This is a genomic window from Kitasatospora phosalacinea (genome assembly GCF_000716545.1).
Taxonomy (GTDB): Bacteria; Actinomycetota; Actinomycetes; order Streptomycetales; family Streptomycetaceae; genus Kitasatospora; species Kitasatospora phosalacinea.
The window spans coordinates 1-56,796 of sequence record NZ_JNWZ01000020.1 but is presented as its reverse complement, the minus strand read 5'-3'; the positions used below and the strand labels follow the sequence as shown (position 1 = coordinate 56,796).

The window sequence follows — 56,796 nt, the reverse complement described above, 5'->3', positions numbered from 1 at the left end:
TTCGGCCACGCCCTATATCAATTCTGCGGCGGCCAGGGCAAATTTCGGAGTGATCCGGTTCGCGTGATAGTAGATCTCACCCTGCCGGTGGACCCGGCGGAACGACCGCTTGACCCTTCGTTCACAAGCGCTCAAGGAACCCCCGCCACCCACCGCCGCACCCGCCCGGTGAGCACGGCACCGGGCGGGTGGGAATCGTCTCCTCCCGCCCGCCGCCCGGAGATCAGGCCAGGTTGCCCGCCTCGTGGTAGCCGTCCCCCTCGGGCCAGATGACCTCCACGTCCACGAAATCGCAGAGCGCGATCAGATCCGGCCGCGGCTTCGACGGCACGAGGAGCGCCCGGCTCGGGGACGGGTCGAAGTGCCGCCCGTAGTCGAAGAGCTGGCCGATGGCCATCCGGATCGCTTCGCGGGTGACGGTGCCCTTGGCCTCGACAAGGCGGTTGACCGTCTTGTCGTACAGGTCCGTGATGATCGGCTTCAGTTCACCCGCAGGTGCGATCCGCTGCCTGACGACGTCATGGCCGGCGGCGCGGAGGTAGTCCGCATACTCACGCACGAGCTTGCTCTCCCGGCGCTCGGCCTCATAGGGCTCGCGGTGGGGTTCGACATAGGTGCGTTCGGTGTACTGCTGCTCGATCTCCACCTCCTGCACGAAAAGCTCGGGCTCAGGGGTGTGCGGGAGGCTCACGCCTGCCGGCTGCTCCGCCTTCATCGGCTGCAACCGGAACATGATCACGCTACGGACGGGGCCGTCGTTGGTCTCGGGCGCGTCCGTCAAGTAGTACGGGTCATTCTCGGCAAGCTCGAACTGTCCGACGTACTTGGTCACGCCGGAAGACACCCCCTGGAAGAGGTGCAGGTCCCGCCCGTCCTGCCGGTGCTTCAAGATCGCGAGGTTGCCCTGCGTCAACTTCTGGTCCCCCACCTGCCCCTCGCCGGCGTAGTGGTAGCAGCCGTCCTTCCCCCAGCCGTCGAAGTAACCGTGCCGGTGCCCCTTGGCCGGGTCGGTGAAGAGGAGAACGACCGGCTCGACCCGCGAGGGCCCGATGCCGCCCTGCCGGCGACCGCCGTACCTGGCGTGGACGTCCACCCGCTTGAGCACGTCCCCGACCTCGATGTCCCAGGCAACCACGCTCATCCCCCAATGTTTAGGTGATATTACTTACCTAAAAATTTAGTCCATGGCCTTGCGGCTGCCAACCCCTTTTCGCCCCTGCCTCGAAGCGACGACTCCTGGAGTCGCGTTGGCTGCACCGGGCCGCGCCGCACCGCCCCTGGGGCTCCAAAGCGAAGGACGCCCACCGCGCCAAGCGCGGTGGGCGTCCTTCCAGTGCCTCGTGGTTCCAGCAGTCCTACTGGAGCCGCTGCGTCTCAGGCGCGCGGCGCCACCTTGGTCAGGCCGTTGATGATCCGGTCCGCGACGTCGCCGCCGGTGGGGTCGGTCAGGTTGGCGAGGAGCTTGAGGACGAACTTCATCAGCACCGGGTGGGTCAGGCCGCGTTCGGCGGCGATGCGCATGACCTTGTCGTTGCCGATCAGCTTCACGAAGGCCCGGCCGAGCGTGTAGTAGCCGCCGTAGGTGTCCTTGAGGACCTGGGGGTAACGGGCCAGGGCGCGTTCGCGGCCCTCGGGGGTGATCCGGGCCATCGCCTGGACGATGACGCCGGCCGCGAGTTGGCCGGATTCCATCGCATAGGCGATGCCCTCGCCGTTGAAGGGGTTGACCAGGCCGCCCGCGTCGCCGACCAGGAGCAGGCCGCGGGTGTAGTGCGGCTGCCGGTTGAAGGCCATCGGGAGGGCGGCGCCGCGGATCGGCTCGGTCATGTTGTCCGGCGTGTAGCCCCACTCCTCGGGCATGCCGGCGCACCAGCTCTTGAGCACCTCGCGCCAGTTCAGGTCGCCGAAGGCGGGCGAGGAGTTGAGGATGCCCAGGCCGACGTTGGAGGTGCCGTCTCCCATGCCGAAGATCCAGCCGTAGCCGGGCAGCAGCTTCTTCTGGCCGCCCCGGGTGTCCCACAGCTCCAGCCAGGACTCCAGGTAGTCGTCGTCGTGCCGCGGCGAGGTGAAGTACGTCCGGTAGGCGACGCCCATCGGCCGGGACTCGATCCGGTGCAGGCCCATGGCCAGCGACAACCGGGTCGAGTTGCCGTCCGCGGCGACCACCAGCGGCGCGTGGAACTCCACCTCGCGCTTGTCCGGCCCGATCTTCGCGGTGACGCCGGTGATCCGCCCGGTGCGGTCCTGGACGGGCCCGCTGACGTTGCAGTTCTCGTACAGCCGGGCGCCGGCCTTCTGCGCCTGCCGGGCCAGCAGTTCGTCGAAGTCGGCGCGCTTGCGCACCAGCCCGTAGTCGGGGAACGCGGCCAGGTCCGGCCAGTCCAGTTCCAGCCGGACGCCGCCGCCGATGATCCGCAGGCCCTTGTTCTGCAGCCAGCCGTTCTCGGTGGACACGTCGATGCCCATGTCGACCAGCTGCTTGACGGCGCGCGGGGTCAGGCCGTCCCCGCACACCTTCTCGCGCGGGAACTCGGTCTTCTCCAGCAGCAGCACGTCCAGGCCCGCCTGGGCCAGCCAGTAGGCGGTGCTGGAGCCGGCCGGACCGGCGCCGACCACGATGACGTCGGCGGTGGACTCGACGGCGGTCTCGGTCATACGGGGCTCTCTCCTGAGCGCGTCGGGGTCACGGAGTCTGGGGCCGACGCCCCGTCAGCGCCTTCCCGGCGGACGGGGTGCCGAACCACCGCAGTCTACGGGGCCTTGAAGCCCCGGTGGAGGGCGACGATGCCGCCGGTCAGGTTGCGCCACGCCACCTTCGTCCAGCCCGCCCGCTGCAACTCGGCGGCCAGCGCGGGCTGGTCCGGCCAGGTCCGGATCGACTCGGCGAGGTACACGTACGCCTCCGGGTTGGAGGACACCCTGGTCGCCACCGGCGGCAGCGCCCGCATCAGGTACTCGGTGTACACCGTCCGGAACGGCGTCCAGGTCGGCGTGGAGAACTCGCAGATCACCAGCTTGCCGCCGGGCTTGGTCACCCGCAGCATCTCCCGCATCGCCACCTCGTGCTCCTGCACGTTGCGCAGCGCGAACGAGATCGTCACGGCGTCGAACGACTCGTCCGCGAACGGCAGCCGGGTCGCGTCGCCCGCGGTCAGCGCGAGTTCGGGGTTGCGGTTCTTGCCCTCGGTCAGCATCCCGATCGAGAAGTCGCACGGCACCACGTCGGCGCCCGCCTCCAGGAACGGCAGCGAGGACGTCCCGGTGCCGGCACCGAGGTCCAGGATCCGCTGGCCCGCGACGGCACCCACCGCGTCGGCCACCGCCCGGCGCCACAGCCGGGCCTGGCCCAGCGAGAGCACGTCGTTGGTGCGGTCGTACTTGGCCGCGACGTCGTCGAACATGGCGGCGACGTCCTGCGGCTGCTTGTCCAGATGGGCTCGGGTCACGTCCCCATTGTTCACCTTGCGGTGCCGCGGACCTCCACCAGGGCTCACCGCAGGGCGCGGCGTCCCCCCTTGCGGCGGCGCCGGGAGCGCTTCCCCTGGGTCAGCGCGGGCATCCCCTCGGCCGCGAACGCCAGCGTGAGACCGGCCTCCGCCCGCTGCGCGCCCGCCCGGCCCCGCCGGATCCGCCACAGGCACAGCGCGCACGTCAGCACCGCCGCCGGCACGCTCGTCTGCGCCAACCCCACGCCCACCGGCTGCGGGTACGTCTTCCCGCACACCCGCACCGCGGCGGGGTCGTCCGCCGCGCGCTCCAGGCAGATCGGGTCCCCCACCCGGGCGTCCGCCGGCAGCCACAGGTCCGCGGCCGTCAGCCGCCGCCCGTCCACCGGGTACGCCACCTGGCTGTACGTCCCGGTGCCGCCCGGCAGTTGGGTGACCGTCCCCTCGACCCGCACCGGGTGCGCGTCGATCCGGTCCGCCTGGTCCGCCTGCCGCCACCCCAGCAGGCACATCGCCACCGCCACCACGGCGCTCAGCACGGCCCCGACGTACCACCCCCGAGCCGGTCGGGTCCGGAGGCGTTCGGGGGTCGCGGCTCGCATGCGTCCTGTTCCTGGGCTCGGGCGGAGGTCTGAACCGGGATGTTAGCCGCAAAGGGCTTCCCGGGTCACGGGGAGTCAGAAAGCAGGAGGCGCGCCGGAGGCCCGCCCGGGCCGCCGGTCTCACCGTCGCCGGTGCAGCAGCCTTCCGTCCAGCACCGTCGCCAGGCAGGCCGCCCCGCCGCCGTCCAGTTCCTCCACCGCGCCGGCCGCGAACACGACGAAGTCCGCCGCCCCGCCGACCGCCAGCGGCCGGTGCAGGGCGGCCGCCAACTCGCGTCCCTCCAGCGGGTCGAGGGGGCCCGGCCCGGTGTCCCCGCCGGCGAGCGGGCGCAGGCCGGAGCGGGCGACCGCCGTCCGCACCGAGGCGCGGGCGAACGGGCCCGCCAGGGCCGTCGCGCCGTGGCCGAGGAGCCGTTGCAGCCCGCGCCGGGCGCTGCCGCCCCACTGTTCGTCCGTCAGCCCGTCGGCGGGCGGCAGCGGCCGGTCGCCCGCCCCCTCGCGCGGGTCCGGGTGGTAGGCGCCCTCCAGCAGCCACGCCCCGTGCCGGTTGAGCAGCCCGGGCACCAGCACCCCGGGCCACTCCCTGACCCGGGCCGGGCCGCCCGCCAGTTCCGCGAACGGTCCGATCGCGGCGACGCGGGCCCCGTCGACCAGCACCGCCCCGTCCTCGATCGCGGTCCCGCCGGTGTGCAGCAGCCGGGCCCGGTGCAGTGTCAGCACGCCGGGGCGGTCAGTTCGTCGCCAGGATGGTCAACTCGGGGTGCGCGGTGCCGCCTTCGATCGCGGTGGAGGCGATGTGCGAGGCGACCCGCGGGTCGACCGGGTCGTTGGCCGGGTCGTCCAGGACGCGCAGGTGCTGGTAGGTGGTGGAGCGCTGGGCGGGCACCCGGCCGGCGGTGCGGATCAGGTGGATCAGCTCGTGCAGGTTGGAGCGGTGCCTGGCGCCGGCCGCCGAGACCACGTTCTCCTCCAGCATGACCGAGCCGAGGTCGTCCGCGCCGTAGTGCAGCGACAGCTGGCCGGCCTCCTTGCCGGTGGTGAGCCAGGAGCCCTGGATGTGGGCGACGTTGTCGAGGAAGAGCCGCGCGATGGAGATCATCCGCAGGTACTCGAAGACCGTGGCCTGGGTCGAGCCCTTCAGGTGGTTGTTCTGCGGCTGGTAGGTGTAGGGGATGAACGCCCGGAAGCCGCCGGTGCGGTCCTGCACGTCGCGGATCATCCGCAGGTGCTCGATCCGCTCGGCGTTGGTCTCGCCGGTGCCCATCAGCATGGTGGAGGTCGACTCGACGCCGAGGCGGTGCGCGGTCTCCATGATCTCCAGCCAGCGCTCGCCGGACTCCTTCAGCGGCGCGATCGCCTTGCGCGGCCGCTCCGGCAGCAGTTCGGCGCCGGCGCCCGCGAACGAGTCGAGCCCGGCCGCGTGGATCCGGGTGATCGCCTCCTCGACGGAGACTCCGGAGATCTTCGCCATGTGCTCGACCTCGGAGGCGCCCAGCGAGTGGATCACCAGCTGCGGGAACTCGGCCTTGATCGCGGCGAAGTTCCGCTCGTAGTACTCGACGCCGTAGTCGGGGTGGTGCCCGCCCTGGAACATGATCTGGGTGCCGCCGAGCTCGACCGTCTCCGCGCAGCGGCGCAGGATCTCGTCCAGGTCCCGCGACCAGCCCTTGTCGCTCTTCGGCGGCACGTAGAACGCGCAGAACTTGCAGGCCGTCACGCAGACGTTGGTGTAGTTGATGTTCCGCTCGATGATGTACGTGGCGATGTGCTCGACGCCCGCGTACCGCCGCCGGCGCACCGCGTCCGCCGCCGCGCCGAGCGCGTGCAGCGGAGCCGAGCGGTACAGCTCCAGGGCCTCCTCGGCGGTGATCCGGCCGCCCTCGGCCGCGCGGTCCAGCACGGCCTGCAACTGGGCGGCGGAAAGGTTCTGCTCGGACACCTGGCGGGCCTGCTTTCTTCATCGGAGGGGCGACCGGTTCAGCCTACGCCAGCACATTTCCGGCCCACCGCAGGCCCGTTCCGCGCCGCTCACTGCCTGGCCAGGTCCCCCGACGGATCGGTGCCGAGCGGGGCCCCACTGACCGCCAGGTGCAGGCCGCCGCCGCCCAGCAGGGTGTACGTCTGCTTCTCGGGGGCGCCGGTGCAGCCGCTGTCGCCGCCCTCCGGACGCTCCTGGAGCAGCGCCTTGCCGCCCTCGACCGAGAGCAGGGTGAGCACGCCCCGGCAGACGGTGCTGTCGAACGCCGAGGCGTTGCTGGTGTGCCCGACCTCCTCACCGACCTTCCCGGCGGTGAAGGTCACGGTGAAGGTGGACGGCAGCGGGAGGACGCTGGTGGTGATGGTGCCCTTGAAGGTGCCCACGAACGCGTCGGGCAGCGCCTTGCCGTCCCCCTTCACCGGTGTCGCCGCACTGCTCGAACTCGAACTCGGGCTCGGGCTCGGGCTCGAACTCGGGCCCGGCCCCGGACTCGCGCTCCGGCCCCGGCTCGCACCCGCGCTCGGGCTCCCGCCCGGCGTCCCGGTGGCCGCGTCGTGCCCGGGCGAGGCGCTCGGCCCGGGGCCCGCCTTCGCCCAGGGCAGGTTGCCGCTCGCCGCCAACCCGCCGTACAGCGCGCCCGCCAGCACCACCGCGGCGGCGGCCACCGCCGTCCGGGGCTTCCGGCCGCGCCGCTCCCGCCGCCGTCCGCCGTCCAGCACGGTCGGCGCCCGGTCCGTCGGCGCCCGGTCCGGGCCGGGGGCGCCGCCCGGCCCGCGGTCGTCCTCCAGGTCGAGGAGCCCGACGGCGGCGCGGCCGACCGCGGCGGCCAGCGGGCCGGGCAGCCAGCCCTCGGGGCCGTCCGCGGCGGCGGGGGCGAGCCGGGCGCGCAGCTCGGCGGGGGTGGGGCGACGGGCCGGGTCCTTGGCCAGGCAGGCGGTGACCACCGCGCGCAGTTCGCCGTCGAGGCCGTCGAGCACGGGCTCCTCGTGGAGCACCCGGTAGAGCAGGACGGGGGCGCTGACGCCCTCGCCGAACGGGGCCGCGCCGGTCGCGGCGAAGGCCAGCAGCGCGCCGAGCGAGAAGACGTCGCCGGCCGGTCCGGTGGGTGAGCCGGCGGCCTGTTCGGGCGACATGAAGCCGGGCGAGCCGACCACGTAGCCGCTGTGGGTGAGGGTGGCGGCGTCCAGCGCGCGGGTCACGCCGAAGTCGATCAGCCGGGGGCCGTCCAGGGTGAGCAGCACGTTGGACGGCTTGACGTCCCGGTGCACCAGGCCGAGGGCGTGCACCTGCTCCAGGGCTTCGGCGAGCCGGGCGCCGAGGGCGTGCACGGAGGGGACGGGGAGCGGCCCGGCGGTGCGGACGGCCTCGCCGAGCGAGGGGCCGGCCACGTAGCCGGTGGCGACCCAGGGGCGGGGGCCCTCGGTGTCGGCGTCCAGCACGGGGGCGGTCCAGCGGCCGCCGACCCGCCGGGCGGCGGACACCTCCTGGCGGAACCTGGCCCGGAACTCGGGGTCGTCGGCGAGTTCCGGGCGCACCACCTTGACCGCGACGGTCCGCCCGCCCGCGGTCCGGCCCAGGTAGACCCGGCCCATGCCGCCCGCGCCGAGCCGGCGCAGCAGCCGGTAGTCGCCGATCGCCGCCGGATCGTCGGCCGTCAGCGGTTCCATGCCCGCCTCCCCTCGTGCCGCCGGGCACCGCACCTCGGCCGGTCCGATCATTCCAGGGCGGCGGCCGGCCGGGAGCGCGAATTCCTCAGACCACCGCGGGCGCGCTCTCCAGCAGCCGGATCGGCACGTCCGGGGCGAAGCCGCTGTCGTGCGCGACCCGGCGGGCGAACTCCGCGATCCCGGCCAACTGGCGCTCGCCGAGCGAGAAGTCGAGCGCCCGGGAGAAGTACGTCTCCAGCAGCGGGGCGTCGAACTCCTCCCAGCGGGCGGCCTGCTCGGCGACCTTGGCGGCCTCGGCCAGCGAGAGGTCGCGGGACTCCAGGAAGGCCCGGTGGACGGCGGCGGTCAGTTCGGGGTGCCGCTCGGCGTACTCGCGGCGGACGGCCCAGACCGCGAAGACGAACGGCAGCCCGGTCCACTCCTTCCACATGGCGCCGAGGTCGTGCACGGCCAGCCCCTGCCGGGGGGCCTGCTCCAGCGAGGCGCGCAGCGCGGGGTCGCCGATCAGGACGGCGGCGTCGGCGTCGGCGAGCATCGCGTCCAGGTCGGGCGGGCAGGAGAAGTACTCGGGGCGCACCCCCTCGCGCTCCTCCAGCAGCAGCCGGGCCAGCCGCACCGAGGTGCGGCTGGTCGAGCCGAGGGCGACCCTGCGGCCGTCCAGTTCGGCCAGCGGGACCTTGCTGACGATCACGCAGGACATCACCGGCCCGTCGCTGCCGACCGCGATGTCGGGGAGGACCACCAGCTCGTCGGCGTTGCGCAGGTACTCCACGCAGGTGATCGGCCCGAGGTCGAGCCCGCCCGCCACCAGCCGGTCGCTGAGCTTCTCCGGGGTGTCCTTGCTGAGGTCGAGGTCGAGCAGGTTCCCGGTGCGCGCGAGGCCCCAGTAGAGGGGAAGACAGTTGAGGAACTGAATATGGCCGACCCTCGGCCTGACCGCGCTCTCCGGCCGTCCGGCATCCCTACCGCTCACCGTGTGCTCCCTTGCCGTTGGTGCTCTCCCGGCAGGGTATGCCCGCTGATTGGGGCGGTCCGCATCCGGTCTCCGACACACCGTCCGACACCGCCGTTCACCCCTGGTCGGGGCAGCCACCGCGTGCTACCGTTCCACTCAGTTGCAGTTTGATTCCCCTTGCAGTACTTGGAGCCTGCGGAGCATGTAACCGCAGGCTTTTTGTAATTTTTCAGCAGTATCAGGCGTCAATTGAACTTCGATTGAAGCACTGTGCGAAAAACTCCGGACTCGTCCGGAGGCGGGGCGATCAGCGCAGCGGACCCGGGCGCCACAAGGTGTGGCGTCCACTACGTCCCTCGCAAGGAGAACGGTATGGCGACCGGAACCGTCAAGTGGTTCAACGCCGAAAAGGGCTTCGGCTTCATCGCCCAGGAGGGCGGCGGCCCCGACGTCTTCGTCCACTACTCCGCCATCAACGCGAGCGGCTTCCGCTCGCTGGAGGAGAACCAGGCGGTCAGCTTCGACGTCACTCAGGGCCCGAAGGGCCCGCAGGCGGAGAACGTCACCCCCGTCTGAGCGGCGATCTCCATTTGATCGCTCACGGCCCCTCGGGTCCGTACGAGTAGCAGTTCCCAAGGAGGCCCGCCCCGGCGGGCCTCCTGCCTTTTCCCGCATTCCCGATTACCGCCGCATTCCCCCGGTTGCACCCGCATTTCCCCGCCCTGCCCGATGACGCCCGTTGCCACCCGATGCCACCCGTTTCGGGGCCCCTCCCCGGGCACCCCGCCCCGGGCGCCCGCGCACCGCCGGGAGAGGATCGGGGCATGCACCGCCTCCGATCCGCCCGCCGCGCCCTGGACCGCTCGCTCGGCCGGATCGGCATCGACGCCTACCTGCTCCTCCTGCTCGGCACCGTCCTGCTGGCCACCCTGCTGCCCGCCCGGGGCGCCGCCGCCACCGCCGTCACCGACGCGGTCTCGTTCGCCGTCGCCCTGCTGTTCTTCCTGTACGGCGCCCGGCTCTCCCCGCAGGAGGCGCTGGCCGGCGCCCGGCACTGGCGGCTGCACCTGCTGATCCTCTGCTGCACCTTCGTGCTGTTCCCGCTGCTCGGCGAGGCGACCCGGCTGCTGCCGGACTCGGTGCTGCCGCCGCGGCTGTTCACCGGCGTGCTGTTCCTCACCCTGCTGCCGTCCACCGTGCAGTCCTCGATCGCCTTCACCTCGGTGGCGGGCGGCAACGTCGCGGCGGCGATCTGCGCGGCGACCTTCTCCAGCCTGCTGGGCATCGTGCTCACCCCGCTGCTGGCCGCCTGGCTGCTGTCCGGCACCGCCGGCGTCGGGGTGGACGGCGGCCAGGTGTTCGACATCGTGCTGCAGCTGCTCGTCCCGTTCGCCCTCGGGCAACTGCTGCGCCGCCGGGTCGGCCCGTGGATCGCCCGGCACCGGCTGGTCACCACGCTGGTCGACCGCGGCTCGATCCTGCTGATCGTCTACAGCGCGTTCGGCGAGGGCGTCCGCGAGGGCATCTGGAGCCGGGTCACCGCCGGCCAGCTGCTCTGGCTGGCCGCGATCTCGCTGGCCCTGCTCTCCGTCGTCCTCGGTTTCACCCGCCTCGCCTCCCGCCGGCTCGGCTTCTCCCGCGCGGACGGGATCACCATCCGGTTCTGCGGCTCGAAGAAGTCGCTGGCCAACGGCCTCCCGCTGGCCGCCATCCTGTTCCCGGCCCCCGCGGTCGGGCTGGCGGTGCTCCCGCTGATGCTGTTCCACCAGCTCCAACTGATGGTCTGCACCGTCCTCGCCCAGCGCTGGTCCCGTACTACGCTGCCCGGGTGACCTCCCCGACCCCGAATCCGCCGCAGCTCCGGATCGGCTCCGCCGACCGCGACGCCGCCGTCGAACGCCTCCAGCTCGCCTACGCGGAGGAACGGATCACCCAGGACGAACTGGACCAGCGCGTCCACGCGGCGCTCACCGCGACCGTCCGCGCCGAGCTCGACGCCGTCCTGCACGACCTGCCCGCCGGGGCCCCGGACGCCGCCGTCACCCTGACCGCCGTGAACGGCCGCCTCGTCCGCCGCGGCCCCTGGCGCGTCCCCCGCGTCCTGAAGGTGGCCTCCGCCTTCGGCAAGGTCCACCTCGACCTCGGCGACGCGGTCATCGACCACCCCGTCGTGGACATCGAACTGGGCCTCGGCTTCGGCCGCGCCACCATCACCGTCCCGCACGGCGCCACCGTCGACCTCGACGGCCTCCGGAACGCCTGGAAGACCGTCCGCTACCGCCCTCCGCGCACCCCCGCCGCCACCCCCGGCCCCACCATCCGCATCACCGGCACCCCGGGCTTCGGCCGCCTCAAGGTCCGCCACGCCCGCCGCTGACGCTCAGAGCCCGGCCGTGTCCACCCGCAGCCCGAACGGCAGCGGCCCGACCGGCCCGGCCCGGCCCGCCCCGGTTCGGGGAGCGTCACTCCAACGTGCGAAGGCCCGCACCCCCGGGAGGGGGTGCGGGCCTTCGGCGGAGTGCGGGCGTCAGGCGGCGACGGGCTCGTTCGCGGTCTGGGCCGGGACGGTGGCCGGGCGGTCCTCGGCGAGGAGGTCACCGGTGGGGGTGTTGTAGGCGGTGAGGTCGAGGGTCTTCTCGCGGGCGGAGACCAGGACCGGGACGACGACCTGGCCGGCCACGTTGGTGGCGGTGCGCATCATGTCGAGGATCGGGTCGATCGCCAGCAGCAGGCCGACGCCCTCCAGCGGGAGGCCCAGGGTGGAGAGGGTCAGGGTGAGCATCACGATCGCGCCGGTGAGGCCGGCGGTGGCCGCGGAGCCGATCACCGAGACGAAGGCGATCAGCAGGTAGTCCTTGATGCCGAGGTCGATGCCGTACACCTGGGCGACGAAGATCGCGGCGAGCGACGGGTAGATCGCGGCGCAGCCGTCCATCTTGGTGGTCGCGCCGAACGGGACGGCGAAGCTCGCGTACTCGGACGGAACGCCCAGCCGCTCGGTGACGCGGCGGGTGACCGGGAGGGTGCCGACCGAGGAGCGGGAGACGAAGGCCAGCTGGATCGCGGGCCAGGCGCCCTTGAAGAAGTTCAGCGGGTTGAGGCCGCCGACGAAGCGCAGCAGCAGCGAGTAGACGCCGAACAGGACGATCGCGCAGCCGACGTAGACGTCGATGGTGAGGGTGGAGAAGGGCTTGAGCAGGTCCCAGCCGTAGACGGCGACGGACTTGCCGATCAGGCCGAGGGTGCCGAGCGGGGCGAGCCGGATGACCCACCACAGGGCGGTCTGGACGAGTTCGAGGACGGCCTCGGAGAGCTTGCGGACCGGCTCGGCCTTCTCGCCGAGCTTCAGGATCGCCGCGCCGACGACCACGCCGAGGAAGACGATCTGGAGGACGTTCACCTTCAGGAAGGCGTCGGCGATGTTGGTCGGGATGATGCCGGTCAGGAAGTCGACCCAGCTGCCGCCCTTCTCCACGCCCTTGAGGCCCTGGGTGGAGAGGTTCGCGCCCTTGCCGGGGTCGGTGAGCAGGCCGAGGCCGAGGCCGACGGCGACCGCGATCAGCGAGGTGGCGAGGAACCAGAACAGGGTGCGGGCGGCCAGGCGGGCGGCGTTGGTGACGTTCCGCAGGTTGGCGACCGAGACGATGATCGCGGTGAAGACCAGCGGCGGCACGGCCAGCTTGAGCAGCTGGACGAAGGTCTTGCCGATGGTGTCCAGGGTGGTCTTCAGCCAGGACACGTCGCCGGACCGGGCGATCCAGCCGAGCAGCAGGCCGAGGACGAGGCCGCCGACGATCTGGACCCAGAAGGGGGTGCGGCGGAGGCGTCCCAGCAGGGTGGGCGCGGGCGCGGTGGACATGGGTGTGCGTCTCCGGGGGGGGTGGTGGAGCAGGCGGGGGGGAGGAGGGGGCGGGGGCGGCGGCACGACGGACGCGGTGGCCGGGCGGGGAGACCCGGGGGGCCGACAGGCGTGGTGTCGGTGCGTCAGGAGTGGCGTGCCGCCCGCATACAGCCGCCGGAGCGACAGCGGCGCGGGCCGTCCACGGCACCGGGCAGACGCGGGCAGCGCGGCACGAGCGGGGTGCTCGTCCCGGCCTGGCGCGCGGCGTCTGCGGTGGTCATGGCCAGCACACTAGCAACAAACCTTTGAGATGTTCAAAGTACTTGTTTGAGATCGTTACCGAACCACCCTTTCCTGACGGGGCATCAGCCCGACCCGGCGGCTTTGACGTCCATCCGGTTATACGTATAACTTGAAGTGACATCCCGCCCGCCGGAAGGACGCCCATGGGCTACGCCGCACTGCTCCGCGCCCCGCACGTCACCCGGCTGCTGCTCGGCACCCTGCTCGGCCGGCTCCCCGCCGGCATGACCGCCCTGGTCATCGCGCTCGCCCTGCGCGAGGCCGGCACCCCGTACAGCCGGATCGGCCTGGCCACCGCCGCGTACGCGATCGCCGCCGCCGTCGGCGGGCCCGTCCTCGGCCGGATCGTCGACCTCACCGGGCAGCCCCGCGTCCTGCTCGCCTCCGCCGTGCTGGCCGGCACCGGCTACGCGCTGCTCGCGCTCGCCCCCGGCTCCGCCCTCGCCGCCCCGCTCGGCGCCGCGATCGCCGGGCTCTGCATGCCCCCGCTGGAACCCTGCCTGCGCTCGCTCTGGCCCGACGTGGTGGCCGAGGAGCAGCTCGACACCGCGTACGCCTTCGACTCCGCCTCCCAGCAGGTGCTGTACGTCGCCGGGCCGCTCGCCGTCGCCGGGATCGCCGGCGTGCTCTCCCCCACCGCCGCGCTGTGGACCGCCGCCGTGCTCGGCCTGCTCGGCGCCCTGGTGGTGGCCGGCTCCGCGCCCGCCCGGGCCTGGCAGGCCCCGCCGCGCGAAGCCTCCGCCGGGCCGCTCGGGCCGCTGCGCTCCCCCGGACTGGTCCTGCTGCTGCTCGGCCTGGCCGGCGCCGGCTGGGCGGTCGGCGCGCAGAACGTGCTGTTCATCGCGTACGCCGAGCAGCACCCCGGCGGCCTGCCCGGCGGCGCCGGGACGCTGCTCGCGGTGGCCGCGCTGGCCGGGCTGCTCGGCGCGCTGGCCTACGGCGCGGCCCGCTGGCGGGCCGGCACCGCGACCCGCACCTGGGTGCTCGCCCTCGGCATGGCCGCCTGCTACCTGCCGCTGCTGCTCCTGCCCGGCCCGTGGCCGATGGCCGCGCTGGCGTTCGTCTCCGGCCTGGGGCTGGCCCCGCTGCTGGCCGCCGCGTTCGTGCTGGTCGCCGAACTCGCCCCGACCGGCACCGTCACCGAGGCGTTCGCCTGGCTGGTCACCCTGTTCGCCACCGGCAACGCGGCCGGCTACGCGGTCTCCGGCGCCCTGGTCGACACCTCCCTGCACGGCGTCGCCCTGTGCTCCGTCGGCGGCGTCACGCTCGGCGGCCTGCTGCTGCTCGCCACCCGCACCCGGCTGCGCCCGGCGGCGCCCGTACTGGTCTCCGCCTGATCCGCCCCCCCCCGCCCGTCCGGCGGGGGCGCCCGCCCGAAAACCGCTCGTCCGCGCCGGTCCCGGGCTGTTTGAATGCGCCGCATGACGAGCTTCGCCCTCCCCGCCGGCCACAGCGTCTCCACCGACCCCGCCCGCCTGGACCGGGAGGCCGTGCACCGCTGGCTCTCCGAGGGCGCCTACTGGGCGCTCGGCCGGCCCCGCGAGAAGCAGGACCTGGCCATCGACCACTCGCTCAACTTCGGCCTGTACGAGGACGCTTCGGGCGCCCAGGTGGGCTACGCCCGGGTGGTCACCGACCGCGCCACCTTCGCCTGGCTGTGCGACGTGTTCATCGCCCCCGGGGCCCGCGGCAAGGGCCTGGGCACCGCGCTGACCGCCGCCGTCCGGGACGAGCTCGCCGCGCTCGGCCTGCGCCGCCTGCTGCTCGCCACCAGGGACGCGCACGAGGTGTACGCCAGGGTCGGGTTCGCGCCGCTGGCGGTGCCGGACAAGTGGATGGTCCTCGGCGAGCAGTAGCCCCCGCCGCCCGGCCCGCCCGGCCCGTCACGCGGCCCGCCGCCCGGCTCGCCGCTCAGGCCGCCTCGGTGGACCCGCGCACCACCAGCTCGGTCGCCAACGGGTCGACCGGGGAGGGGAGTTCGCCGTCCAGCAGGGCGGCCAGGGTGGCCAGCCCGGCCCGGCCCAGCCGCTCGCCCGGCAGGTTCACCGTGGTCAGCGGCGGGCTGAGCAGCTCCGCCACCGGGATGTCGTCCATGCCGACCACCGACAGGTCCCGCGGGATCCGCAGCCCCAGCTCCCCCGCCGCCCGGTACAGTCCGGACGCCACCACGTCGTCGTCGCACACCACCGCGCCCGGCCGTCCGGGCCCGGCCAGCAGCTCCCGGGCCGCCCGCGCCGCCTCCCGGCTGCCCTCATTCAGGCTCACCGCCAGCTCCCGCACCTCCAGGCCCGCCGCGGCCGCCGCGAACGCCGCCTGCCGCACCCGGAAGGTGTGCGCCGAGTGCACCGAGCGCAGGTAGCCGATCCGCCGGTGGCCCAGCCCCACCAGGTGGTCGACCGCCGCCCGCATGCCCGCCGCCAGGTCCAGCTCCACCGTCGGACGGCCCGGGTGGGCCGCCGGGTCCGCGTCCAGGAACACCGTCGGGGCGTCCGCCGGCAGCCCGCCCAGCTGCTTGTCGTCCGGCGAGCAGACCAGCAGCCCGTCGAACCGGCCGGCCGCCGCCACCTCGGCCAGCGCCGCCGCGTCCCAGCCGCTGGAGACCACCACCGCCAGGCCGTGCCGGGCCGCCTCCTCGTGCACGCCGGTCAGCACCCGGCCGAAGAACGGGCTCAGCAGGTTCGGCACCGTCAGCAGCACCATGCCGCTGCGGCCCAGCCGCAGCTGCCGGCCGGCGGCCTGCGGCCGGTAGCCCAGCTCCCGGGCCGCGGCGTGGATCCGCTCCCTGGTCGGCTCCGAGACCCGGTGCCCGGCGCTCCCGGAGAACACCAGCGAGACCGTCGCCTGCGAGACGCCCGCCAGCCGGGCCACGTCACGGCCGGTCGGGCGCCGCCGCGAGCCCTCGCCGGTCGGGCTGTCCGCCAACGCCGGTCAGCCGGCCTGCGCCTGCCGGGCCGCGGCCGCCCGGGCCGCGTCGTCCGCCGCGTCCTCGGCCGAGTCCCGCGCCACCGCGCGGGACTTGCGGGTCTCGATCCGCTCGGCGATCTGCGCCGACATCTCGTCGCGCTGCTTGCTCAGCACCACGTAGCTGATCGCCGAGGACGCCACCGCCGCCAGCGCGAACAGGATCAGCACGCCCAGCGAACCCACCACCGGGATCACCTCGAAGTGCCCCAGCAGCAGCGCGACCAGCAGGCAGGCCAGGAAGATGCTCGCCCGCAGCGAGGTGTAGCGGAGCGTGGCGTGGTTCTTGCTGCTCACCGGGATCGTCCTTCGCTTGCCGGGTCGCGCCGGCGGGCGCGCGGGGGTACTAGGCCCTCCCAGTGAAGCACGACCTCACACCGCTCAGGCGCGCAGGTCGAGCCACATCGTCACGTCGTCCCGCTCGTCGCCCGGCGCGACCCGGATCGCCCCCGGCACCCGGCCCACCTCCACGTACCCGCCGCGCCGGTAGAACTCCTCCAACCCGTGCCCGCCGCGCAGGGTCAGCTTCAGCCCGGCCAGGCCCCACTCCCGGGCCACCCGCTCCGCCTCCGCCAGCAGTTGCGCGCCGTACCCGCGACCCTGGAACCCCGGGTGCACCATCACCCGCTTCAGCATCCGCCAGTGGTCCATCAGGTCGAACCGCATGTCCTCGAAGAACACCACCGCCGCGACCCGCCCGCCCGGCTCGTACCCCACCAGCAGCCGGTCCGGCCCCAGCGCCCCGAACTGCCGCTCCGCGACCGGCCGCACCTGCGCCACCTCCACCGGCGGCACGAACCCCACCGCGCCCCCGGCGTTGGACACCTCCGTCCACAGCACCGTGATCTCCTCCCGCAGCTCGGGGGTCGGCTCCGGGTCCAGCACGAATCGAAGTGTCATGGTCAATAACCCTACCTGACCATTACATTCGCCCTCCGGGAGGGCCCCTGGACGCGCAGCGCGACGCAGCAGCCCACCGCGACCGCGCACAGCGCCCCCGCCGCGTACCAGGTGGCGTCGTAGTCGCCGAAGGCGTCCCGGGCCAGCCCGGCCAGTCCGGCCACGGCCGCCGCGCCGACCTGGTGGGCGGCCAGCACCCAGCCGAAGACGATCGGGGCGTCCTGGCCGAAGTGGCGGCGGCAGAGGGCGACGGTGGGCGGGACGGTGGCGACCCAGTCCAGGCCGTAGAAGACCACGAAGGCCAGGATCGGCGGCCGCAGGCTCCCCCCGAGGAGGGCCGGCAGGAAGGCCAGCGACAGTCCGCGCAGCGCGTAGTAGGTGACCAGCAGCCGGACGGGGTCGAAGCGGTCGGTGAACCAGCCGCTGGCGATCGTCCCGGCGACGTCGAACAGGCCGATCAGGGCGAGCAGCGAGGCGCCGGTGGTGACGGGCATGCCGTGGTCGTGGGCGGCGGGGATGAAGTGGGTGCCGACCAGGCCGACGGTGGTGGCGCCGCAGATCGCGAAGGACGCGGCGAGCAGCCAGAACGCCCGCCGCCCCGCCACCCCGCGCAGCACCCGCAGCGAGCGGGCGACCGCCGACCCGTCGACGGCCGGCGGCGCCGGGGCGCTGGTCGCGCCGTACGGCAACTGCCCGACGTCGGCGGGCCGTTCGCGCATCAGCAGCAGGACCGGGACGGCCACCGCGGTGGCGCAGAGCGAGACCACCACGACCGCCGTCCGCCAGCCGTGCCGTTCGACGAGCGCGGCCAGCAGCGGCATGAAGACCAGGTTCCCGGCCGCGCCGGCCGCGGTGAGCAGGCCGGTGACCAGGCCCTGCCTGGCTTCGAACCAGCGCCCGGAGACGGTGGTGGCGAAGGCCCCGGCCATCGAGCCGCTGCCGAGGCCGACCAGGACGCCCCAGCACAGGACCAGTTGCCAGGGGCTGGTCATCAGGACGGTGAGTCCGGCCCCGGTGGAGATGGTGAGCAGCGCGCAGACCACCACCGGGCGGACGCCGAAGCGGTCCATCAGGGCGGCGGCGAACGGCGCGGTGAGGCCGTAGAGGGCGAGGTTGACGGAGACCGCGCTGGAGACGGTGGCCCGCGACCAGCCGAACTCGTCGTGCAGGGCGCCCATCATCAGGCTGGGCGTGGAGCGGAACCCGGCCGAGCCGAGCAGCACGAGCAGCGAGACGGCGACCACGACCCAGCCGTAGTGGACGCGGGGGGCGCGGCGGGGGCGGGACGGCGCCGCGACGGGGTCGAGTTCCAGTTCCTTCACCCGTCCGAGTCTCCCGGCCCGGCCGCCCCGCCACGACGGCCCCGACTGCCACGAATGCCCGAATTCCGGTCAGCGGCCCGCCCGGTGGCCCGGCTCAGTGCCCGGAGGCGACCACCCCGGTGTCGGAGACCCGGCGCAGGTCGCGGATCGGCGGGCTGAGCAGCAGCGCGGTGGCGGTGCCCAGGGTGACGACGCCGCCGACCAGGTAGACCTGGGTGGTGCCGAGGAGGTCGACGGCGGGGCCGGCCAGCGCCGAGCCGAGCGGGAACATGCAGACGGAGCCCGCCACTTCGTACGCGTGGATCCGGTTGAGCACCTCGCCGGGCACCTGGGTCTGCACGCTGGTGGCCCACATGACGCCCCAGAAGCTGATGCCGATGCCGGAGACCAGCTGGGCGGCGCCGAGCAGCGGCCAGGGCAGGCCGGCCGCGAAGGCGAACTGCTGGACGGCGAAGAGGAACAGGGCGGTGGCGCCGGCGGCCAGCGGGCGGACCGGCTTGACCCGGATGGCGAGGACGCCGCCGATGATGGTGCCCGCGCCGAGCATGCTGTTGATGACGCCGTAGGCGACGACGCCGTCGCGCTTGCCGATGTCGCCGACCACCACGGGGGCGAGCGGGCCCCAGGAGAGCACGGTGAAGACCATCCAGATCAGGATGACGCCCCACATCCAGCTGCGGGACCAGAACTCGTGCCAGCCGGCCACCAGGTTGCGCCACAGGCTGTCGCCGGGCGGCGGGGCGGGGACGGGGCCGAGCCGCAGGGTGAGCAGGCAGTAGGCGCTGACCGCGTACATCACGCCGGCGATCACCATCACCCAGCCGGTGGAGACGGTGATCAGCGCGGCGGCCAGCGCGGGCCCGATCAGGCCGGTCAGCGCCTCGGCGATCCGCAGCACGCCGTTGGCGCCCTGCACGTCGGTGGCGACCAGCGGGACGGTCGAGGCGGCGCCGGGCTGGAACATCGCCGCGGCGGTGCCGGCCAGCGCGAGCAGCAGGTAGAGCTGCCAGAGCTGGTCGAAGCCCCGGAAGAACAGCACCGCGAGCAGCACCCGGGTGGTGAGGTTCAGCAGGTCGGCGAAGATCATCAGCCGCCGGGCGGTGAACCGGTCGGCGAGCACGCCGCCGAACAGCACCAGGCCGGCGAACGGGCCGAGCAGGAAGGCCATCGCGAAGCCGACCTCGGAGGTCTCGTAGCCGGCGGCCACCAGGCCGGCCGAGACGGCGACCGGGAGCATCGCGTCGCTGAGCAGCCCGGCCGAGCGGGCGGTGAAGTAGAGCCGGAAGCTGCCCGACCAGATGGCGGGCGGTTTCGCCGTGCTGACCTGCGGGGTGGGAGCGGATTGCAGTTCGGGTGCGGTCACGTACCTCAGTTTTGGTGTAGACCACTGCCGGTTTCCAGTGATTTTGGGTCACGATGCGGCCTCCGCGCCCCCGGTGGCGGAGCGGCGGCCCGCCGTGCGCACCCCGAGCACGGCACGGCGGCCCGCCGTCCGGTCGGCGTCCGGGCCCTGAAAGCCGTGACGCCCGGGCGGCCCGATTTCGCCGAGGTTCCGGACGGGACGGCCAACGACCCCCTATGTGTCGGCACCGCCCGGTCTCCCTCGGCGTCCCCTCGCAACGGGCGCCGCACCCAAGAGTGATCAGTCGGATACGTCACGTCAATGGGTTGTCCGAAATTCAGACGGACCATCCGGAGCGCGCACAGCGCGCGCCCGGCGCACGCTCCCGCCCCGGCCGGGCGCCCGGCGCGCCGCTCAGCGGGCCGAGGCCACCGGGGCGGACGGCTGCGCCGCCAGCGCGCAGGGCGTCCCGTCCGGGTCGCCGATCTCGCACCACACCCGCTTGCCGGAGCCGTCCGGGTACCAGCCCCAGCGCTCGCAGAGCAGCTCGACCAGCTCCAGGCCGCGCCCGTTGGTGGCGTCCTCGTCGGCCCCGGCGTGCCGGGGCGCGGGGGCCGCGCAGCTGGCGTCGGCGACCTCCACCCGGACGGCGGGCGGCGCGGCGGCCGGGTCGACCGGCAGCAGCAGTCTGAGCACCGCCGGGTGTCCGGTGTGCACCACCGCGTTGGTGACCAGTTCGGAGACCACCAGCACCAGGGTCTCCGCCACCGGCGAGTCCGGGTCGATCCCGCCCGCCCGCAGCCGGTCCCGGACCCACCGCCGCGCCCGTGACACCTCCGCCGGGTCCGCCTGGACCGCCAGCTGTACCTGGAGTACCTGCACCGCTCCACCACCCGCACTAGGTATTCGGCCCGTTTGATCCCGCCGGTCCGGTCGGCCGCTCGAAGCGGGGGTCACCGACCAGGACTGCCCATGGCATCGACACGAATACGCCCCAGAATGATTCCGCGACCGGGTCGCAGCAAGAGCTTCGGGCATATTCCAGCGTTCGGGGGACGGCTCGGTGCATACTGTCCCGCTCACCCTGCCGGGGTTCGCACGACAGGTCGGCGGCACCGCCCTCCCGGGTATCCCCGACCGTACCGCCGACGGTCTCCGGGCACGGGGCCGCCACGAGCGAACCACCCTTCCTACAAATGTCCACCGGCGGTCGAACACCGGGCGCCCCAAGGGAACTGAGGCCGCCCCGGCCGAGCGCGCGCCGGGCGGGGCGTCAGGCGAACACCACGGTGCGCGAGCCGTTCAGCAGCACCCGGTGCTCGCTGTGCCACTTCACGGCGCGGGCCAGCGCCTGGCACTCGACGTCCCGGCCGAGCGCCACCAGCTGCTCGGGGGTGACGTCGTGGGTGACCCGGGCGACCTCCTGCTCGATGATCGGGCCCTCGTCCAGGTCGGCGGTGACGTAGTGGGCGGTGGCGCCGATCAGCTTCACGCCCCGGGCGTGCGCCTGGTGGTACGGCTTGGCGCCCTTGAAGCTCGGCAGGAAGGAGTGGTGGATGTTGATGACCCGCCCGGACAGCGCCTTGCACAGGTCGTCCGAGAGCACCTGCATGTAGCGGGCCAGCACCACCAGGTCGATCCGCTCCTCGGCGACCAGGTCGAGCAGCCGCTGCTCGGCGTCCGCCTTGGTGTCCCGGGTCACCGGGACGTGGTGGAAGGGGATGCTGTACGACTCGGTCAGCTCGCGGAAGTCGGTGTGGTTGGAGACCACGCCGGCGATCTCCACCGGCAGCGCCCCGATCCGGGTGCGGAACAGCAGGTCGTTCAGGCAGTGCCCGAACTTGGAGACCATCAGCAGCACCCGCATCCGCTCCGCGGAGGCGTTGATCCGCCACTCCATCCGGAACGAGGCGCCGATCGCCGCGAAGCTCGCCCGGAGCTTCTCCGCCGTCACCGGCTCCTCGGCCGAGAAGTGCACCCGCATGAAGAACAGCCCGGTGCCGGCGTCGCCGAACTGCTGGCTGTCGATGATGTTGCAACCCGTCATGAACAGGTAGCTGGAGACCGCGTGCACGATGCCCTGCTTGTCGGGGCAGGACAGCGTCAGCACGTACTGGGAGCGGGCGGTCTCTTCCATGTCGGGGTCCCTGTTCCTGGGTTCGGGTGGTGACGGGCAACGGCCCAGCCTGGCACAGATCGCGCCGGGGCGGGGACGGCGCCCGCCACCCGAGACCGCGGCCGCCGCCCGAGACCGCGGGGCGCCTCCGCGCCGCCCCGGCCGGGTCAGCCGCGCGCGGTCAGCCGGGCCAGTTCGTCCAGCGGGAGCGGCGGCAGGCCGGGGTCGTCTCCGTCGCCGACGGCCAGCAGGTGGTGCGCCTCGCGGGCCGCCCGCACCGCCTCCGGCCAGTCCGGGTGGCCCAGGTACGCGGCGGCCGGGGCGTCCTCGCCGACCTTGTGCACGACCAGCAGCACCCGCAGTACCGCCGCGTTCACCGCGACCGCCTCCGCGGAGTCCCGGAAGACCGCGCCGACGTACTTCTCCGCCGACCAGCGGTCCAGCCAGCTGTCCTCCACCAGCCGGTACACCGCGTCGGAGAGGTCGCCGTACCCCGCGCGGCCGTCCAGCCACGCCGTGCGCTGGAAACCGGGGTCGGAGAGCATGTGCAGCGCCGAGCGGATCCGGGCCCGCCAGCGCCACCAGGGCAGATCACTCAGAGGCATGCCGCCCATCGTGCTGGAGCGCGCGCCCGTTCGAGAAGCGTTTCGGGCAGACCGGTGCGGAGAATCCATGCTGTCGGACACGGGAGCCGATCGTACGTTCCCGCCCCGGTCCGACTCCAACCGCGCCTCTACACGCGTCACCGACCGGCAACGCTCCGTGTTCCTCCCCCGTTGGCGGTCCGTTCACACCGCGTCCCTCTCGGCGTGCCCGGTGGCGACCACCCTTGGTCCGCCGAGCCTGCGCAACGGAGCACGGGACGACCCCAAGCAACAGCACGTCCAGGGAGGAAAGAGCGCCATGACGCGGAACGGAACCCCCCACCCGCCACCCGCCGTCAGTGGACGACGCCGCGCAGCCACCGTCCTCGCGGCCTCCGCCGCGGTCCTGCCCGCCCTGCTCTCCGCCTCCGCCTGCGGCGGCCCCGCCGCCGCCGACGCCGCCGGCCAGGACGTCACCGTCATGACCTGGGCCCCGTCCGGCACCGGCGCCGCCGACCGCCCCGGCATGACCGCGCTCGCCGAGGCCGTCGGCCGCGAGCTCAACGCCCGGGGCGGCCTGGCCGGCCACAAGGTCCGCGTCCTCACCTGCAACGAGCACGACAGCACCGACGGCGCCACCGCCTGCGCCGACCAGGCCGTCAGCGCCCACGTCGTCGCCGTGGTCGGCTCCGCCAGCCAGTACGGCAGCAACTTCATGCCGATCCTCGAACAGGCCGGCATCCCGTTCATCGGCGGCTACGGCCTCTCCTCCCCCGAGTTCAGCAGCCCGCTCTCCTACCCCGTCAACGGCGGCATGCCCGCCCTGGTCGCGGGCAGCGGACGCCAGCTGGTCGCCGCCGGCTGCAAGCAGATCGCCCTGATCCGCCCCGACACCCGGGCCGGCGACGCCCTGGTCAACTACCTCAGCAGCGCCGTCGCGCAGGACAACGTCAAGATCACCGACGTCAAGGCGCCCGAGAAGTCCAACGACTACTCGTCGTACGCGCACCGGGCCATCGGCGACGACAAGCCCGGCAACTGCGTGCTCTCCGCGCTCGGCGCCGAGCCCACCGCCAACCTGCTCGACCCGTACCGCCGCGCCAGCCCCAGGAACACCCAGCTCGCCTCGGTCATCGGCTCCTTCCAGCAGTCCGTGGTCGACTCCACCGGCGGCGACGGCGGCCCGCTGCGCGGCGCGTACGCCACCGGCTGGTTCCCGGTCGAGTCCTCCACCGTCTGGGACGGCCTGCGCGACACCGTCCGCGCCTACGGCAACGGCTCCACCATCGACGTCGCCGACCCCGGCGTGCAGACCACCTGGGTCGCCTACGAGGTGCTCCGCCAGGCCGCCGGACGGATCGACAAGAGCAGGCCGGTCACCGCGAAGGCGCTGCAGGTCATCCTGGACAGCGGCGACCCGATCGACACCGCCGGCACCACCCCGCCGCTCAACTGGAGCCTCACCAACATGCTCCCCAGCGCGGACTCGCCCCGGCTGGTGAACACCTCCGTCACCTTCCAGCGGGTGCAGAACGGCCGCCTGGTCGAGCAGCACCAGGGCTTCACCGACGTCCGCTGGGTGCTCACCAACGGCAAGCCCCCGGCGTAGCGCGCCCGGGGCCCGGGGCTCGGGGGACGGCGGGAACGACGGGAACAGCAGGGGCGCGGGTCTCCCGCGCCCCTGCTCCGTCGTTGCGGTCCGTACCGGGCGGCTCAGAGCTCTCCGGCGCTCTTGGCCGGCAGCCCCGTCTTCGTGGCGATCGTGCCCCACAGCTCGGAGGCCTGCTTCTTCGCCGTCGTGGCCGTGCCGCTCGCCGCGTCGCCGTTGCGCAGGTGCGCGTTGTCCTTGGCCTTGGCCGGGTCGCAGCCCGCCACCAGGTCGCCGGCCCACTGGGCGTACTCGGAGTCGGCGGTGGCGGACGCCTGCCAGGCCGCCTGGAGCTGCTTGACCAGCTCCGCGCCCTCGGTGAGCTGGTCGACCTTCAGGGCGCCGAGCTTGGTCAGCAGGCCCTGCCGCTGGCTCGCGGCCGAGGCGAGCGCGGCCTGCGAGTCGGGCAGGTTCTGGCACTTGCCGACCGCGGCGACCGCGTTGACCACCGAGGTGCGGCCGGCGCTGGCGGTGCCGAGCAGGTCGGACAGGGCCTGCGCCTGGGCCTTCATCTCGGGGGTGACCGCGGCGTTGCCGCCGTTCGGGCTGGGGGCGGCGACGCTCTGGCCGGACGTGGCTCCGCCCTTCGCGGTGTCCTTGTCCTTCTTGTCGCCGCCGCTGGCCAGCACGCCGACCAGGACCGCGACCAGCGCGACGCCGGCCACGCCCGCGCCGATCAGCACCTTGGTGTTGGGCTTGCGGCGGCCGCCGTCCGCGGCCTGCTGCGGGTAGCCGTCGGGCGCGGGGGCGTACCCCTGCTGCGGGGCGCCGTAGCCCCCGCCGCCGTACGTCGGCTGGGCCGCGTAGGGGGCCGGCTGGGGCTGCTGCGCGAAGGCCGGCGGGGCGGGCTGGGCGGCGCCGCCGACGGCCGGGCCGCCGGCCGGGTAGGGCGGCAGGTACTGGGTGGCGCCCTCGTCGCCCGGCGCGGGCTGCTGCGGGGCCGTCCCGGCCTGCTGCGGGGGCGTGCCCCAGTACTCGGGGCTGCCGCTCTGGCCGAGCGGCGGCGCGGACTGCTGCTGGGGGACGGGGGCCTGCGACTGCGGCTGGGCGTACGGGGGCTGCGCGGCGGCCTGCGCCGGACTGCCCTGACCGTCTGCGGCGGGCTCCGGGCGGAACAGGTCGTCCAGATTGAAGTCGCCGGAGTTGGGATACGAGCGGCGCTGGCTCAACGCGATTCCTCACCTGTGCACGGCACCGGGATCCCGGGCCTCTCGGTTGCCCCGCCGGGTTGCTGACGGCGGACCACAACTGCGAGGCCACGGTACCCGTTCACCGGCACAGGTGACTACGCGGGCCGCTGTTCTGTGCTATTGATTCACGTTCCGGCGGCCGCCGGAACGGCTCACGCCGCCTCCCCGTCCATCCGGGCGTGGAACTCGCGCACCGCGCGGTGCCCCCGGTACGGCTCCAGCCGGCTGCGGAAGTCGTCCAGGTACTCGACGCCTCGGTTGGAGCGCAGTCCGCTGAGCAGCCGGACCGCCTCGGTGCCGGTCTCGCAGGCGCGTTCCAGGTCCCGCTGCTGGAGCTGGGCGGTGGCCAGCAGGACCAGGTCGACGGCCCGGCGGCGGACCCGGTGCGCGGGGTGCAGTTCGAGCGCGGTGCGGGCGTAGTGCTCGGCCCGCTCGCCCTGCTGCAGGTCCCGGTGGCAGTGCGCCAACTCGTCGGCGAGGTACGCCTCGTCGAAGTGGACGATCCAGTCGGGGTCGTCGGCGGGGTTGCGCTGCTCCATCGCGGCCAGCGCCTTGGCCGCGACGCTCTCGCAGGCGTACGCGTCGCCGAGCAGGGCGTGGCCCCGGGCCTCGGCGGCGTAGAACATCGCCATCGCGGTGGGGGTGGCCACCGAGCGGGCGCCCTCCTGGGCGGCGCGGGCGAGTTGGGCGATCTCCCGGGGGTTGCCGAGCGTCGCGGCCAGGTGGCTCATCGAGGCGGCCAGCACGTAGCCGCCGTAGCCGCGGTCGTCGGCGGCCTGGGCCAGGCGCAGCGCCTGGATGTAGTACCGCTGGGCGAGGCCGGGCTGGCCGGTGTCGACCGCCATGTAGCCGGCCAGCTCGGTCAGCCGGGCGACGGCGCCGAAGAGTTGACGCCCCGTCTCGTCGCGGTAGGAGCCGCCGAGGAAGCCGGAGACCACGCTGTTGAGGTAGTGCACCACGACCGGGCGGACGTGGCCGCTGCCGAAGCGGTGGTCGAGGTCGACCAGCATCTGGGTGGTGGCCCGGATCGCCGCGACGTCGGCCAGGCCGACCCGGGTGCCGCCGGTGCGGGCGACCACCGGGTCCGGCGGGGTGATCAGCCAGTCCCGGCTGGGCTCGACCAGCGCGGAGGCCGCGACGGTGGTGCCGGCCAGGAAGTCCCGCTTGCCGACGTCGCTGCGCCACAGCTCGCAGATCTGCTCCAGCGCGGCGCCCAGGCTGGGCGCGAACTGGAGGCCGACGGCGGAGCTGAGGCTCTTGCCGTCGGCCATGCCGATCTCGTCCACCGTGACGCCGCGGCCGAGTTTGCGGCCGAGCGCCTCGGCGATCACCGCGGGCGCCTGCCCGCGTGGTTGTTGCCCGCGCAGCCAGCGGGCGACGGAGGTCTTGTCGTAGCGCAGGTCCAGTCCGTGTTCTGCTCCGCAGAGGTTGACCCGGCGGGCCAGGCCCGCGTTGGAGCAGCCCGCCTCCTGGATCAGCTGCTGCAGGCGCTCGTTCGGCTCTCGTGCGACGAGTGGTCTCGCGGCCATGGGATTTTTCCGCCTCCCCAACGCCGTCCGGACCCGACCGGAGGGCGACGAATGTGCAACACCATGCGGAATACCCACGGTGACGTACCCGCTCCCCACGCGCCCGGGTGAATGCCTCCGTGCGCCCCCACTGCGCCCGTTACCGCCCCTGCTCGGCCGACCGGTTTTGACCAGGATCACCGTCCCGGGTGACATCGCGCGCGCCGTTCGAAGCGTTCGGCCCCGGGCCGTAACCCGCATTCACGGACGGTAGTTGTGCAGCACGTGGACAACACCCCGGGAGCCCCCGAACCGAACCTGCCGCCGCTGCTGCTCGAAGCCGTCCGCTACGCCGAGGACCGGCACTGGGAGGTCGCGCCGGGCGCCTGGCTGCTCGACGGCGACGGCCCGGTCCGCTGCTCCTGTGGTGAGGAGCGCTGCGCGCTCCCCGGCGCGCACCCCCTCGGCGAGGACTGGCGGCTCCGGGCGAGCGCCGGGCCCGGGGTGGTCCGCAAGTGGTGGACGGAGCACCCGGAGGCCTCGATCCTGCTGCCCACCGGCCGGGCGTTCGACGTGCTGGACGTGCCGGAGGTGGCGGGCTGCCTGGCGCTGGCCCGGATGGAGCGGATGGGGCTGCAGCTGGGCCCGGTGGTCGCGGTCCCGGCCTCGCCCGGGCGCACCGGGCGGCGGCTGCACTTCCTGGTGCTGCCCGGGGTGGTCGACAAGCTGCCGGACATGCTCCGGCAGATCGGCTGGTCGGCGGACCGGCTCGACCTGGTGGCGCGCGGCGAGGGCGACTGGGTGGTGGCCCCGCCGTCCCGGGTCGGCGGGTACGCGTCCGCGCAGTGGGCCCGGCCGCCGTCCGCGCTGAACCGCTGGCTGCCGGACGCGGTGGAGCTGGTCAGCCCGCTCGCGTACGCCTGCGGGCGCGAGGCCTCGGCCCCGCGCCCCGTGCAGCGCACGGCGGCCGCCGTGCGCTGAGCCTTCCGAGCGTGCCCCGGCCGATCCCGGCGGGGGCGTTGTCCGCGCGGCACCCCGCGCGGCCGTGGCGGGCCCGGCCCCCCGACCTGGGGGCGGGGCCCGCCGTTCGCGTGCCGCGGCCCGCCGTCCCGCCCGTCCGGAGCGCGATCTTCCGGAACCGGTCGTCATACCCGCAGGTCAACGGGGGAAGCCCACCGATCGGGTGACATCGCTCAAGGATTGGCCGCGGTTGCCGAGGGGATCATCCTCAGCGTCGGCACGGGGTCGAACGAGCGGAGGGAGCGGACGGACCGAGAGCGCGGGGGCTGCCGGGAGGGCGTTCGGACGGGGAAGCCGAACGCGGCAGTGGGAGGGAGCAGGAGGGGAGCCGGGGAGGGAACGGGCGGGGAGCCCGGGGAGGGCGGTCGGGCGCGGCCGGGGAGCCGCGCACGGCCGGGGGAACGGCGGCAGGGCCCGGTGTGGGGACACCGGGCCCTGCCGCCGCTGCCGTTCCGTTCCCGGGCCGCTACGGCTGGGCGACGAATACGTGCGCGGCGATCTCCTTGCCGAGCTCGGCCGCGCTCTCGCCGGTGCCGACCAGCACGCCGCCGGCCGCCGGGGAGACCCGCACCGTCGCCCCCGGGCGGACGCCCGCCCGGCGCAGGGTGCGCATCAGCTCGCCGTCGGTCTGGATCGGCTCGCCGATCCGGCGGACCACCACGTCCGTCCCGTCCTTGGCGGCGACCGCCTCCAGCGTGACCAGCCCGGCGTCGAAGCCCTCGCCCTCGGCCTTGGTGTCGCCGAGCTCGTCCAGGCCCGGGATCGGGTTGCCGTACGGGGACTGGGTGGGGTGGCCGAGCATCGCGAGCACCTTGCGCTCGACCGTCTCGCTCATCACGTGCTCCCAGCGGCAGGCCTCCTCGTGGACCTGCTCCCACTCCAGGCCGATCACGTCCACCAGCAGGCACTCGGCGATCCGGTGCTTGCGCATCACCCGGACGGCCAACTTGCGGCCCTCACCGGTCAGTTCGAGGTGGCGGTCCTCGGCGACCTGGAGCAGCCCGTCCCGCTCCATCCGGCCCACCGTCTGGCTCACCGTCGGGCCGGACTGCTCCAGCCGCTCGGCGATCCGGGCGCGCATCGGGGTGATGCCTTCCTCCTCCAGCTCCAGGATGGTGCGGAGGTACATCTCAGTGGTGTCGATCAGCCCTGACATCGCCCCTGGCTCCGTTCTTCGGTGTCCTCACCGCCAATTCTGACGTACCGAGGTGACAACCGGATGCGCGCGCCCGCTATGCCCGCCCTCTTTCGTGGCTGTTGACAGCCGCGCCCGGCGCGGGCCACCGTGCACGCCGTAGCTTTCTCCCAGAGCGGTCTGGACCACCCGGCCGCCCCGAGCTCGGACGGAGCAGAGATGAGCGAACTGGTCGGCCGGTACCTGGACGCCGCCGTGGCCCACCTGGAGCGGATCCGCACCGAGGAGGGGGAGAACATCGAGGCCGCCGCGGAGCTGCTGGCGGAGGCCGTCGAGCACGGCCGGCGGATCTTCACCTACGGCGCCGGGCACTCCTCGCTGGCCGCCCAGGACGTGGTCTACCGGGCCGGCGGCCTGGTGGTGATGAACCTGCTCAACGTGCCCGGGATGACCGGCGTCAACGTGATGCCCGCCCACCTGGGCAGCGCCCTGGAGCGGGTCTCCGGGCTGGCCACCACCACGCTCGACCTCACCCCGGCCCGCAGCGGCGACCTGCTGTTCGTGATCTCGCTCTCCGGCCGCCAGGTGATGCCGGTCGAGCTGGCCCGGCACGCCCGCGACCGCGGCATGAGGGTGATCGGCGTGACCTCGCTGGCCTATCCCGGCGCGGTCACCTCCAACCACTCCTCCGGCACCTACCTCAAGGACAACTGCGACGTCGTCCTGGACAGCAAGATCGGGATCGGTGACGGCGAGCTCGACCACCCCGGCGCGGGCGCCCCGTTCGGCTCGGTGTCCACCATCACCACCAGCGCGCTGATGCAGTCGGTGGTGGCCTCGGCGATCGCCAAGCTGGCCGACCGGGGCATCACCCCGCCGCTGTTCCGCTCCGGCAACGTGGACGGCGGCACCGAGTGGAACAACAAGGTGATCGCCGACAACGCGGAGCGGATCTTCTACGCCTGGTGAGGCCCCGCCACCTTCCCGGCGGCCCCGCCGACCCGCCGACCCGCCCCATTCGGCCAACTCCGGTTCCGCCCGCGTAAGTTCGCCCGGCACCGGGAAGGACTCCCGGGAACCGGTGGGACTGCGCTGCGGGGGCGGGGATGGCGGCTGGGGCGGGGCGTTCGATCGGCTTCGTGCGGGAGCAGGACCTGCTCCCGCGCGTCTTCTGGGCCGCCGACGGCGCGTCCCTCCAGGGCCAGGCCAGGGCGGTGGCGCTCTCCCGCTGGGAGTTGCTGCTGCTGATCGGCGCGGCCTTCGCCGGCTCCGCGGACGGCCCGCTCTGGGCCTGGACCGCCGCCATCGCCTACCTCGGCGCGCTGTTCATCGCCGTCACCGTCGCCCGGCAGAACCCGCAGCGGCTCTGGTACGACGGCCGGGCGGTCGCCGAGTCGGTGAAGACGCTGGTGTGGAAGTACGCGGTGCGCGCCGACTCCTACCAGCCGCCGCCGCGCAAGCTGCCCGACGCCGAGCGCCTCTACGACGTCCAACTCTCCGGCATCCTGGGCGAGTTCGACACCGACCTGGTCTCCCCCGGCGTCACCGAGGAGCTGCGCGGCTGGCGCGCCCCGGCCCGGCACCCGCAGATCACCGACACCATGGAGCGGTTGCGCGAGCAGCCGCTCCCGGTCCGCCGCGAGGTCTACCTGCGCGAGCGGGTGCAGAGCCAGCGCCAGTGGTACCAGGCCAAGGCCATCCAGTGCCGCAACGCCACCCGCCGGGTCGGCCGGCTCGCCATCGTGCTCCCCGCCGTCGGCCTGCTGCTCGCCGTGCTGCGCGCCCTCGGCCAGTTCGGCTTCGACGCGCTCGGCGCGGTCTCCGCCGTCGCCGCCTCCGTCTCCGCCTGGGCCCAGCTGCGCCAGTACCGCCCGCAGGCCGCCGCCTACACCCTGGCTGCCGCCGAACTCGCCAAAGTGGAGGCCCAGTTGGCCTCCGTCGACCTCGGCTCCGCGGACGCCGAAGAGACCTGGGCCCGGCTCGCCCGGGACGCCGAGGACGCCATCTCCCGGGAGCACACCACCTGGCAGGCGCGCCGCGAGGTGCGCAGCCTCGACATCCCCAGCTGAGCAGGAGGGTCGCGTGGCGATACGGAGGATCGAGACGCCGGACGGCGGCGTCCTGGCCGTCGACACGTCCGGGGACCCTTCCGGCAGCCCGGTGTTCCTGCTGCACGGCACTCCCGGCAGCCGGGTCGGCCCCGCCCCGCGCAGCGCCGTGCTGGCCCGGATGCGGGTGCGGCTGATCTCCTTCGACCGCCCCGGCTACGGCGAGTCCACCCGGCTGCCCGGCCGCGACGTCGCCGCCGCGGCCGCCGACGTCACGGTGATCGCCGACGCCCTCGGGCTCGACCGCTTCGCCGTGGTCGGCCGCTCCGGCGGCGGCCCGCACGCGCTCGCCTGCGCCGCGCTGCTCCCCGACCGGGTCCGCCGGGCCGCCACCCAGGTCTCGCTGGCCCCCCGCCACGCGGAGGGCCTCGACTGGTTCGCCGGCATGACCGCCTCCAACGAACGCGCCTACCGGCAGGCCGAGTTGGGCCAGCCCCGGATCGCCGGCCAGTTCCAGCTCCGCTCCCGGGTGATCCGCCGCGACCCGGCCCAGCTGATCCGCAACCTGGTCCCCGAGCTCTCCCCGCCGGACCGCACCGTGGTCGCCGACATCGGCATCCGCCGGATGCTGCACTCCACCTACCGCCAGGCCTTCCGCTACGGCGCCGACGGCTGGATCGACGACGTCCTGGCCTTCATCGCCGACTGGGGCTTCACCGTCGACACCATCCGCGTCCCGGTCCGCCTCTGGCACGGCGCCGACGACAGGTTCTCCCCCGTCGGCCACTCCGCCTGGCTCGCCGACCACATCCCCGGCGCCCAGCTCTACCTCGAACCGGGCGCCGCCCACTTCGGCTCCCTCAAGGAGATGACCGACGCCATCCGCTGGGCGGCCCACGCGTAGCCGGGCCGGGGCGCGGGGCGGGCGGCGACCCGCCGCCCGCCCCGCGCGGCGTCACAGCGGCTGGGGCTCCAGGTCCCGGTTGGTGCGCTGCCAGCTGCGGGCGGCGACGACGGACGGGTGGTCCTCGCCGAAGAGCTCGACGAGCGCGGCGACGGCCTGCATCCGCAGGCCCTCCGCCTCGCCGCGGCGTCCCGCCGCCCGGACGGTGACGGCGAGGTTGGCCTGGCAGACCAGCGCGTCGGGGTGCGTGGCGCCGTACCGGGCGACCAGGCCGTCGTACGCGTTCCTGGCCAGCTCCTCGGCCTCGTCCAGCTCGTCCGCTTCGCCGAGCGCGTTGGCGAGGTTGGTGGTGGCGTTGAGGACGAACGGGTGGTCGGGGCCGAGGACGCGGGCGAGTCCGTCCACCGCGGCCCGGCCGTGCCGGACCGCGCCGGGCAGGTCGCCGGAGCCGCGCAGGTAGATGCCGAGGTTGTTCTCGCAGGCGAAGGTGAAGGGGTGGTCGTCGCCGAGCAGGCGGCGGTGGCCCTCGTAGGCGTCGGCGGCGATGTCGCGGGCGGTCTCCTTGTCGCCGGCGGCGCTGAAGTCGGCGGCGAGGTTGAGCCGGCAGGCCAGCGAGTCGATGAAGTCGGGCCCGTACTGGGCGACGTAGCGCTCGTAGGTGCGTTCGGTGAGTTCGCGGGCCTCGGTGTACTGGCCGGCCCGGCGCAGCGAGACGGCGAGCGACTTGGCGTTGCGGAGGTCCTCGGGCAGGTCGGAGGCGGCGATGCCGCCGAACGCCTCGGTGACCTCCCGCAGGAGTTCCACGGACCCCTTGTAGTCGCCCATCTCGCGCAGGTCGCGGGCCAGCGCGGACTTGGAGCCGAGGGTGTAGGGGTGGTGCGGGCCGAGGACGGCGGAGCGGCGCTCGACGGTGTCCTGGTCGAGGTCGCGGGCGGCGGTGCTGTTGCCGACCAGGCGGTGGTCGATGGCGAGGTTGTTGGCGACCGAGAGGGTGCGCGGGTCGTCCTCGCCGAAGAGTTCGACGAACTGGTTGTAGGTGTCCTCGTCGAGGGCCAGCGCCTCCTGGAAGCGGTTGAGGTAGCGCAGGTCGGCGGCCATCGAGTTGGCGGTCATCAGGGTGTACGGGTGGTGCTCGCCGAGGAGTTCGCGCTGGCCGACCAGGGTCCGCTGGTTGAGGGCGAGCGAGTCGTTGTAGGAGCCCTGGGAGCGCAGCACGTTGGCGACCTGGAAGCGGAGGCTGTAGATCTGGCGGCGCCACAGGCGCTGTTCGGTCGGGTCGGTCTCGTTCTCGGCGCGCACCTCCCAGGCCGCGTCGAGCTGCCGGCCGAGTTGCAGGGCCTGTTCGAGGTCGACGCGCTTCCACAGGTAGCGGACGCGGTCGATGAGCAGTTCGCGGACTTCGCGCTCGTCGCAGTCCTGGGCCCGGGAGGGGGTGAGGTGGGGCCAGATCTTCTCCAGGGTCGGCCAGTTGGCGGGGTCGTCGGTGTCGCCGCGGGGCGGCCGGGCGTTGACCAGGATGCGGTGCACCTGGTGCATGGCGGCGGCGCGCTCGGCCTCGCTCATGCCGCTGCGGACGACGGCCTGCACCAGCCGGTGGACCTGGAAGGAGTCGGAGCCGGCGTCGGTCTTGGCCAGCGCGTAGCGGCTGACCGCGCGCAGCACCTTGCCGAGCAGGAAGGTGTCGGTGAGTTCCTCGTCGTAGGGGGCGAGGGCGAGGCGCATCTGCTCGGAGAAGAAGAACTGCCGCAGCGAGATCGGCTCGGGCGCGAAGAACGCGCACAGCTCCAGCAGCCGCACCGCGGCGGGCGACTGCTCGCGCAGCCTGGTGATGGAGACGTTCCAGGTGAGCCCGACGGGGGTGGGGTAGTCGACGGGGGTCTCGCCGGCCGCGAGGACCTTGGTGGCCTCGGCCCTGAGCTGGCTGACGTAGGTCTCGACGGGGGTGCGGGTGGTCTCCAGCCAGGCGGCGGCGACCTCGACGGCGAGCGGCAGGTCGCCGACGGCGTCGGCGACCCGGTCGGCGTCGGCGCGGGCCAGGCCGCGGACCCGGCGGGTGAGGTGGTCGATCGACTCGGTGCGGTCGAACACGTCGACGTTGAGCACGCCGGCCTGCCCGGACCAGCCCTGGTTGCGGGAGGTGACCAGGATGTGGCCGGGGCCGTCGGGGAAGAAGCGGCGGATCTCGCCGGGCTCGTCCGCGTTGTCGAAGATCAGCAGCCAGTTGGAGGTCGGGATGCCCTGCCGGAGCGCGTCGCGGGCGGCCTGCGCGGCCTCGCTGACGTTGTCGCCGACCCGCAGCCCGAGGCGTCCGGCGAGGTCGGCGAGGTCGACCACGACGTTCTCGCTCTGCTCGGCGTCGATCCACCACACCAGGTCGTAGTGCGACATGTAGCGGTGCGCGTACTCCAGCGCGACCTGGGTCTTGCCGACGCCGCCGAGGCCGTACAGGGTCTGCGGCGGGGGCAGCACCGCCGTGGTGCCCCCGGCCAGTTGGGCCCGCAGGTCGTCGAGGACCTTGACCCGGCCGGTGAAGGAGTGGTTGCGCTGCGGCACCTCCCAGTAGGTGGGTTTGGTGCCGGGGAAGCGCGGCGCGCCGGGGCTGCGCTCGGGCAGTTCGGTCTCGGTGCGGCCGAGCGCGCGCAGCAGCGCGATGGCGGCGGAGGGCTCGTCGCGGCCGATCAGGTCGACCGGGTTGCGGTTGTTGTAGGGCGCGTTGAGGCGGACGTCGGAGACCCGGACCGGGATCAGCTGGCGGCGGGCGCCGGCCGGGTCGGCGAGCACGGTGCGGTCCCACAGCGCCTGGGCCTGCGGGGACTGCAGGTAGGCGGCGGACAGCAGGGCGACGGTGCGGTACGCGGAGTCGATGCCGCGCCCGGTGGCCTCGCGCGGGTTGGCCCCGGCGCCGACGTCGCGCGGGACGACCCGGTAGCCGGCGTCGGCGAGCAGCGCGGAGATCCAGTCCGCCCAGGCCCGGTCCTCGGGCACGTAGCTGAGGTACAGGTCGGCGGGGGCGGTGGGGCGGCGGCGGGCGAAGCCGTCGAGGTGGCGCAGCCGCAGGTCCTCGGACATCGGCGGCAGCCCGCCGACCCGGCCCTGGGTGATCTCCCGGGTGAGCCGCTCGTTGGCGGCGAGCATCGAGCCGGGCAGCCCGGGCTGGTCGCCGAACGGGGCGAGGATCTCCTCGTACGCGTAGAACGGCCGGTAGGGGATCTCCACGCCGGCCCAGTAGCGGGCCAGGTCGCTCTCGCCGAAGCCGGCGGGCAGGCCGGCGAACTTGATCCGGGCCAGCGCCCGGCCGGCGTCGGCCTTCTCCTTCTCGCCCTCGTCGATGCGCATCGGGACGGGCAGGATCCGGATGTCCCGGTCGCCGTAGCGGTCCTCGATCACCCGGGCGATCCGGGAGGCGCCGTCGATGGACTGGTCGCTGAGGGTGAAGCAGACCACCAGGTCGTCGGGCATCTCGACGGTGCAGATGTCGGCGGTGTCGGTGAGGCCGGTGCGGCTGTCGATCAGCACGTAGTCGTAGCGGCGCTTCATGTCGGCGCGCAGCGACTGGATGAACCGGCGGCCCTCGTGGCGCTCGTACAGCAGGTCCCAGTCGATCCGGGCCACCGAGTAGTCGCGGTTCTGCTGCCCGGCGGGGACGAGGTCGATCCGGCCGCCGCCGGGGAAGTGCGGCCAGGCCAGCGAGAGGGCGTGCGGGTGGATCCGGGCGAAGTCCTCGATCCACTCCGGGTCCCGGTCGATCGGGCGGCGGGCCTCTTCGAGGTAGTCGCCGAACAGGTCCATGATGCCGGTGGTGGCGGCGACCACCTCGGGGTTGAGGAACGGCCGGAAGAACTGGGCCAGGCCGGGCGCCTCCAGGTCCCAGTCGACGACCAGCACCCGGTAGCCGTTGGCGGCCAGGATCCAGGCGGTGTTGGCCAGCGCCATGGTGCGGCCGGTGCCGCCCTTGTACGAGTAGAAGGTGACGATCCGGCCGTGCCGGTTCTCGATGGTGGCGTCGCGGCGGCGGCCCTGGATCTGCGGGCCCTTCGTCGGCCTCTCGGTCATGACGTTCCCTCCCCCGGGCCCTTGGTGTGCCCGTCGTGGTGCGCACGCCGTGCTCACCGGCCGGAGTCCCGACCGCCCGGTGTCCTCGTGGTGCCGTCCCGGGCCCGGCTCAGGGTCCGATGCTGGGTCTGCGGTCGGCCGGTCCGTCCTCGGGGCGGTTCCGGTGGTGCTGCTCGTGGGCGGTGCAGGCGCGCATCACGGCGCGCTCCATCTCGCCGCGGAACTCCTCGATGCTGCCGGGGGCGCCGCCCGTGCCCTCCTCGCGCAGGCTGGGCCGCTGCCGGGCGCCGCGGCTGACGGCCAGCACGCTGTCGCCGAGTTCGTCGAGCATCCGTTCGTGGTCGCGGCTCTGCTGGTCGTCGCGGTTCCAGGGTTCGATGACGGCCACCGAGCCGAGGTTGCGCCGGTCCAGCCGGCGCACCGCCTCGGCCCGCCGCCCGTCCAGGAACGCCCACCGGTCGACCAGCAGCACGCAGGGCTCGCCGGGCCGCTCGCCGCCCGCCAGGTGCTCCGACTCGTCCTCGAACTCGTTCACCGTGGGCTGGAAGCCCATGCTGCGGGCGATGTCGGCGGCGTCCTGGGAGAGCGGGCGGGTGGAGTCGGGCCGGTACGGCTGCCAGTCGGTGCGCTGCTCGCCGTACCAGACCGCGCTGCGGTGGGGCGGCAGTTCGCGCTCCCGGTAGGAGAACACCGCGATCCGCACCTGGTCGGCGGCGTCCGGCTGGTCGAAGGCGGACGGCTGGGACTCGAAGTCCAGCACCTGGCCGATCGGGATCACCGTCTGGTTGGCGACCTCGACGATCCGCCGGGCCAGCCGCAGCACCGCCGCGTGGTACTCCGAGCTGAACGCGGCGATCTTCATCAGCGCGTACAGGCCCTCGGTGGCGTACTCGGGGCCGAAGCTGTCGTGGTTGAACTGGAGTTCACCGGCGACCCGGGGCAGCTGGTAGTGGTCCATCGCCACCCACAGGGCCGGCACGATGCCGGTCATCCGCTCCGCGGTGGGCCTGCGCTGGTAGACCGAGCGGCGGCTGAACAGGTGCCACTCCTTGCCGCACGCCTCGGACTTGAAGTAGCGCGGCGAGTACAGCGGCACGAACACCCGGCAGGTGGCCAGCTCCCGGGACAGCCGCTCGGCCCACTTCTGGCCCTGGTGCATCGAGCGGTCCATGAACCCGACCGGGTGGCCCGGCGGCACGTCGGTGATCTGCAGGATCGCCTCGCACAGGTCCTGGTACAGCTTCGCCACCCACAGGTTGGGGTCGGCCGCCCCCCGCGAGTTGACCCGGGGCGTGTGCGCGTAGCTGAGGAAGAAGTACGGCCTGGGCGTGTCCTTCCCCTGTCCCGCCCCACTGCTCACCCGCGCCTCCCCCGAGCCCGCCTGACGCCGTCCCCCCGAAAGGATCTCAGTGTAGGAAGACCGGCGGCCCCAATGGAATAGGGCCTACCTCGCCGGGGTGATCAACTTCCTTGTGCGGCAAGCCACTTCGAGACCGACCCGACCGCCGCTCGGACCGGGAACAGGAAGCTGGGGGCCTTGCCGAAGTGCCCGGCCCCGATCTCGTCGCGGCAGGCGTCGAGGAACTCCCCGGCGGCCGCCTCGAAGTGCTCGGTGGTGACGCCGGGCGCGGTGAACCGCACCCACCGCCTGGCCCCCGCCCCGTCGGCGACCACGCAGCCGTAGCGCTGCGCGGGCGGATCGGGCCGTCCGTACTCGGCGAGGTGGAACACCGTGCAGCACGACCACGGGACGTCCACCAGCAGCACCCGGGCGTCCGCCTCCAGCAGGCGCTGCACCGGTGAGCGCTCGCCCAGGTGGCAGTCGAGGTCGTGGCGCTCCGTCAGCCACCCGGCGAGCGGCCCGAGGGCGGCGAACGAGGTCTGCGGGTGGCCGCTGCGCAGGGCCCCCTCGGTGGTGCGGATCTCCTCGGACAGCCGCCCCATGGTCGGCGAGGCCGGGGTGCGGTCGCGGTCGAACGGCGCCATCCGCGCCCGGTGCGCCCGGACGCCCGCCGCGTCGAGCCCCGCCACCGCCCGCCGGTACAGCAGGGAGGTCTCGGAGTTCTCCGGCGTCGCCGTGTACGCCACCAGCGTGCCCTCCCGGCCCAGCGCCTCCCGCAGCGCGGCGACGATCCCGGCGGAGCGGCCCGCCACCGGCCCGACCGACCGGAGCGACGCCTGCACCAGCAGCGTCCCGCCCTCCCGGACGCCGAGCGCGCGGAGGTCGTCCACGAGTTCCGCCACGGAGTACAACAGGCCCTCCCGCGCCACGGCCGCCGGTCGACGCGCCCACGATAGCCCCCTGCCGGGCCGGAGCCCGCACCCGCCGTCAACCGTTCGGCGGACGGCCACCGGCCGGGGCCGGGCGGTACCGGCCGCACGCCCCGTCAGCCGGATCCGGCGGCCACCCGCGCCCGCCACCGGGCCAGGTTCTCCGAGGCCGCCGCCCGGGCGGCGGCCTCGGCCTCGGCCCCGACCGGCACCGACAGCCAGGGTTCGACGGCCGCCCGCATGCCCTCGGTGAACCGCGCGCCGAGCGGGGTGAGCGCCCCGGAGGAGGCCAGCCCTTCGATCGCCCCGACCGTGTGCGAGCGCCAACTGGCCAGCTGGAAGCGGGCGTTGTCGCCGTCCGGGGTGCCGCCCAGCGTCCGCACCCGGGCGGCCCAGTACTCGGTCACCGCGAGGTGCGCGTACGTGCCCTGCAGCAGCCCCTCCAGCGGGCGCGGGTCGGGTCGCCAGGGGGCGTGGAACAGCCGCTCGTCGGTCCGGTCGTACAGGTCGTGGAAGTCGAGCACCGCGCCCAGCTTGACGTGCTGGAACTCGTGGGCGACCAGCAGCGCGAGGGTCGGCGCGGCGGCCGGGCGGGCGATGCCGACGGCGCCGAACGCCTGCCGGGCGGCGGCCGAGACGTCCCGTCCGGACGGGCCGGGCCGCAGCGGGGTGAGGGTGGACAGGCCGGCCCGGATGCCCGGGGCGTAGCCGGGCAGGTCGCCGCGGATCAGCTCCCAGGCGTCCCGCAACGCGCCCGTCCAGGCGTGCAGTTCGGCGTCGTCCAGCCGTTCGGCGACCGGCCACTGGTGGCTGTCGCGCTGCGGGTCGGTGTCCTCCAGCGCGGCCGTCCAGCCGTCGGCGAGGGCGACCCGCCGCACCGGCTGCCAGCGCGCGTCGCCGGGGGTGTCCCAGCCGATCCGGACGCCGCCGACCTCGAAGCCGTCCGGGCCGCCGGTGAGCAGCGCCTCGCCCGCGCCGCCGACCAGCACCCGCCCCAGCGTGGGCAGGTGCACGGCCCCGGAGCGGACCGGCAGCGCCAGTTCGAAGGAGCGGCGGGCCCGCAGCGCGGCGGCGGCCGCCAGCTCGGCCATCCCGCCGAGGTCCGACCCGCCCGTCCCGCCGCCCAGGCAGCGCACCGCCCAGGCCCGCACGTACGGGTGGGTCAGCACGGCGGACAGCGCGGCGCCGTCGGCGGCGTCCAGCGAGGTGACCAGGCCCCAGGCCGGGGAGGCGCTCCCGATCGCGGCCACCAGCCGCCGGGTGAGCCCGAGTTGGGCCGCGGCCAGGGCCCGGACGGTGTCGGCCCCGCCGTAGCCCGCCGCCAGTTCGTCGAGCTGGCCGTCGGTCAGCCCGGCCCCGGGCGTGTCCTGGGCCGGGACGGTGGTGACGGGCGCCGTCCGGTCCCGGATGGTGGTGATCAGTTTCAAGAGGTCCCCGCAGAAGACGGAGGGGTTGCGGAAGCCGGAGCCGTCGCCCCGGTAGCGGTGCGCGTAGAGGCCGCCGCCGCAGGAGCGCACCACCGGGCAGGCCCGGCACCGCTCGGCCAGCCCGGCCAGCCCGGACTGCCGCTCCACCATGCCGGGGTGCGCGGCGACCTGGTCGAGGCTGTGCTCGAACACCGTGAACCCGGTCTCGGGCGCGCCGTCGTAGGCGGTCTTCAGGCTGTCGGCCTGCTCGAAGGAGCCGTCGGTCTCCACCACCACCAGGTCGGCCGGGTCCAGCCCGAGCGACTCGGTCAGGCTGGAGCGCCCGCGCAGGGTGCGGTGGATCGAGTCGAAGGTGCGGACCGGGACGGGGCGGCCGAGCTCCTCCCAGCGCCGGTAGACCGCCAGCAGCCAGTCCGCGTACGGCGTGGCGCCGAGCCCGTCGGGGCGCTTGGGCGGCTCGTCCCAGGTGGCGTGCGGGAGCAGGAAGTCCACCCGGGGCGGCTCCAGCTCGACCAGCGCGTCCAGCACGGCGACGGGGTCGTTCTCCACGTCGATGGTGCACAGCAGCCCGGCGTACAGGTGCCGGTACTCGGGGCGGCGCAGCAGGCCGACGGCGGCGATCACCCTGGCGTGGCTGCTGCGGCCGTCGGCGAAGCGGCGGTGCCGGTCGTTGGCCGCCCGGTCGCCGTCCAGCGAGATGCCGACCTTGATGCCGTGCTCGGCGAACAGGTCGAGGTGGCGGGTGCTCAGCCGCACCCCGTTGGTGTGGATGCGTAGGTCGAGGGCGCACCCGGGGGGCAGTGCGGCGCGCAGCAGCTCGGCCGCCCGGCCGAGTCTGGCGGGGCCCGCCAGCAGGGGTTCGCCGCCGTGCAGGACGGCGTGGACGGCGGTCAGCCGGTGGGTGCGGACGTGCTCGGCGATCCGCTCGGCGGTGCGGGCGAGCACCGCCTCGTCGACCACCCGCGCCTTGCCGCGCCAGCTGGTGTCCGCGTGCTCGTAGACGTAGCAGTGGTCGCAGGCCAGGTCACAGCGGCCGTGGACCTTGATGACGTACTGGGAGAACGGGACCGGCGGGCGCGGTGCGGACGGCACGGGTGATCAGGAGCGGGGCGTCGGGTCTGGCTCGGTGCCGGGCCGGGTCAGATGGAGGAGTTGAAGGCGGCCACGGCCACCTGGCCCGACTCGCCGCCCGGCAGGGCCCGGTGCAGGCCCGCGGCGAGTTCCTCGGCACCGAGAGCGGCCAGGGCTGCCAGCGAGGGAGCGGACTCCTCGGCGCGCGCGCTGTCGGCGGGCTTGGTGGCGGCGACCATGATGACTCGTTTCTGCGCCCGGGACGGACGCCCACAAGGGAGGTCCCGGCATCCTTTTGACGGCACTCTCCCGCGCGAGACTTTATCGCCGTTCCCTGACGTCGTCCCCTCCAAACCTCCATTTTCGCTGCGCCGTTCGAGAAAATTTACCTCGGATGGAGCAGTCCGAAGCGCTTGACAGCCACCGGAGTTGATGACGCGTCAGGGGCAGAGCCGCTCGACCCGCCACCCCTCGGCGGTGGCGACGTAGCGCAGCCGGTCGTGCAGCCGGTTCTCCCGGCCCTGCCAGAACTCGACGGTGCGCGGGACGACCCGGTAGCCGCCCCAGAACGGCGGGACGGGGACGCCCTCGCCCTCCGGGTACCTGGCGGCGAGGTCGGCGTAGCGCCGCTCCAGCACCTCGCGGCCGGCCACCGGGCTGGACTGCTCGCTGGCCCAGGCGCCGAGCTGGGAGCCGTGCGGGCGGGTGCGGAAGTAGGCGGCGGTCTCGTCGCGGCCGACCTTCTCCACCCGGCCGGTGACGATGACCTGGCGGGCCAGCGTGATCCACGGGAAGAGCAGCGCGGCGTTCGGGTTGGCCGCCAGGTCGGTGCCCTTGCGGGAGCCGTAGTTGGTGAAGAACACGAAGCCGCGCCGGTCGTAGCCCTTGAGCAGGACGGTGCGCGCGGAGGGCAGCCCCTGGGCGTCGGCGGTGGAGAGCACCATCGCGTTGGGCTCGGGCACGCCCGCCCCGCCCGCCTCGTGGAACCAGCGGGTGAACTGCTGGTAGGGCTCGTCGGCGAGCTGGTCCTCGGTGAGGCCCTCGTGCTGGTAGTGCTCGCGCATCACGGACGGGTCGGGCCCGGCGGGCAGCGCGGACCCGGCGGGCAGCGCGGACCCGGTCGGCGCGGGCGGAGCGGATCCGGCGGGCAGGGCGGATCCGGCGGGCAGGGTCTCGGCGTTCGGACGGCGTTCCGCGGTAGGCACGCCCCCATCATCCCGTACGACAAGCGCCGGGCGCCGCCCCCTCCGGGCGGTGCCCCGGGAGTAGGGTGGCTCGCCACCGCTTCGGCACCCGCTGCTCGGGGAATCGTCCGGCTATCGCCCGGGACGCCCCGGAAAATCCGCCGACGACGCCGGAGACGACAGGGGTTCGGGCGGCCCGTGGGGGAAACATCACCGTCGTGGTGTATGGCGCAATGCACTCCGTGCCTGACAATCTGACACCGAGTGCCAATCACCATCGGCCACCGGCGTGCCGCCCCACCACGGCCGCGTGCCGCACCGGATCATTGAAGGAGCCGTTCTGATGTCGGATTTCGTACCCGGCCTTGAGGGTGTAGTCGCCTTCGAGAGCGAGATCGCCGAGCCCGACCGCGAGGGCGGGGCGCTGCGCTACCGCGGGGTGGACATCGAGGACCTGGTCGGCCAGGTCTCCTTCGGCCACGTGTGGGGCCTGCTGGTGGACGGCAAGTTCGCCCCCGGCCTGCCGGCCGCCGAGCCGTTCCCGATCCCGGTCCACTCCGGCGACATCCGGGTCGACGTGCAGTCCGCCCTCGCCATGCTCGCCCCGGTCTGGGGCCTCAAGCCGCTGCTGGACATCTCCGCCGAGCAGGCCCGCGACGACCTCGCCCGGGCCGCCGTGATGGCGCTGTCGTACGTGGCCCAGTCGGCCCGCGGCCAGGGCCTGCCGATGGTGCCGCAGCGCGAGATCGACAAGGCGGAGACCATCGTCGAGCGGTTCATGATCCGCTGGCGCGGCGAGCCGGACCCGAAGCACGTCAAGGCCGTCGACGCGTACTGGACCTCGGCCGCCGAGCACGGCATGAACGCCTCCACCTTCACCGCCCGGGTGATCGCCTCCACCGGCGCGGACGTCGCGGCGGCGCTGTCCGGCGCGGTCGGCGCGATGTCCGGCCCGCTGCACGGCGGCGCGCCCTCCCGCGTCCTGGGCATGATCGAGGAGATCGAGCGCACCGGCGACGCGGCCGGCTACGTGCGGAAGGCGCTGGACAAGGGCGAGCGCCTGATGGGCTTCGGCCACCGCGTCTACCGCGCCGAGGACCCGCGCGCCCGGGTGCTGCGCCGCACCGCCAAGGAGCTCGGCGCACCGCGCTACGAGATCGCCGAGGCGCTGGAGAAGGCCGCGCTGGAGGAGCTGCACAACCGCCGCCCGGACCGGGTGCTGGCCACCAACGTCGAGTTCTGGGCCGCCATCATGCTGGACTTCGCCGAGGTCCCGGCGCACATGTTCACCTCGATGTTCACCTGCGCCCGCACGGCCGGCTGGTCGGCGCACATCCTGGAGCAGAAGCGCACCGGCCGCCTGGTCCGCCCGGCCGCCCGCTACATCGGCCCGGGCTCCCGCAAGCCGCAGGAGATCGAGGGCTGGGACCAGATCGCCGGCTGACCCACTTCCGGGTGAAAAGCCGGCCGGCCGCCGGCTCCGGACCGACCGCCACCGGGCGCGCGCACACCCTCTGACCAGGGGTCACGCGCCCGGACGCGGCCTGGCCGGGGCGGCCAAGATCACGTCTCAGCGGCCGGACGGGCGTACCGCGCCCGCGGCTCCGGGGGATAGGCTGCGCGGGTGGCTCAGATTCAGATCCCCGCCGACAATCTGCCCAACGACGGCCGCTTCGGCTGCGGCCCCTCCAAGGTGCGCCCCGAGGCCCTGAGTGCCCTCGCCGCCACCGGAACCTCCCTGCTGGGCACCTCCCACCGCCAGGCCCCGGTGAAGAACCTCGTCAAGCGCGTCCGCCAGGGCGTCGCCGAGCTGTTCTCGCTGCCGGAGGGCTACGAGGTGGTGCTCGGCAACGGCGGCTCCACCGCGTTCTGGGACATCGCCGCCTTCGGCCTGGTGCGCGAGAAGTCGCAGCACCTGGACTTCGGCGAGTTCTCCTCCAAGTTCGCCTCCTCCGTGAAGGCCGCCCCGTGGCTGGCCGAGCCGACGGTGATCAAGACCGCCCCGGGCACCCACCCGCTGCCGGTCGCCGAGGCCGGTGTGGACGTCTACGGCCTCACCCACAACGAGACCTCCACCGGTGTCGCGATGCCGATCCGCCGCCCCGAGGGCGCGGACGCCGGCTCGCTGGTCCTGGTCGACGCCACCTCCGGCGCCGGCGGCCTGCCGGTCGACATCCGCGAGACGGACGTCTACTACTTCGCCCCGCAGAAGTCCTTCGCCTCCGAGGGCGGCCTCTGGCTGGCCACCTTCTCGCCGGCCGCGCTGGAGCGCGCCGCGGAGATCGCCGGCTCCGGCCGGTACGTCCCGCCGTTCTTCGACCTGCCGACCGCGATCGACAACTCCTCGAAGGACCAGACATACAACACCCCGTCCATCTCCACCCTCTTCCTGCTGGCCGACCAGCTGGAGTGGCTGAACGGCCAGGGCGGCCTGGACTGGGCGGTGGCCCGCACCGCGGAGTCCTCCTCGATCCTGTACTCGTGGGCCGAGAAGTCCTCCTTCGCGCAGCCGTTCGTGGCCAAGCCGGAGGAGCGCTCGCAGGTCGTCGGCACCATCGACTTCGACGACTCGGTGGACGCCGCCGCGGTCGCCAAGGCGCTGCGCGCCAACGGCATCGTGGACACCGAGCCGTACCGCAAGCTGGGCCGCAACCAGCTGCGCATCGCGATGTTCCCGGCGGTCGACCCGGCGGACGTCGAGAAGCTCACCGGCGCCATCGACTACGTGGTCGAGCACCTGAACGACTGACGCGTCGTGCCTCCCCCGCAGGCCCCGGTCCGTTCGCGGACCGGGGCCTGCGGCGTCTTTTCCCGGCCCGGCGCGCGCCTGCGGCCAGCTTCACCGACAGATCTGTCTGATAATCCGCCCCGCCGGCCAGGCAAAGCGGAGCCTCACCCCCCGAAGGCCGGGAAACCTATCGATAGGATGCAGACAGGTCGGCATCTTCACCGGTGCCGAACGCCGTACGAGGAGACCGGACATGACGAAGCAGGAACGCGGCATCCGCTCGCGGCGGGCCATCCTGGAGGCCGCCGCCGAGGTCTTCGACCTGCGCGGCTACGACGCCGCCGGCACCAACGAGATCCTCGCCCGCACCGGCCTGACCAGGGGCGCGCTCTACCACCACTTCCCGTCCAAGGAGGCCATCGCGCTGGCCGTCCTGGAGGCCCACGGCGACGGGCTCGCCGTCCCCGAGCACTCCAGCCGCCTGCAGTCCGTCATCGACCTGTGCTTCGCCTTCGCCGACCGGCTGCGCACCGACGCCGTGCTGCGCGCCGCCGTCCGCCTCGCCGTCGAGCAGACCTCGCTGCCCCGCCCCACCGACACCCCGTACGAGCAGTCCCGCGCCGTGGTCCGCACCCTGCTCGCCGAGGCCGCCGCCCAGGGCGAGACGCTCCCCGGCCTCGACCTCGACGAGGCCGCCGACGTGATCATCGCCGCGTTCACCGGCGTCCGGGTGATGTCCCAGGTCTACACCGCCCGCGCCGACCTGCCCCAGCGCCTCACCGCCCTGTGGCGGATGCTCCTCCCCGGCATCGCGGGCCCCGGCATGATCGGCCGCCTGCGCACCACCCCGCCACCGCCGGCCGGGGCCGCCGCGGCCGCTACTTCTGCATGACGGCGCCGACGATCACCACGGCGAGCAACAGAACGAACGCGCCGGTCACGATCCGCATACGGGTCTTCGGGTCCACGCTTCGAGACTAGTCGGTCGAACGCCCCACCCCGCACACAGGTCAGGCCCCCGGCGTCCGGCGACCGCAGCGGCCGCATGTCCTTCCACGGCTGACACCCGTGCCGTTGGGCAGGCTAGGGGCATGCTCACCTACGACTCGAACGGCTTCCGCCTCGACGGCCGGCCGCTGCGCATCCTGTCCGGTGCGGTGCACTACTTCCGCAGCCGCCCCGAACAGTGGCCCGACCGGCTGGCGGCGGCCCGCGCGATGGGGCTGAACACGGTGGAGACGTACGTGCCGTGGAACCTGCACGAGCCCGCGCCGGGGCGCCGCGAACGGCTCGACGAGGTCGGCGCGTTCCTCGACGAGGCGCACCGCCAGGGCCTGTGGACGATCGTCCGGCCCGGGCCGTACATCTGCGCCGAGTGGGACAACGGCGGCCTGCCCGGCTGGCTCACCGCCCGCCTAGGCCGCCGGGCCCGCACCCGCGACCCCGAGTTCCTGGCCGCCGTCGACTCCCACTTCGACGCGCTGCTGCCCCAGGTCGTCGACCGCCAGTGGGGCCGGCCCGGCGGGACGGTGCTGATGGTGCAGGTCGAGAACGAGTACGGGTCCTTCGGCAGCGACGCCGACTACCTCGCCCACCTGGCCCGCGGCCTGCGCGAGCGCGGCGTCACCGTCCCGCTGTTCACCTCCGACGGCCCCGAGGACCACATGCTCGCCGCCGGCACCGTCCCCGGCGCGCTGGCCACCGTCAACTTCGGCTCCGACCCCGAGAGCGCCTTCGCCGCACTGCGCCGCCACCGCCCCGAGGACCCGCCGTTCTGCATGGAGTTCTGGAACGGCTGGTTCGACCGGTGGGGCGGGCCGCACCACACCCGGGACGCCGCCGACGCCGCCGACGCCCTGCGCCGCATCCTCGCCGCCGGCGGCTCCGTCAACCTCTACATGGCCCACGGCGGCACCAACTTCGGCACCACCGCCGGCGCCAACCACGCCGACCCGCCGTTCGACTCCACCGACTGGACGCACTCCCCTTACCAGCCCACCACCACCTCCTACGACTACGACGCCCCCCTCGACGAACGCGGCCTGCCCACCGCCAAGTTCGACGCCTTCCGGCAGGTCATCGCCGACTTCGCCGCCGACCACCCCGACCAGGCCCGCTACCTGGACGCCCGCACCCCCGCGCTCCCCGCCCCCGCACCGGTGCTGGACGCCCGCGAGGTGCTCCTCGACGAGTACGCCGAGCTGCCGTTCGGGCCGGCCGTCAGCTCACCCGTACCGCCGCTGTTCGAGGAACTCGGCCTGGAGCACGGCCTGGTCCGCTACACCGCGACGGTGCCCGCGCTCAGCCCAGAACTCCCGCTCACCGTCGAGGGGTTGCACGACCGGGCCAGTCTGCGGGTGGACGGGAAGCCGGTCGCCGCGCTCGAACGGGGCACGGCCGCCGAGCCGGTCACCGCCGGCGGCGGCGCGCAGGTCCGGCTGCTGGTCGAATCCCTCGGCCGGGTCAACTACGGGCCGCGGGTCGGCGAGACCAAGGGCATCACCGGCGTCCGCCACGAACGCCAGTACCTGCACGGCTGGCAGGCCGAACCGCTCGCCCTCGACCCGCTCCCCGAGACCGCCGCCTGGGGCCCCGGCACCCCCGCCCCCGAGACGCTCGCCCGCGGCACCCTCCACCTCGACGCCCCCGGCGACACCTTCCTCGCCGTCCCCGAGGGCCACCACGGCTACCTCTGGGTCAACGGCTTCCTCCTCGGCCGCTACGACGCCAGGGGCCCGCAGACCACCCTCTACTGCCCCGGCCCGCTCCTCCGCCCCGGCCCCAACACGCTCGCCCTCCTCGAACTCGGGCCCACCGGCCCGTCCCGCGTCCAGCTCCGCGAGGCGCCCGAGATCGGCTGAGGCCGCCGGGGGCGGGGCGGACCGCTGCGCCGGGCGCCGCGCGGCCCCCGCAACCCCGGTTCCGCGCGCCGCGCACCGCTCACGTGCCGAGCGGCCAGCCCTCCACCGCCGTGTAGCGGGCCGGGCCGTAGCCCGGCTCGCTGCGCATCAGCTGGATCCGTCCGGCCGCCCACTCGGTGCCGCGGAAGTCCCGCATCGCGGCGGCCAGCGTCCGCAGTTCCCCCGGGGCGCCCGGGCCGCGGCCCCGGGTGGTGCCGGAGCGGGCGAGCGTCAGGTGGGGGTGGAAGCGACGCTCCTCGTCCTCCGCGCCCAGGGCCTGCTGCACGGCCGCCGCCAGCGCCCGCAGGGCCCGGACCTCGCCCTCGACGCCCGCCCAGAGGGCGCGTTCGCCGAAGGTGCCGCCGCCGGACAGGCGCAGCCGGTGGGCCGGGTGTTCGCCGGCGAGGCGGGCCAGGGCCCCTTCCACGGCGGGGACCTCGTCGGCCGGGACTTCGCCGAGGAAGGCCAGCGTGAGGTGCCAGCCGGCGGGGTCGGTCCAGCGCAGCCGGTCCGCGCCGGGGAGTCCGCGCAGGGGCGCGGCCGCGTCGGCGAGTTCCTGCTTGGCGCGGGCCGGAGGGTTCACGGCGACGAAGAGCCTCATCCCGCCATCCTGCCGCACCCTCCTCCCCGCCGGTCGGGTAGGAAGAGGGTCATGCGCATCCGTACCGGGGGACCCGATTCCGCTCCGCTCCTGCTGGACCTGCTGGACGGCGCGGTCGCCTGGCTGGCCGACCGGGGCCTTACCGGCCAGTGGGGGACGGTGCCCTGGTCGCGGCGACCGGGCGCGGCGGAGCGGGCGGCCCGGGTGACGGCGGAGAACCTGGTCCTGGTCGCCGAACCGGCGCCGGGCGGCGCCCCGCTGGGCATCTGCGTGCTGGCCGACCGCGCGCCCGAGGGCCTGCCGCCGGCCGGCGAGCCGGAGCTGTTCGTCCGCTGGCTGGTCACCGACCCCGCCCACCGGGGCGCGGGGGTCGGCGCGGCCCTGGTCGCCGAGGCCCGCCGCCGGGCCCGCGAACGCGGCGCCGGACTGCTGCGGGTGGACTGCTACGCGGGCGGCGACGGCCGGCTGGTCGCCCGGTACGAGCGGCTCGGGTTCACCCGCACCGTCTCGTTCACCGAGGACCGGCCGACCGGCCCGTGGCCGGGGCAGCTGCTGGAGCAGCGCACCGGGTAGGGGCTCAGCAGGCGGTCGCCAGGTCGTCCTTCCGCACCACCGAGAACACCCGGCCGCGGGTCCGCACCGGGTGCGGGTCCAGGCGCAGGCGCAGGCCGCTGATCCGGCCGAGGACCAGGGCGACCACGCCGGCCGCGGCGGCGGAGACCAGGCCGCAGGCGAGCAGGCCCGGGCGCGGGCCGTACTGGGCGGTGATCCAGCCGACCAGCGGGGCGCCGATCGGGGTGCCGCCGGTGAAGACCAGGACCAGCAGGCCCATCACCCGGCCGCGCATCTCGGGGTCGGTGCCGAGCTGCAGGGCGGAGTTGACCGAGGTGTTGAAGGTCAGGCCGAACACCCCGATCAGGGTGAGCAGCAGGGCGAAGGTCCAGTAGCCGGGGGCGAACGCGGCCAGCACCTCCAGCGCGCCGAAGGCGAGCGCGGCGAACACCAGGCGGCGCAGCCGGGGCGCGCCGCGGCGGGCGGCGAGCAGGGCGCCGGTCAGCGAGCCGACCGCCATCGCGGTGTTGAGCAGGCCGTACTCGCCCGCGCCGACGTGGAAGGTGTCGTGCGCGAAGCCGGAGAGCAGGGTCGGGAAGTTGAACCCGAAGGTGCCGATGAACCCGGCGAGCACCATCGGCCAGAGCAGTTCGGGGCGTTCCCGGACGTAGCGCAGGCCCTCGCGGAGCTGTCCGCGCTGGCGAGTGATCCGCTCGACGGGGCGCAGTTCGCTGCTGCGCATGGCGAGCAGGCCGCCGATGACCGCGACGAAGGAGAGCCCGTTGACGGCGAACGCCCAGCCGCTGCCGACCGCGGCGATCAGCGCCCCGGCGACGGCGGGGCCGACCAGGCGGGCGGTCTGGAAGTTGGCGGCGTTCAGGCTGACGGCGTTGGCGAGGTCCTTGGCGGGGACCATCTCGCTGACGAAGGCCTGCCGGGTCGGGTTGTCGACCACGGTGACCAGGCCGAGCAGCAGCGCGAACAGGTACACCGCGACGGGCGTGACGGCGCCGGTGATGGTGAGCAGGGCGAGGCCGGCGGCGAGCAGGCCCATCGCGCCCTGGGTGGCGATCAGCAGGCGGCGCTTGGGCAGCCGGTCCGCGAGGACGCCGCCCCACAGGCCGAGCAGCAGCATCGGCAGGAACTGCATGGCGGTGGTGATGCCGACCGCGAACGGGCTGCCGGTGAGGCTGAGCACCAGCCAGTCCTGGGCGATGCGCTGCATCCAGGTGCCGGTGTTGGAGACCACCTGTCCGGCGAAGTAGTACCGGTAGTTGCGGACGCGCAGGGACGAGAACATGCCTCCCGGGCGGCTGAACCGGCCCGGCGGAGCGGCGGGGGTCTCCGCCGCGGTGGGATGCTCGGGGTCTTCGTCGCCGCTGCCCGGCAGGCCCGCGGGGGCGGGTGCCTGGCTCTGCGCGGCGGGGGCGCCGGCGGGCGCGGTCTCGGTGGCGGCCGCTTCGTCGGTGAGCGGTTCGTCGTGGCGCGTCCCCACCGGGCGGGTGGTCAGGCGCCGGAGGTCGGTGCGGAGGTCGGTGCGGATGGTCGCGGTGCGGATCGCGGCGCGGGCGGCCGGCGGTGTCAAGATGGTCTCCCCTCGGCGCGCCGGGACCGGTCGTGCGGTCGCGGCGCGGTGTGTGGCGCTGGTGGGTGCTGCGGTTCTCCTTCGTTCGCCCGGGTCGGTGCTGGACGGGATCGGGCCGGTGCCGGACTGGTCCGGACCGGGACGGCTACATGTTGGCCAGCTTGTAGAGCACGGGCGCGGCCGCCTTCAGCCGCTCCCACTCCTCCTCGTCGAGGCCCTCGGCGAGCTCGGCCAGCCAGGCGTTGCGCCGGCGGCGGGACTCGTTGAGGATCTCCTCGGCCTGCTCCGTACTGCTGACCACCACCTGCCGGCGGTCCTCCGGGTGCGGCTCGCGCCGCACCAGGCCCTTCTCCTCCAGCATCGCGATGATCCTGGTCATCGACGGCGGCTGGACGTGCTCCTTGCGGGCCAGCTCGCCAGGTGTCGCCTTGCCGCAGCGGGCGAGCGTGCCGAGCACCCCCATCTCGGTGGGGCTCAGCGACTCCTCGACCCGCTGGTGTCGCAACCGTCGGGCCAGGCGCATCGTGGACGACCGCAGCTGGCTGACCGCCAGCAGGTCGCCCTCGGACATCTCGGGCATGTACTTAGCCTACGTCATTACCGAAGCTAAGGAAAATTGATTTCGACCACACCCGCGGCGCGGGTCCGCGCGTTCGATCCGGCTCGGGGGCCGCTCAGTCCGCGGTGAGGTGGAAGCCCAGCCGGCCGAAGCGCAGCCGGTCGCCGGCCCGGACCACGGTGCCGCCGGCCACCCGGCGGTCGTTGACGAAGGTGCCGTTGCTGGAGCCCAGGTCGTACAGCACCCAGTCGCCGGCCTCGAAGCGCAGCTCGGCGTGGTGCCGGGAGACGGTCGAGTCGCCCAGCCGGAGGTCGGAGCCGGTCATCCGGCCGATCCGCAGCCGCCGCAGGCCCGGGTCGGGCAGCCGCAGCCTGGTCAGCTGCTCGGCGTGCCAGGTCTGCCGCAGCCGGACCTGGAGCGCGGAGACCCTGGCCACCCCGCGCAGCAGCGCCCGGGAGACCGGGCCGTAGGTGCGCAGGTCGCCGACCACCTCGGCGAGTTCCGCCCGGCTGCGGGCGGTCAGCACCAGCTCCATCCGGCGGATGAAGGTGTCGTGCGAGAGCCGGCCGCTGCCGACGCCGTCCCGCAGCACCTCCAGCGCGCTGTCCCGCTCGGCCTGCGAGGGGCGGGCGAGCTGGGTGCTGAACTCCTGAGCGGCCATAGCGTGATTGTCGGGCGGCCGGTCCGCGCTGTCCAGCACACCGTCAGCCCACCACCGGGCGGGTGCCCGACTTCCGCCCGGGGCAGGGCTTTTCGGACCGGTCCGGGGCAACTCCCCCGCGCCCGGGCGCCGTCCTGGCAGGATCCGTTCTGGCAGGATCCGTTCTGACAGGATCCGCCCTGACGAGATCCGGCACCGCACCGACGACCAGCCCGGGGAGCGCCCAGCCATGCCCGTGATCGCCGTGACCGGGCACCTGGACCTCGCCCCGGCCACCTCCCGCGCCGTCCGCGCCGCCCTGGACGCGCTCCTGGACCGGTACGAAGCCGAGGAGTTGACGGGCGCGTCCTGCCTCGCGCCGGGCGCCGACACGCTGTTCGCGGACGCCGTGCTGGCCCGCGGCGCCCGTCTGGTCGCCGTCCTGCCCGGCCCCTGCTACCCGGACGCGGGGGCCACCGCCGCCGAGCGGGCCGCGTTCGACCGGCTGCGCGCCGCCGCGCACCGGGTGATCGTGCTGCCCGCGCCCCGGCTCGGCCCGGCCGCGTACGCCGCCGCCAACGACCGGCTGCTGCGGCTCGCCGACCGCGTGGTCGCGGTCTGGGACGGCGGGCCGGGCAACGGCCCGGGCGGGACGGCCGACATGGTCGCCGCCGCCCGGGCCGCCGGGCTGCCGGTGGACGTCCTGTGGCCGCCCGGCTCGGCCCGCACCGGACGCTGAACCCCCTTACGGCTCCAGCCGGTTCGGGCCGCGGAAGAGGAACACCGCGTCCCGGATCGAGGGCAGGCCGAGGGCCGGCATCAGCACCCGGGCCAGCCCGAGGCCGAACCCGCCGTGCGGCGGCATGCCGTACCGGAAGCAGTCCAGGTACCGGCCGAGCGGGCCCTCGGGGCCGGTGTCCATGCCCTTCTCCCGGGCCTGCTCGACCAGCCGGCCGTACCGGTGCTCGCGCTGGGCGCCGGTGGTGATCTCCACGCCCTTCCACAGCAGGTCGAAGGAGTCGGTGACGGACGGGTCGCCGGCCGGCCGCAGGTGGTAGAACGGCCGCACCGAGGCGGGGAAGCCGGTCACGAACACGAACTCGTGCCCGGTCTCGCGCTCGACCAGCGCGCTCAGCAGCCGCTCGCCCTCCGGGTCCAGGTCCTCCCGGACGCCCCGCTCGTCCCAGCCGGCGGCCCGCAACCGCTCCACCGCCTCGGCCATCGTCAGCCGGGGGAAGGGCAGTCCGGGCACCACGACCCGGGTGCCCCAGTACCGCTCGATCTCCTCGCCGTGCCGTTCGGCGACCCGCTCCAGCACCCGGCGGAGCATCCGCTCCTCGAAGGACATCACGTCCTCCACGCCGTCGATCCAGGCCAACTCGACGTCCACACCGGTGAATTCGGTGGAGTGCCGGGAGGTGAAGGAGGGTTCCGCGCGGAACACCGGGCCGATCTCGAAGACCCGGTCGATGCCGCCGGCGATCGCCATCTGCTTGTAGAACTGCGGGGATTGGGCCAGGTACGCCTTGCGGTCGAAGTACCCGACCTCGAACACCTCGGCGCCGGACTCCGAGGCCGTGCCCATCAGCTTCGGCGTGTGCAGCTCGGTGCAACCCTGCTCGGCCGCGACCTCCCGCATCGCCCGCTCGACGGTGGTCTGCACCTCGAACACCAGCCGCCGCTCCGGACGCCGGATGTCCAGGAAACGCCAGTTCAGGCGCTGCTCCGGGCCGGTCTCCGGGCCGATCGGCAGCCCCGGCTCGGCCGCCGACACCACCTCGACCCGCTCCGGGACGATCTCCAGCCCGCCCAGCTTCACCACCGGGTCGGCCACCACCCGGCCGGTCACCACCACCGCCGACTCCACCGTCAGCCCCCGCAGCAGCTCGCCGAGCACGTCCTCCTCGCCGCCGCGCCGGTGCGTGACCTGCACCGCCCCCGTGTGGTCCCGCACCACCACGAACTGCACCTTGCTCTGCAGCCGCAGCGTGTCGACCCACCCCTTGACCGTCACCGTCCCACCGATCGCGGACGCCAACTCACCGACGAGGACGCGCACCATGCCGAAGCAACTCCCTGGGTTGCGGGCGCGTTGTTCGCGCCACGGGAAGGAGGAGCGGTAGACGGCCGCCCCGGGACGCACCCACGCTAACCCACCCGCACCCGCCCCCACCTCCGGTTTTCCCCGCCTCCCGACCGCGCCCCGGCCGCCGCCCCGCCCGTCACCCCGACCGCCCGCGGACGGATCGTGACAGCGGCCGGGGAGAGCCCTACGATGTGCCGACTCGGGCTCTGCCGAGCCGAGTTGACCATCCGTCAGTCACGGATGCGTTCCGGGGAGGACGTCCGTTGGACGAGGATGCGTGGGACGGCCCGGCCCTGCGGGCGGGCACCCTGACCAGACTGCTCGCGCTGACCGACACGCTGGTCGAGAAGGTGGCGCTGCCGCGGCCGCAGGCGCCCGCCCGGCGCCTGCTGGTGGTCGACCCGCTCGACCCGCCGGTCACGGACCGGGCCGGGGCCGTCCTGGTCGCGATCGGGGTCGACCCGCGATCGGCGGCGGCCGAGGACCTGCTGCGCGACGCGGGCGCGGACCGGGCGGCGGCCGTGGTGCTGCGGGGGGTGGGCGACCGGGCCCGCAAGGAGCGGCTGGGCGAGGTCGCCGAACGGGCCGGGACGGCCCTGCTGCTGCGCACCTCCTGGGCGGACTGGCCGACGGTGATCGCCGTCATGCGGGCCGCCCTGGAGAGCCCGGCCGCGGACGGCGGCAACGTACCGCTGGGCGACCTCGCCGGCCTGGCCCGCCAGATCGCCCGCCAGGTCGACGGGGCGGTGACCATCGAGGACCCGGACTCCCGGGTCCTCGCGCACCACGCCGAGAGCGCCGACCTGGACCGGATCCGGCTGTGGACCGTCCTGACCGGCACCGTCCCCGAGGAGCGGCGCCGGGCGATGGACCAGGACGGCTTCTTCAAGCAGCTCTGGTCCTCGAACCGGGTGCTGCACCGCCTCCCCGACGGGGAGGTCCCGGAGCGGATGGCCGTCGCGGTGCAGGCCGGCGGCATGCGCCTGGGCTCGATCTGGGTGGCCGCGATCACCGGGAAGCCCCTGCGGAAGAGCGCCGCCGAGGTGCTGCAGGCCGCCGCCGGGCCCGCCGCCGCCCACCTGCTGCACCACCAGGCGCACCACGACGCCCGCAACGCCCTGCTGCTCGGCGCGGCCCGCGCGGTGCTCGACGGCCCGGGCTCCGGCGCCCTGCTCGCCGGGCACAGCGGCATGCCCGCCGACGCCCGCTGCGCCGTGCTGGCCGTCGGCACGCCCGGCCCGGTGGACGACGGCCGTCGTGTCCGGTTGGAGCAGGGGGTGCGGATGCACCAGCCCCGGCCCGGCAGCGACCACCTGGTCCTCCCCGTCGAACGCGGCGTCCTGGTCCTGCTCGGCGGTCTCGCGAAGGACCTGTCCGACGCCCGGACCCAGGTCGCCGACTACGGCGGCCGGCTGTCCGCCGACCTGTCGCGGCGGCTGGGCGCCCCGGTGCTGATCGGCCTCGGCCCGGTCCAGGCCCGGCTGGACGACGCCGCCCGCTCCCGCCGGGCCGCCGACCTCGCCCTGGGCGGGCTGCTGTTCACCCGCGAGCGGCCCGGCACCGGCTGCGCCACCGTCGAGCAGGTCGCCGACGCGGTGGCGCTGCGGCACGTCGTCGAGACGGTGGACGAACTGCCGCCGCCGGTGGCGACCCCGGTGTCCCGGCTCGCGGCCGCCGCGCCCCAGGACGGCCACCACCCGCTGGACCTGCTCTCCGCCTACCTGCGCCACGGCGAGCAGAAGGGCCCGGCCGCCGACGCGCTCGGCATCCCCCGCGCCACGTTCGCCCGCCAGTTCGCGAAGCTGCTCAGGACCGCCGGCCTGGACGCCGGCAGCGCCGACGCCATGCTGCTCGCCCGCATCCAGCTGCTGGTGCGCGAGCACCGGGCCGACCGGGGCTGACCGGCCCCGGCCGGGTGGTGCGCGGAGACCGTTCGCCCCCTGCGGCCCGGTGTCCGCGCACCGCTCCGGCCCGGCCGGGGCCGCCGCGCGGTGCCGCCCGGACCGCACCCGCCCCCGCGACCGGCGTCCCCCGCCCGCCCGCGCCCGCCGGAGACCGCGCCCGGTCCGCCCGCACCACCGCGGCCCGGCCTGACCGCCGCCCCCGCACCGCTCCGGCCGCGCCCGGCCCCCGCGGCGGTGCGCCGCGACCGGAGCGGCCCCGGAAACCCGGCTCGGCGCGGACTGCTCCGCCCCCGCCCCGGCGGCCATCCTGGAAGCACCGCCCCGGCGCCCGTCCGCCGGGACCGGTCCCCTTGCTGCCGACTGCCGACCCGTGCGGAGCGTGCCCGTGTCCGAGAACCGCCCCATCCCCCTGATCGGCGCCGAACGGCGCGAACTCGTCCTGCGCGCGGCCGTCCGACAGGGCCTGCTCCACCCGGAGGAGGCGCCGCTCGCCGCCTTCCTCGACCTGGACGCCGTCGCCGGGACGGTCGCCGCCCTGCACGCCGCGTTCCCCGCCGCGCTGGACGTGCGGCACGCCTTCGCCGCCAAGGCCAACCCGCTCGGGCCGGTGCTGCGCCGGCTGCGCGCCCTGGGCATGGGGTGCGAGGTGGCCAGCCCCGGCGAGCTCGCCCAGGCCCTGGCCGCGGGCTTCCCCCCGGAGCTGATCGTGCTGGACTCCCCCGCCAAGACCCGCCGCGAACTGGCCCTCGCGCTGGACCTCGGCGTCAGCGTCAACATCGACAACTGGCAGGAACTCGCCCGCGTCGACTCGTTCCAGGCCCGCCGCCGCAGCTCCTCCCGGATCGGCGTCCGGATCAACCCGCAGGTCGGCGGCGGCCGCATCGCCGCGATGAGCACCGCCACCGCCACCTCCAAGTTCGGCATCCCGCTCGCCGACACCGGCAACGCCGCCCGCCTGGTCGAAGCCTTCCGGGCCCGCCCCTGGCTCACCGAACTGCACTGCCACGTCGGCTCCCAGGGCATCGACCTGGACCTGATGGCCACCGGCATCGCCACCACCGCCGCCTTCGCCGAACGGATCAACCGGGAACTGGGCCGCCGCCAGGTCACCGGCATCGACCTCGGCGGCGGCCTCCCGGTCAACTTCGCCGACGACCGCACCGCCCCCGGCTGGGACGCCTACGCGGAGCGGCTGCGCGCGCACGCCCCCGCCCTGTTCGACGGCCGCTACCGGCTGACCACCGAGTTCGGCCGCTCCGTGCTCGCCAAGTCGGGTTTCATCGCCTCGTACGTCGAGTACACCAAGGAGGCCGGCGGCCGCCCCATCGCCATCGGCCACGCGGGCGCCCAGGTCGCCACCCGCACCGTCTTCGCGCCCGAGAGCTGGCCGCTGCGGATCAGCGCCCACCACCCCACCGGCGCCCCCAAGCACGGCGCCCCCGTCCCCCAGGACGTGGCCGGCCCGTGCTGCTTCGCGGGCGACCTGGTCGCCCGCGCCCGCCCGCTGCCGCTGCTGGCCCCCGGCGACCTGTACTGCCTGCTCGACTGCGGCGCGTACTACCCGAGCAACCACTTCGCGTACAACTCGCTCCCCGAGCCCGCCGTCCACGGCGCCTCCACCGACGCCTCCGGCACCGTCCGCTTCGAGACCCTGCGCCCCGCCCAGTCCGTCGAGGACCTGGTCGCCCGCACCGACGCCTGACCGCCCACGAAGGAGCGCCCGTGTCCCGGACCCGTCACCACCGCCCCGCCCGCCCCCTCCCAC

The 56,796-nt window shown here is 74.3% G+C and carries 49 protein-coding genes; 18 read left to right on the top strand and 31 right to left on the bottom strand.

Annotated elements, in window-relative coordinates:
• Nucleotides 1–223: 223 nt before the first annotated feature.
• From OO48_RS12610 to OO48_RS12575, 8 genes are all read right to left on the bottom strand, one after another.
• Nucleotides 224–1,141 carry an SRA domain-containing endonuclease gene (locus OO48_RS12610; protein WP_033215296.1) on the bottom strand — a complete coding sequence of 306 codons (918 nt, stop codon included), beginning with the start codon at nucleotides 1,139–1,141 and terminating at the stop codon, nucleotides 224–226.
• Nucleotides 1,142–1,374: 233 nt separating this feature from the next.
• Complete coding sequence (locus tag OO48_RS12605; protein ID WP_033215295.1) at nucleotides 1,375–2,655, bottom strand: geranylgeranyl reductase family protein; 1,281 nt, start codon at nucleotides 2,653–2,655, stop codon at nucleotides 1,375–1,377.
• 95 nt (nucleotides 2,656–2,750) lie between these two features.
• Nucleotides 2,751–3,446 (bottom strand): demethylmenaquinone methyltransferase, encoded by a 696-nt coding sequence (locus OO48_RS12600; RefSeq protein ID WP_033215293.1) that lies wholly within the window; start codon nucleotides 3,444–3,446, stop codon nucleotides 2,751–2,753.
• A 44-nt stretch (nucleotides 3,447–3,490) separates the two neighbouring features.
• Nucleotides 3,491–3,985, bottom strand: coding sequence for a hypothetical protein (locus OO48_RS12595; protein ID WP_033215291.1), 495 nt, complete (start codon nucleotides 3,983–3,985; stop codon nucleotides 3,491–3,493).
• A gap of 183 nt (nucleotides 3,986–4,168) precedes the next feature.
• Nucleotides 4,169–4,768: a hypothetical protein gene (locus OO48_RS12590; RefSeq protein WP_033215289.1), complete on the bottom strand. Its 600-nt coding sequence runs from the start codon at nucleotides 4,766–4,768 to the stop codon at nucleotides 4,169–4,171.
• Nucleotides 4,769–4,778: 10 nt separating this feature from the next.
• The gene (gene mqnC, locus OO48_RS12585) at nucleotides 4,779–5,987 is read right to left on the bottom strand and encodes a cyclic dehypoxanthinyl futalosine synthase (protein ID WP_033215283.1); all 1,209 of its coding nucleotides are present in this window, start codon (nucleotides 5,985–5,987) and stop codon (nucleotides 4,779–4,781) included.
• A gap of 89 nt (nucleotides 5,988–6,076) precedes the next feature.
• Nucleotides 6,077–7,693 carry a serine/threonine-protein kinase gene (locus OO48_RS12580; protein ID WP_051732058.1) on the bottom strand — a complete coding sequence of 539 codons (1,617 nt, stop codon included), beginning with the start codon at nucleotides 7,691–7,693 and terminating at the stop codon, nucleotides 6,077–6,079.
• An 85-nt stretch (nucleotides 7,694–7,778) separates the two neighbouring features.
• Entirely contained in the window at nucleotides 7,779–8,666 is an 888-nt protein-coding gene (locus tag OO48_RS12575) for a menaquinone biosynthetic enzyme MqnA/MqnD family protein (protein ID WP_033215281.1), read from the bottom strand.
• A gap of 354 nt (nucleotides 8,667–9,020) precedes the next feature.
• On the opposite strand from OO48_RS12575, the gene OO48_RS12570 reads away from it, so the two are divergent.
• The 3 genes from OO48_RS12570 to OO48_RS12560 all read left to right on the top strand — a co-directional run bounded on the left by OO48_RS12570 (nucleotide 9,021) and on the right by OO48_RS12560 (nucleotide 11,025).
• Complete coding sequence (locus tag OO48_RS12570) at nucleotides 9,021–9,224, top strand: cold-shock protein (RefSeq protein ID WP_003998944.1); 204 nt, start codon at nucleotides 9,021–9,023, stop codon at nucleotides 9,222–9,224.
• A 248-nt stretch (nucleotides 9,225–9,472) separates the two neighbouring features.
• On the top strand, nucleotides 9,473–10,480 hold the full coding sequence (locus OO48_RS12565; RefSeq protein ID WP_051732057.1) for a bile acid:sodium symporter family protein: 1,008 nt from the start codon (nucleotides 9,473–9,475) through the stop codon (nucleotides 10,478–10,480).
• A complete protein-coding gene (locus OO48_RS12560) occupies nucleotides 10,477–11,025 on the top strand; it encodes a DUF1707 SHOCT-like domain-containing protein (protein ID WP_033215275.1) in 549 nt (182 codons plus the stop codon). Before OO48_RS12565 ends, OO48_RS12560 begins: the two co-directional genes overlap by 4 nt.
• Nucleotides 11,026–11,175: 150 nt before the next feature.
• On the opposite strand, the gene OO48_RS12555 is transcribed toward OO48_RS12560, so the two are convergent.
• Nucleotides 11,176–12,507 (bottom strand): dicarboxylate/amino acid:cation symporter, encoded by a 1,332-nt coding sequence (locus OO48_RS12555; RefSeq protein ID WP_033215273.1) that lies wholly within the window; start codon nucleotides 12,505–12,507, stop codon nucleotides 11,176–11,178.
• A 428-nt stretch (nucleotides 12,508–12,935) separates the two neighbouring features.
• Here OO48_RS12555 and OO48_RS12550 point away from each other — a divergent pair, with 428 nt between their 5' ends.
• Complete coding sequence (locus OO48_RS12550; RefSeq protein WP_033215271.1) at nucleotides 12,936–14,129, top strand: MFS transporter; 1,194 nt, start codon at nucleotides 12,936–12,938, stop codon at nucleotides 14,127–14,129.
• A gap of 84 nt (nucleotides 14,130–14,213) precedes the next feature.
• Nucleotides 14,214–14,648: a GNAT family N-acetyltransferase gene (locus OO48_RS12545; protein ID WP_033215381.1), complete on the top strand. Its 435-nt coding sequence runs from the start codon at nucleotides 14,214–14,216 to the stop codon at nucleotides 14,646–14,648.
• Between the two features lie 55 nt (nucleotides 14,649–14,703).
• Here the strand turns inward: OO48_RS12545 and OO48_RS12540 are convergent, their stop codons facing one another.
• The 8 genes from OO48_RS12540 to OO48_RS12505 form a co-directional block, all read right to left on the bottom strand.
• Nucleotides 14,704–15,714 (bottom strand): LacI family DNA-binding transcriptional regulator, encoded by a 1,011-nt coding sequence (locus tag OO48_RS12540; protein WP_033215269.1) that lies wholly within the window; start codon nucleotides 15,712–15,714, stop codon nucleotides 14,704–14,706.
• Nucleotides 15,715–15,720: 6 nt separating this feature from the next.
• Entirely contained in the window at nucleotides 15,721–16,050 is a 330-nt protein-coding gene (locus tag OO48_RS12535) for a DUF4229 domain-containing protein (protein WP_033215267.1), read from the bottom strand.
• Nucleotides 16,051–16,134: 84 nt separating this feature from the next.
• A complete protein-coding gene (locus tag OO48_RS12530; protein WP_033215264.1) occupies nucleotides 16,135–16,653 on the bottom strand; it encodes a GNAT family N-acetyltransferase in 519 nt (172 codons plus the stop codon).
• A gap of 11 nt (nucleotides 16,654–16,664) precedes the next feature.
• Nucleotides 16,665–17,975: an MFS transporter gene (locus OO48_RS12525; protein ID WP_051732056.1), complete on the bottom strand. Its 1,311-nt coding sequence runs from the start codon at nucleotides 17,973–17,975 to the stop codon at nucleotides 16,665–16,667.
• Nucleotides 17,976–18,069: 94 nt separating this feature from the next.
• A complete protein-coding gene (locus tag OO48_RS12520; protein WP_245194612.1) occupies nucleotides 18,070–19,338 on the bottom strand; it encodes an MFS transporter in 1,269 nt (422 codons plus the stop codon).
• Between the two features lie 393 nt (nucleotides 19,339–19,731).
• Nucleotides 19,732–20,199 (bottom strand): ATP-binding protein, encoded by a 468-nt coding sequence (locus tag OO48_RS12515; protein ID WP_033215262.1) that lies wholly within the window; start codon nucleotides 20,197–20,199, stop codon nucleotides 19,732–19,734.
• 391 nt (nucleotides 20,200–20,590) lie between these two features.
• Nucleotides 20,591–21,454, bottom strand: a complete 864-nt coding sequence (purU, locus tag OO48_RS12510; protein WP_033215260.1) for a formyltetrahydrofolate deformylase — start codon at nucleotides 21,452–21,454, stop codon at nucleotides 20,591–20,593.
• A 146-nt stretch (nucleotides 21,455–21,600) separates the two neighbouring features.
• Complete coding sequence (locus OO48_RS12505; RefSeq protein ID WP_106970304.1) at nucleotides 21,601–22,038, bottom strand: SCO4402 family protein; 438 nt, start codon at nucleotides 22,036–22,038, stop codon at nucleotides 21,601–21,603.
• 298 nt (nucleotides 22,039–22,336) lie between these two features.
• Between OO48_RS12505 and OO48_RS12500 the strand changes: the two genes are divergently transcribed.
• Nucleotides 22,337–23,626, top strand: a complete 1,290-nt coding sequence (locus tag OO48_RS12500; protein ID WP_051732055.1) for an ABC transporter substrate-binding protein — start codon at nucleotides 22,337–22,339, stop codon at nucleotides 23,624–23,626.
• A gap of 104 nt (nucleotides 23,627–23,730) precedes the next feature.
• On the opposite strand, the gene OO48_RS12495 is transcribed toward OO48_RS12500, so the two are convergent.
• Together OO48_RS12495 and OO48_RS12490 are read right to left on the bottom strand one after the other, a co-directional pair.
• A complete protein-coding gene (locus OO48_RS12495) occupies nucleotides 23,731–24,834 on the bottom strand; it encodes a hypothetical protein (RefSeq protein ID WP_033215258.1) in 1,104 nt (367 codons plus the stop codon).
• A gap of 173 nt (nucleotides 24,835–25,007) precedes the next feature.
• A complete protein-coding gene (locus tag OO48_RS12490) occupies nucleotides 25,008–26,384 on the bottom strand; it encodes an NsdA family TPR-like regulatory protein (protein ID WP_033215257.1) in 1,377 nt (458 codons plus the stop codon).
• A gap of 255 nt (nucleotides 26,385–26,639) precedes the next feature.
• On the opposite strand from OO48_RS12490, the gene OO48_RS12485 reads away from it, so the two are divergent.
• A complete protein-coding gene (locus tag OO48_RS12485) occupies nucleotides 26,640–27,344 on the top strand; it encodes a bifunctional DNA primase/polymerase (protein ID WP_033215256.1) in 705 nt (234 codons plus the stop codon).
• Nucleotides 27,345–27,849: 505 nt separating this feature from the next.
• On the opposite strand, the gene OO48_RS12480 is transcribed toward OO48_RS12485, so the two are convergent.
• Nucleotides 27,850–28,539 carry an iron-dependent transcriptional repressor DtxR gene (locus OO48_RS12480; protein WP_033215255.1) on the bottom strand — a complete coding sequence of 230 codons (690 nt, stop codon included), beginning with the start codon at nucleotides 28,537–28,539 and terminating at the stop codon, nucleotides 27,850–27,852.
• 198 nt (nucleotides 28,540–28,737) lie between these two features.
• Between OO48_RS12480 and OO48_RS12475 the strand changes: the two genes are divergently transcribed.
• The 3 genes from OO48_RS12475 to OO48_RS12465 all read left to right on the top strand — a co-directional run bounded on the left by OO48_RS12475 (nucleotide 28,738) and on the right by OO48_RS12465 (nucleotide 31,470).
• A complete protein-coding gene (locus OO48_RS12475; protein WP_033215254.1) occupies nucleotides 28,738–29,487 on the top strand; it encodes a sugar isomerase domain-containing protein in 750 nt (249 codons plus the stop codon).
• Nucleotides 29,488–29,657: 170 nt separating this feature from the next.
• Nucleotides 29,658–30,587 carry a DUF4231 domain-containing protein gene (locus tag OO48_RS12470; protein WP_033215253.1) on the top strand — a complete coding sequence of 310 codons (930 nt, stop codon included), beginning with the start codon at nucleotides 29,658–29,660 and terminating at the stop codon, nucleotides 30,585–30,587.
• Between the two features lie 13 nt (nucleotides 30,588–30,600).
• Nucleotides 30,601–31,470, top strand: a complete 870-nt coding sequence (locus OO48_RS12465; RefSeq protein WP_051732054.1) for an alpha/beta fold hydrolase — start codon at nucleotides 30,601–30,603, stop codon at nucleotides 31,468–31,470.
• 51 nt (nucleotides 31,471–31,521) lie between these two features.
• Here the strand turns inward: OO48_RS12465 and fxsT are convergent, their stop codons facing one another.
• The 6 genes from fxsT to pdxH all read right to left on the bottom strand — a co-directional run bounded on the left by fxsT (nucleotide 31,522) and on the right by pdxH (nucleotide 41,356).
• Complete coding sequence (fxsT, locus tag OO48_RS12460) at nucleotides 31,522–35,523, bottom strand: FxSxx-COOH system tetratricopeptide repeat protein (protein ID WP_245194611.1); 4,002 nt, start codon at nucleotides 35,521–35,523, stop codon at nucleotides 31,522–31,524.
• Nucleotides 35,524–35,632: 109 nt separating this feature from the next.
• Nucleotides 35,633–36,883 carry a TIR-like protein FxsC gene (locus tag OO48_RS12455; protein WP_051732053.1) on the bottom strand — a complete coding sequence of 417 codons (1,251 nt, stop codon included), beginning with the start codon at nucleotides 36,881–36,883 and terminating at the stop codon, nucleotides 35,633–35,635.
• Between the two features lie 101 nt (nucleotides 36,884–36,984).
• Nucleotides 36,985–37,767, bottom strand: a complete 783-nt coding sequence (locus OO48_RS12450; protein ID WP_033215362.1) for an AAC(3) family N-acetyltransferase — start codon at nucleotides 37,765–37,767, stop codon at nucleotides 36,985–36,987.
• A 143-nt stretch (nucleotides 37,768–37,910) separates the two neighbouring features.
• Nucleotides 37,911–40,313, bottom strand: a complete 2,403-nt coding sequence (locus tag OO48_RS12445; protein ID WP_033215252.1) for an FxsB family cyclophane-forming radical SAM/SPASM peptide maturase — start codon at nucleotides 40,311–40,313, stop codon at nucleotides 37,911–37,913.
• A 47-nt stretch (nucleotides 40,314–40,360) separates the two neighbouring features.
• Nucleotides 40,361–40,531: an FxSxx-COOH cyclophane-containing RiPP peptide gene (gene fxsA / locus OO48_RS35725; RefSeq protein WP_063830665.1), complete on the bottom strand. Its 171-nt coding sequence runs from the start codon at nucleotides 40,529–40,531 to the stop codon at nucleotides 40,361–40,363.
• Nucleotides 40,532–40,732: 201 nt separating this feature from the next.
• Nucleotides 40,733–41,356 carry a pyridoxamine 5'-phosphate oxidase gene (gene pdxH / locus OO48_RS12440; RefSeq protein WP_033215360.1) on the bottom strand — a complete coding sequence of 208 codons (624 nt, stop codon included), beginning with the start codon at nucleotides 41,354–41,356 and terminating at the stop codon, nucleotides 40,733–40,735.
• Between the two features lie 463 nt (nucleotides 41,357–41,819).
• On the opposite strand from pdxH, the gene OO48_RS12435 reads away from it, so the two are divergent.
• From OO48_RS12435 to OO48_RS12420, 4 genes are all read left to right on the top strand, one after another.
• Entirely contained in the window at nucleotides 41,820–42,920 is a 1,101-nt protein-coding gene (locus OO48_RS12435; RefSeq protein ID WP_033215251.1) for a citrate synthase 2, read from the top strand.
• Between the two features lie 180 nt (nucleotides 42,921–43,100).
• Nucleotides 43,101–44,225, top strand: a complete 1,125-nt coding sequence (gene serC, locus OO48_RS12430) for a phosphoserine transaminase (RefSeq protein ID WP_033215250.1) — start codon at nucleotides 43,101–43,103, stop codon at nucleotides 44,223–44,225.
• Between the two features lie 232 nt (nucleotides 44,226–44,457).
• A complete protein-coding gene (locus tag OO48_RS12425) occupies nucleotides 44,458–45,096 on the top strand; it encodes a ScbR family autoregulator-binding transcription factor (protein ID WP_051732051.1) in 639 nt (212 codons plus the stop codon).
• A gap of 199 nt (nucleotides 45,097–45,295) precedes the next feature.
• Entirely contained in the window at nucleotides 45,296–47,065 is a 1,770-nt protein-coding gene (locus OO48_RS12420) for a glycoside hydrolase family 35 protein (protein WP_033215249.1), read from the top strand.
• Between the two features lie 79 nt (nucleotides 47,066–47,144).
• Here OO48_RS12420 and thpR read toward each other — a convergent pair whose 3' ends face one another.
• Nucleotides 47,145–47,705, bottom strand: coding sequence for an RNA 2',3'-cyclic phosphodiesterase (thpR, locus tag OO48_RS12415; RefSeq protein WP_033215248.1), 561 nt, complete (start codon nucleotides 47,703–47,705; stop codon nucleotides 47,145–47,147).
• A 51-nt stretch (nucleotides 47,706–47,756) separates the two neighbouring features.
• Here thpR and OO48_RS12410 point away from each other — a divergent pair, with 51 nt between their 5' ends.
• Nucleotides 47,757–48,278, top strand: a complete 522-nt coding sequence (locus OO48_RS12410; RefSeq protein WP_081952074.1) for a GNAT family N-acetyltransferase — start codon at nucleotides 47,757–47,759, stop codon at nucleotides 48,276–48,278.
• A gap of 4 nt (nucleotides 48,279–48,282) precedes the next feature.
• On the opposite strand, the gene OO48_RS12405 is transcribed toward OO48_RS12410, so the two are convergent.
• The 3 genes from OO48_RS12405 to OO48_RS12395 form a co-directional block, all read right to left on the bottom strand.
• On the bottom strand, nucleotides 48,283–49,557 hold the full coding sequence (locus OO48_RS12405; protein WP_342449642.1) for an MFS transporter: 1,275 nt from the start codon (nucleotides 49,555–49,557) through the stop codon (nucleotides 48,283–48,285).
• Between the two features lie 430 nt (nucleotides 49,558–49,987).
• Complete coding sequence (locus OO48_RS12400; protein ID WP_033215246.1) at nucleotides 49,988–50,422, bottom strand: MarR family winged helix-turn-helix transcriptional regulator; 435 nt, start codon at nucleotides 50,420–50,422, stop codon at nucleotides 49,988–49,990.
• Nucleotides 50,423–50,516: 94 nt separating this feature from the next.
• On the bottom strand, nucleotides 50,517–51,062 hold the full coding sequence (locus tag OO48_RS12395; RefSeq protein WP_033215244.1) for an FHA domain-containing protein: 546 nt from the start codon (nucleotides 51,060–51,062) through the stop codon (nucleotides 50,517–50,519).
• 229 nt (nucleotides 51,063–51,291) lie between these two features.
• Between OO48_RS12395 and OO48_RS12390 the strand changes: the two genes are divergently transcribed.
• Complete coding sequence (locus OO48_RS12390; RefSeq protein ID WP_033215242.1) at nucleotides 51,292–51,780, top strand: hypothetical protein; 489 nt, start codon at nucleotides 51,292–51,294, stop codon at nucleotides 51,778–51,780.
• Nucleotides 51,781–51,786: 6 nt separating this feature from the next.
• Here OO48_RS12390 and aspS read toward each other — a convergent pair whose 3' ends face one another.
• On the bottom strand, nucleotides 51,787–53,103 hold the full coding sequence (aspS, locus tag OO48_RS12385) for an aspartate--tRNA(Asn) ligase (protein WP_033215240.1): 1,317 nt from the start codon (nucleotides 53,101–53,103) through the stop codon (nucleotides 51,787–51,789).
• Nucleotides 53,104–53,390: 287 nt separating this feature from the next.
• On the opposite strand from aspS, the gene OO48_RS35090 reads away from it, so the two are divergent.
• Together OO48_RS35090 and OO48_RS12375 are read left to right on the top strand one after the other, a co-directional pair.
• Nucleotides 53,391–55,028 (top strand): hypothetical protein, encoded by a 1,638-nt coding sequence (locus OO48_RS35090; RefSeq protein WP_051732050.1) that lies wholly within the window; start codon nucleotides 53,391–53,393, stop codon nucleotides 55,026–55,028.
• A gap of 388 nt (nucleotides 55,029–55,416) precedes the next feature.
• Nucleotides 55,417–56,733, top strand: a complete 1,317-nt coding sequence (locus tag OO48_RS12375) for a type III PLP-dependent enzyme domain-containing protein (protein WP_245194610.1) — start codon at nucleotides 55,417–55,419, stop codon at nucleotides 56,731–56,733.
• Nucleotides 56,734–56,796: the final 63 nt, after the last annotated feature.

What these genes read in the sequence shown, in the direction of transcription:
- OO48_RS12610 (WP_033215296.1), bottom strand. Translation starts at nt 1,141, where the DNA reads ATGAGCGTGGTTGCCTGGGACATCGAGGTCGGGGACGTGCTCAAGCGG.
- OO48_RS12605 (WP_033215295.1), bottom strand. Translation starts at nt 2,655, where the DNA reads ATGACCGAGACCGCCGTCGAGTCCACCGCCGACGTCATCGTGGTCGGC.
- OO48_RS12580 (WP_051732058.1), bottom strand. Translation starts at nt 7,693, where the DNA reads ATGGAACCGCTGACGGCCGACGATCCGGCGGCGATCGGCGACTACCGG.
- OO48_RS12570 (WP_003998944.1), top strand. Translation starts at nt 9,021, where the DNA reads ATGGCGACCGGAACCGTCAAGTGGTTCAACGCCGAAAAGGGCTTCGGC.
- OO48_RS12565 (WP_051732057.1), top strand. Translation starts at nt 9,473, where the DNA reads ATGCACCGCCTCCGATCCGCCCGCCGCGCCCTGGACCGCTCGCTCGGC.
- OO48_RS12555 (WP_033215273.1), bottom strand. Translation starts at nt 12,507, where the DNA reads ATGTCCACCGCGCCCGCGCCCACCCTGCTGGGACGCCTCCGCCGCACC.
- OO48_RS12550 (WP_033215271.1), top strand. Translation starts at nt 12,936, where the DNA reads ATGGGCTACGCCGCACTGCTCCGCGCCCCGCACGTCACCCGGCTGCTG.
- OO48_RS12545 (WP_033215381.1), top strand. Translation starts at nt 14,214, where the DNA reads ATGACGAGCTTCGCCCTCCCCGCCGGCCACAGCGTCTCCACCGACCCC.
- OO48_RS12530 (WP_033215264.1), bottom strand. Translation starts at nt 16,653, where the DNA reads ATGACACTTCGATTCGTGCTGGACCCGGAGCCGACCCCCGAGCTGCGG.
- purU (WP_033215260.1), bottom strand. Translation starts at nt 21,454, where the DNA reads ATGGAAGAGACCGCCCGCTCCCAGTACGTGCTGACGCTGTCCTGCCCC.
- OO48_RS12505 (WP_106970304.1), bottom strand. Translation starts at nt 22,038, where the DNA reads ATGCCTCTGAGTGATCTGCCCTGGTGGCGCTGGCGGGCCCGGATCCGC.
- OO48_RS12500 (WP_051732055.1), top strand. Translation starts at nt 22,337, where the DNA reads ATGACGCGGAACGGAACCCCCCACCCGCCACCCGCCGTCAGTGGACGA.
- OO48_RS12490 (WP_033215257.1), bottom strand. Translation starts at nt 26,384, where the DNA reads ATGGCCGCGAGACCACTCGTCGCACGAGAGCCGAACGAGCGCCTGCAG.
- OO48_RS12480 (WP_033215255.1), bottom strand. Translation starts at nt 28,539, where the DNA reads ATGTCAGGGCTGATCGACACCACTGAGATGTACCTCCGCACCATCCTG.
- OO48_RS12475 (WP_033215254.1), top strand. Translation starts at nt 28,738, where the DNA reads ATGAGCGAACTGGTCGGCCGGTACCTGGACGCCGCCGTGGCCCACCTG.
- fxsT (WP_245194611.1), bottom strand. Translation starts at nt 35,523, where the DNA reads ATGACCGAGAGGCCGACGAAGGGCCCGCAGATCCAGGGCCGCCGCCGC.
- fxsA (WP_063830665.1), bottom strand. Translation starts at nt 40,531, where the DNA reads ATGGTCGCCGCCACCAAGCCCGCCGACAGCGCGCGCGCCGAGGAGTCC.
- pdxH (WP_033215360.1), bottom strand. Translation starts at nt 41,356, where the DNA reads ATGCGCGAGCACTACCAGCACGAGGGCCTCACCGAGGACCAGCTCGCC.
- OO48_RS12435 (WP_033215251.1), top strand. Translation starts at nt 41,820, where the DNA reads ATGTCGGATTTCGTACCCGGCCTTGAGGGTGTAGTCGCCTTCGAGAGC.
- OO48_RS12425 (WP_051732051.1), top strand. Translation starts at nt 44,458, where the DNA reads ATGACGAAGCAGGAACGCGGCATCCGCTCGCGGCGGGCCATCCTGGAG.
- OO48_RS12420 (WP_033215249.1), top strand. Translation starts at nt 45,296, where the DNA reads ATGCTCACCTACGACTCGAACGGCTTCCGCCTCGACGGCCGGCCGCTG.
- thpR (WP_033215248.1), bottom strand. Translation starts at nt 47,705, where the DNA reads ATGAGGCTCTTCGTCGCCGTGAACCCTCCGGCCCGCGCCAAGCAGGAA.
- OO48_RS12410 (WP_081952074.1), top strand. Translation starts at nt 47,757, where the DNA reads ATGCGCATCCGTACCGGGGGACCCGATTCCGCTCCGCTCCTGCTGGAC.
- OO48_RS12405 (WP_342449642.1), bottom strand. Translation starts at nt 49,557, where the DNA reads ATGTTCTCGTCCCTGCGCGTCCGCAACTACCGGTACTACTTCGCCGGA.
- OO48_RS12400 (WP_033215246.1), bottom strand. Translation starts at nt 50,422, where the DNA reads ATGCCCGAGATGTCCGAGGGCGACCTGCTGGCGGTCAGCCAGCTGCGG.
- OO48_RS12395 (WP_033215244.1), bottom strand. Translation starts at nt 51,062, where the DNA reads ATGGCCGCTCAGGAGTTCAGCACCCAGCTCGCCCGCCCCTCGCAGGCC.
- OO48_RS12390 (WP_033215242.1), top strand. Translation starts at nt 51,292, where the DNA reads ATGCCCGTGATCGCCGTGACCGGGCACCTGGACCTCGCCCCGGCCACC.
- aspS (WP_033215240.1), bottom strand. Translation starts at nt 53,103, where the DNA reads ATGGTGCGCGTCCTCGTCGGTGAGTTGGCGTCCGCGATCGGTGGGACG.